The sequence below is a fragment of the Kitasatospora sp. cg17-2 genome (genome assembly GCF_054031055.1).
Window position 1 is genome coordinate 7,362,990 of sequence record NZ_CM132923.1, and the last position, 57,280, is coordinate 7,420,269.

The 57,280-nt window shown below is 75.4% G+C and carries 45 protein-coding genes and 1 pseudogene (2 of these 46 only partly in view); 21 read left to right on the forward strand and 25 right to left on the reverse strand.

All coding sequences use genetic code 11. The annotated features are described in order from the left end of the window. Positions 1-232, forward strand: the 3' end of a protein-coding gene (locus tag ACW14Y_RS30980; RefSeq protein WP_456984181.1) for a DUF4331 family protein. 743 nt of this gene lie to the left of the window's left edge; only the last 232 of its 975 coding nucleotides appear in the window; the start codon falls outside the window, past its left edge; its stop codon occupies positions 230-232. A 122-nt stretch (positions 233-354) separates the two neighbouring features. On the opposite strand, the gene ACW14Y_RS30985 is transcribed toward ACW14Y_RS30980, so the two are convergent. From ACW14Y_RS30985 to ACW14Y_RS31000, 4 genes are all read right to left on the reverse strand, one after another. Then, the gene (locus ACW14Y_RS30985; RefSeq protein ID WP_380439359.1) at positions 355-726 is read right to left on the reverse strand and encodes a hypothetical protein; all 372 of its coding nucleotides are present in this window, start codon (positions 724-726) and stop codon (positions 355-357) included. A gap of 156 nt (positions 727-882) precedes the next feature. Beyond that, a complete protein-coding gene (locus ACW14Y_RS30990) occupies positions 883-1,413 on the reverse strand; it encodes a hypothetical protein (RefSeq protein WP_380439361.1) in 531 nt (176 codons plus the stop codon). Positions 1,414-1,584: 171 nt separating this feature from the next. Continuing rightward, entirely contained in the window at positions 1,585-3,630 is a 2,046-nt protein-coding gene (locus tag ACW14Y_RS30995; protein WP_456984183.1) for a hypothetical protein, read from the reverse strand. A 236-nt stretch (positions 3,631-3,866) separates the two neighbouring features. Then, complete coding sequence (locus ACW14Y_RS31000) at positions 3,867-4,355, reverse strand: N-acetyltransferase family protein (RefSeq protein WP_456984185.1); 489 nt, start codon at positions 4,353-4,355, stop codon at positions 3,867-3,869. 311 nt (positions 4,356-4,666) lie between these two features. Here ACW14Y_RS31000 and ACW14Y_RS31005 point away from each other — a divergent pair, with 311 nt between their 5' ends. Further along, positions 4,667-4,879, forward strand: a complete 213-nt coding sequence (locus ACW14Y_RS31005; protein WP_266315798.1) for a cold-shock protein — start codon at positions 4,667-4,669, stop codon at positions 4,877-4,879. A gap of 19 nt (positions 4,880-4,898) precedes the next feature. Here the strand turns inward: ACW14Y_RS31005 and ACW14Y_RS31010 are convergent, their stop codons facing one another. Next, positions 4,899-5,936: an aldo/keto reductase gene (locus tag ACW14Y_RS31010; RefSeq protein ID WP_380439367.1), complete on the reverse strand. Its 1,038-nt coding sequence runs from the start codon at positions 5,934-5,936 to the stop codon at positions 4,899-4,901. Positions 5,937-6,030: 94 nt separating this feature from the next. Here ACW14Y_RS31010 and ACW14Y_RS31015 point away from each other — a divergent pair, with 94 nt between their 5' ends. Beyond that, the gene (locus ACW14Y_RS31015; protein WP_380439369.1) at positions 6,031-6,657 is read left to right on the forward strand and encodes a TetR/AcrR family transcriptional regulator; all 627 of its coding nucleotides are present in this window, start codon (positions 6,031-6,033) and stop codon (positions 6,655-6,657) included. Here ACW14Y_RS31015 and ACW14Y_RS31020 read toward each other — a convergent pair. Next, a complete protein-coding gene (locus ACW14Y_RS31020; RefSeq protein WP_456984188.1) occupies positions 6,654-9,857 on the reverse strand; it encodes a putative bifunctional diguanylate cyclase/phosphodiesterase in 3,204 nt (1,067 codons plus the stop codon). The two genes, ACW14Y_RS31015 and ACW14Y_RS31020, sit on opposite strands and share 4 nt — an antisense overlap. 233 nt (positions 9,858-10,090) lie before the next feature. Between ACW14Y_RS31020 and ACW14Y_RS31025 the strand changes: the two genes are divergently transcribed. From ACW14Y_RS31025 to ACW14Y_RS31035, 3 genes are all read left to right on the forward strand, one after another. Further along, complete coding sequence (locus ACW14Y_RS31025) at positions 10,091-13,621, forward strand: amino acid adenylation domain-containing protein (protein WP_456984190.1); 3,531 nt, start codon at positions 10,091-10,093, stop codon at positions 13,619-13,621. Then, positions 13,618-14,475, forward strand: coding sequence for a leucyl/phenylalanyl-tRNA--protein transferase (locus ACW14Y_RS31030; RefSeq protein ID WP_456984192.1), 858 nt, complete (start codon positions 13,618-13,620; stop codon positions 14,473-14,475). Before ACW14Y_RS31025 ends, ACW14Y_RS31030 begins: the two co-directional genes overlap by 4 nt. Positions 14,476-14,591: 116 nt before the next feature. Further along, on the forward strand, positions 14,592-15,350 hold the full coding sequence (locus ACW14Y_RS31035; protein WP_380308769.1) for a serine hydrolase: 759 nt from the start codon (positions 14,592-14,594) through the stop codon (positions 15,348-15,350). Positions 15,351-15,435: 85 nt separating this feature from the next. Here ACW14Y_RS31035 and ACW14Y_RS31040 read toward each other — a convergent pair whose 3' ends face one another. From ACW14Y_RS31040 to ACW14Y_RS31070, 7 genes are all read right to left on the reverse strand, one after another. After that, the gene (locus tag ACW14Y_RS31040) at positions 15,436-16,569 is read right to left on the reverse strand and encodes an FAD-dependent monooxygenase (RefSeq protein ID WP_402721912.1); all 1,134 of its coding nucleotides are present in this window, start codon (positions 16,567-16,569) and stop codon (positions 15,436-15,438) included. Between the two features lie 43 nt (positions 16,570-16,612). Then, complete coding sequence (locus tag ACW14Y_RS31045) at positions 16,613-17,227, reverse strand: GTP-binding protein (protein ID WP_380308773.1); 615 nt, start codon at positions 17,225-17,227, stop codon at positions 16,613-16,615. 3 nt (positions 17,228-17,230) lie between these two features. Further along, complete coding sequence (locus ACW14Y_RS31050) at positions 17,231-17,662, reverse strand: DUF742 domain-containing protein (protein ID WP_369826039.1); 432 nt, start codon at positions 17,660-17,662, stop codon at positions 17,231-17,233. 7 nt (positions 17,663-17,669) lie between these two features. Further along, positions 17,670-18,101 carry a roadblock/LC7 domain-containing protein gene (locus ACW14Y_RS31055; RefSeq protein WP_266273725.1) on the reverse strand — a complete coding sequence of 144 codons (432 nt, stop codon included), beginning with the start codon at positions 18,099-18,101 and terminating at the stop codon, positions 17,670-17,672. After that, positions 18,098-21,280, reverse strand: a complete 3,183-nt coding sequence (locus ACW14Y_RS31060) for a nitrate- and nitrite sensing domain-containing protein (protein ID WP_456984195.1) — start codon at positions 21,278-21,280, stop codon at positions 18,098-18,100. Before ACW14Y_RS31060 ends, ACW14Y_RS31055 begins: the two co-directional genes overlap by 4 nt. Before the next feature lie 563 nt (positions 21,281-21,843). Next, positions 21,844-22,386 (reverse strand): GNAT family N-acetyltransferase, encoded by a 543-nt coding sequence (locus tag ACW14Y_RS31065; RefSeq protein WP_456984198.1) that lies wholly within the window; start codon positions 22,384-22,386, stop codon positions 21,844-21,846. A gap of 249 nt (positions 22,387-22,635) precedes the next feature. Continuing rightward, a complete protein-coding gene (locus ACW14Y_RS31070) occupies positions 22,636-24,081 on the reverse strand; it encodes an MFS transporter (RefSeq protein WP_456984200.1) in 1,446 nt (481 codons plus the stop codon). A gap of 128 nt (positions 24,082-24,209) precedes the next feature. Between ACW14Y_RS31070 and ACW14Y_RS31075 the strand changes: the two genes are divergently transcribed. Further along, positions 24,210-24,869, forward strand: a complete 660-nt coding sequence (locus ACW14Y_RS31075) for a helix-turn-helix domain-containing protein (RefSeq protein ID WP_380308306.1) — start codon at positions 24,210-24,212, stop codon at positions 24,867-24,869. A 293-nt stretch (positions 24,870-25,162) separates the two neighbouring features. Here ACW14Y_RS31075 and ACW14Y_RS31080 read toward each other — a convergent pair whose 3' ends face one another. Beyond that, positions 25,163-26,323: an NAD(P)-binding protein gene (locus ACW14Y_RS31080; protein WP_456984202.1), complete on the reverse strand. Its 1,161-nt coding sequence runs from the start codon at positions 26,321-26,323 to the stop codon at positions 25,163-25,165. 270 nt (positions 26,324-26,593) lie between these two features. Here ACW14Y_RS31080 and ACW14Y_RS31085 point away from each other — a divergent pair, with 270 nt between their 5' ends. From ACW14Y_RS31085 to ACW14Y_RS31095, 3 genes are all read left to right on the forward strand, one after another. Further along, positions 26,594-27,721, forward strand: a complete 1,128-nt coding sequence (locus ACW14Y_RS31085) for a tyrosine-protein phosphatase (protein WP_456984204.1) — start codon at positions 26,594-26,596, stop codon at positions 27,719-27,721. A gap of 144 nt (positions 27,722-27,865) precedes the next feature. Then, positions 27,866-28,513: a helix-turn-helix domain-containing protein gene (locus ACW14Y_RS31090; protein WP_380387182.1), complete on the forward strand. Its 648-nt coding sequence runs from the start codon at positions 27,866-27,868 to the stop codon at positions 28,511-28,513. A gap of 89 nt (positions 28,514-28,602) precedes the next feature. Beyond that, positions 28,603-30,111: a glycosyltransferase family 39 protein gene (locus ACW14Y_RS31095; protein WP_456984206.1), complete on the forward strand. Its 1,509-nt coding sequence runs from the start codon at positions 28,603-28,605 to the stop codon at positions 30,109-30,111. 40 nt (positions 30,112-30,151) lie between these two features. Here ACW14Y_RS31095 and ACW14Y_RS31100 read toward each other — a convergent pair whose 3' ends face one another. After that, the gene (locus tag ACW14Y_RS31100) at positions 30,152-30,613 is read right to left on the reverse strand and encodes a hypothetical protein (protein WP_380308316.1); all 462 of its coding nucleotides are present in this window, start codon (positions 30,611-30,613) and stop codon (positions 30,152-30,154) included. Between the two features lie 88 nt (positions 30,614-30,701). Beyond that, positions 30,702-32,150, reverse strand: coding sequence for a LuxR C-terminal-related transcriptional regulator (locus ACW14Y_RS31105; RefSeq protein ID WP_456984208.1), 1,449 nt, complete (start codon positions 32,148-32,150; stop codon positions 30,702-30,704). A 176-nt stretch (positions 32,151-32,326) separates the two neighbouring features. Here ACW14Y_RS31105 and ACW14Y_RS31110 point away from each other — a divergent pair, with 176 nt between their 5' ends. Next, positions 32,327-33,283, forward strand: a complete 957-nt coding sequence (locus ACW14Y_RS31110) for an NADP-dependent oxidoreductase (RefSeq protein ID WP_402721904.1) — start codon at positions 32,327-32,329, stop codon at positions 33,281-33,283. Positions 33,284-33,307: 24 nt separating this feature from the next. Here ACW14Y_RS31110 and ACW14Y_RS31115 read toward each other — a convergent pair whose 3' ends face one another. The 5 genes and pseudogenes from ACW14Y_RS31115 to ACW14Y_RS31135 form a co-directional block, all read right to left on the reverse strand. Then, positions 33,308-34,627, reverse strand: coding sequence for a SpoIIE family protein phosphatase (locus tag ACW14Y_RS31115; RefSeq protein ID WP_456984210.1), 1,320 nt, complete (start codon positions 34,625-34,627; stop codon positions 33,308-33,310). A gap of 93 nt (positions 34,628-34,720) precedes the next feature. After that, positions 34,721-35,143, reverse strand: a complete 423-nt coding sequence (locus ACW14Y_RS31120) for a MarR family winged helix-turn-helix transcriptional regulator (protein WP_266273715.1) — start codon at positions 35,141-35,143, stop codon at positions 34,721-34,723. A 63-nt stretch (positions 35,144-35,206) separates the two neighbouring features. After that, a complete protein-coding gene (locus tag ACW14Y_RS31125) occupies positions 35,207-36,457 on the reverse strand; it encodes a M48 family metalloprotease (RefSeq protein WP_380308324.1) in 1,251 nt (416 codons plus the stop codon). Between the two features lie 122 nt (positions 36,458-36,579). Then, positions 36,580-36,909 carry a dsRBD fold-containing protein gene (locus ACW14Y_RS31130; protein WP_456988298.1) on the reverse strand — a complete coding sequence of 110 codons (330 nt, stop codon included), beginning with the start codon at positions 36,907-36,909 and terminating at the stop codon, positions 36,580-36,582. After that, a pseudogene (locus ACW14Y_RS31135) lies at positions 36,892-37,290 on the reverse strand (universal stress protein); the annotation flags it as partial. The pseudogene ACW14Y_RS31135 and the gene ACW14Y_RS31130, both read right to left, overlap by 18 nt. 318 nt (positions 37,291-37,608) lie before the next feature. On the opposite strand from ACW14Y_RS31135, the gene ACW14Y_RS31140 reads away from it, so the two are divergent. Both ACW14Y_RS31140 and ACW14Y_RS31145 read left to right on the forward strand, forming a co-directional pair. After that, complete coding sequence (locus ACW14Y_RS31140; protein WP_456984213.1) at positions 37,609-38,901, forward strand: CapA family protein; 1,293 nt, start codon at positions 37,609-37,611, stop codon at positions 38,899-38,901. A 45-nt stretch (positions 38,902-38,946) separates the two neighbouring features. After that, the gene (locus ACW14Y_RS31145) at positions 38,947-39,513 is read left to right on the forward strand and encodes an NUDIX hydrolase (protein WP_456984215.1); all 567 of its coding nucleotides are present in this window, start codon (positions 38,947-38,949) and stop codon (positions 39,511-39,513) included. A gap of 28 nt (positions 39,514-39,541) precedes the next feature. On the opposite strand, the gene ACW14Y_RS31150 is transcribed toward ACW14Y_RS31145, so the two are convergent. From ACW14Y_RS31150 to ACW14Y_RS31160, 3 genes are all read right to left on the reverse strand, one after another. Further along, the gene (locus ACW14Y_RS31150; RefSeq protein ID WP_456984217.1) at positions 39,542-40,243 is read right to left on the reverse strand and encodes a siderophore-interacting protein; all 702 of its coding nucleotides are present in this window, start codon (positions 40,241-40,243) and stop codon (positions 39,542-39,544) included. Positions 40,244-40,342: 99 nt separating this feature from the next. Further along, complete coding sequence (locus ACW14Y_RS31155; RefSeq protein ID WP_456984219.1) at positions 40,343-41,143, reverse strand: TetR/AcrR family transcriptional regulator; 801 nt, start codon at positions 41,141-41,143, stop codon at positions 40,343-40,345. A gap of 4 nt (positions 41,144-41,147) precedes the next feature. Continuing rightward, complete coding sequence (locus ACW14Y_RS31160) at positions 41,148-42,476, reverse strand: MFS transporter (RefSeq protein WP_456984221.1); 1,329 nt, start codon at positions 42,474-42,476, stop codon at positions 41,148-41,150. Positions 42,477-42,765: 289 nt separating this feature from the next. Here ACW14Y_RS31160 and ACW14Y_RS31165 point away from each other — a divergent pair, with 289 nt between their 5' ends. The 6 genes from ACW14Y_RS31165 (at position 42,766) to ACW14Y_RS31190 (ending at position 48,555) form a co-directional block, all read left to right on the forward strand. Continuing rightward, the gene (locus ACW14Y_RS31165) at positions 42,766-43,623 is read left to right on the forward strand and encodes a 2,3-dihydro-2,3-dihydroxybenzoate dehydrogenase (RefSeq protein WP_456984223.1); all 858 of its coding nucleotides are present in this window, start codon (positions 42,766-42,768) and stop codon (positions 43,621-43,623) included. Between the two features lie 255 nt (positions 43,624-43,878). Beyond that, the gene (gene dhbC, locus ACW14Y_RS31170; RefSeq protein WP_380438588.1) at positions 43,879-45,078 is read left to right on the forward strand and encodes an isochorismate synthase DhbC; all 1,200 of its coding nucleotides are present in this window, start codon (positions 43,879-43,881) and stop codon (positions 45,076-45,078) included. An 83-nt stretch (positions 45,079-45,161) separates the two neighbouring features. Beyond that, entirely contained in the window at positions 45,162-46,841 is a 1,680-nt protein-coding gene (locus ACW14Y_RS31175; protein ID WP_380438620.1) for a (2,3-dihydroxybenzoyl)adenylate synthase, read from the forward strand. Between the two features lie 66 nt (positions 46,842-46,907). After that, positions 46,908-47,540, forward strand: coding sequence for an isochorismatase family protein (locus ACW14Y_RS31180; protein ID WP_380309461.1), 633 nt, complete (start codon positions 46,908-46,910; stop codon positions 47,538-47,540). A gap of 5 nt (positions 47,541-47,545) precedes the next feature. Beyond that, on the forward strand, positions 47,546-47,770 hold the full coding sequence (locus ACW14Y_RS31185) for a phosphopantetheine-binding protein (protein ID WP_030391815.1): 225 nt from the start codon (positions 47,546-47,548) through the stop codon (positions 47,768-47,770). Then, on the forward strand, positions 47,770-48,555 hold the full coding sequence (locus tag ACW14Y_RS31190) for an AMP-binding protein (protein WP_380309463.1): 786 nt from the start codon (positions 47,770-47,772) through the stop codon (positions 48,553-48,555). The genes ACW14Y_RS31185 and ACW14Y_RS31190 overlap by 1 nt, the downstream gene beginning before the upstream one ends. 79 nt (positions 48,556-48,634) lie before the next feature. On the opposite strand, the gene ACW14Y_RS31195 is transcribed toward ACW14Y_RS31190, so the two are convergent. Continuing rightward, positions 48,635-49,819 carry an amidohydrolase gene (locus tag ACW14Y_RS31195; protein ID WP_456984226.1) on the reverse strand — a complete coding sequence of 395 codons (1,185 nt, stop codon included), beginning with the start codon at positions 49,817-49,819 and terminating at the stop codon, positions 48,635-48,637. Between the two features lie 128 nt (positions 49,820-49,947). On the opposite strand from ACW14Y_RS31195, the gene ACW14Y_RS31200 reads away from it, so the two are divergent. Together ACW14Y_RS31200 and ACW14Y_RS31205 are read left to right on the forward strand one after the other, a co-directional pair. Beyond that, positions 49,948-57,150, forward strand: coding sequence for an amino acid adenylation domain-containing protein (locus ACW14Y_RS31200; protein WP_456984227.1), 7,203 nt, complete (start codon positions 49,948-49,950; stop codon positions 57,148-57,150). Positions 57,151-57,205: 55 nt separating this feature from the next. Then, on the forward strand, positions 57,206-57,280 hold the 5' portion of the coding sequence (locus tag ACW14Y_RS31205) for an MbtH family protein (protein ID WP_380309469.1). 123 nt of this gene lie beyond the right edge of the window; 75 of the gene's 198 nt are visible here — the first part of the coding sequence; the start codon lies at positions 57,206-57,208; its stop codon lies beyond the right edge, outside the window.

Here is a 57,280-nt window from a genome sequence, read left to right on the forward strand (position 1 = left end):
CGACGCCGCCACCGAGACGCTGAAGATCGTCCTGCCCGACATCCTCCGCTACGACCGCGCCCGGCCGGCCATCTACCCCAACGGCCGCACGCTCACCGACGACGTGACCTCCGCGCGGCTCGCGATGGTCTCCGGCGGGAAGATCACCAGCGACCACATCCCCCCGCACACCGACCTGCTTCCCGACTTCCCCCACCTCGGCCACCCCCACCCCGTCCCCCCGGCGGGTTAGGCGCAGCGGTCCGGTGGACGCCCGGTGTCCGTCCGGGCCGAGGTGCCGGCCGGACGGACGACCGGGCCCGCTGTGCGGTGCGCACCCTGCGGCACGCCAGGAGCCAGGAGTCAGGAGCAGGATCAGGGGGTGACGGGGACGCCGTCGGCCGGGAGGTAGTTCACGTCGCCGGGGAAGAAGAACTGCGCACCGTGCGCGAGGCTGGACTTCGCGCTGAGGCAGATCTTCAGCTGGGTGAGCGCGAACGGCATGCCGCCGACCCAGTAGTTGATGTTGTACGCGGCCATGCACTGGCCGCTCCGGACGAGCTGCGGCTCGGTGGCGTTCGGCGGGACCGTCGTGAAGCCGGGGCCGGGGGCCTGGACGCGGATGGGTCCGGGCAGGGAGGGATCCTGCGGGCCCTGCGCGGCCTGCGCGGTTCCGGCGGTCAGGGCCAGCAGCGGGGCCAGCACGGCCGCGGTGGCCACCGCGGCGGCCAGTCGGCGAGGACTCATGGGACGAGGCTCCTTCGGGAGACGGAATCGCCGGCGTCCGGCACCCGTTCGGTGCCCGACGCCGTGGACCGAATCCTCGCGGCCCCGGCCGGTGCGGCGGTATCCCAGGTTCCTGGGTGGAACCCCCGCCCGGCCGGGCGGCGACGGGCCCTCGGCTCAGGCCACCTTGACGAGCTTGAAGCTGGTGTAGGCGTGGCCGCTGTAGATCTCGGTGGCCGGCCCCAGCCAGGCCTTCCCGGAGGTCTTGTGGGCGACGGTGCGACTGGACTGGTCCTCCAGCTTGAAGCCGTCCTCGCCGGAGACGATCTTCCAGGCCGTCGCGCAGCCGTCGGCCTTGCCCAGCTTGATGCCCTTGTCCACCGAGCACCAGGTGTCGTAGCCGGGCCAGTTGGAGCTCTCGGACCGGACGGTGTAGCCCGAGCCCTTCGACTCCAGGACGACGGCGGTGCCGTTGCTGTTCGCGTCGTTCGTCAGCAGCGCCCAGTCGTTGTTGTTGTTCACCTCGAAGGTCACACCGCGGTTCCCGTGGTTGGTGGCGATCAAGTAGTAGGACACGCCCGTCTCGATGGCCTCCTCCGGCGCGGTGGCGTGGCCGGCGGGGGAGGTGAGGCCGAGCAGCGCGGCGGCGGCGAGCGCGGCGACCCAGGCGGTGCGGGGGGAGCGGGAGGCGGGGGAGGAGTTCGGCATGACTCGTCTCCAGAAGGATCGTGTACATCGGAATTCGATGCCGAGGAGAAGAGTCGCAGACGACCGGGTCCGTGGCTGCGGCCCGGAGCACGTTTCACTCGATGAGGGGAACGAGGTTTCGCCGTTGCCCCACCGCCCCCGGCCGGGGCGGTGGAGCAACGGCGGGAAGCGTTAGAGGAACCGCACCTGCGGCGGGTTGCCCTTGGAGATCGACACCGTCCCCTGCTGGAACTGGACGTCGCAGCCGTGGGTCAGGATCCCGCCCTCCTTGGTGGCCGAGAAGCTGCCGGTCTGGAAGGAGACCGTCAGGCCCCGCTCCATGCCCACCCACTGCTTGAACTCGTTGATCGCGGAGTAGATGATCCGGTCCGGCAGCGTGACGAACATCCGCGTGCCGTCGTGGCTCAGCTTCATCCCGCCGCCGACGGAGAGCATCCCCCGCACCCGCGCCTCGCCGGAGACCAGGGCCAGGCCGGTGTTCAGCTCGTTGAGCTCGGCCTTGCCGGCGGTGACGGTGCCGAGGTCGTGGCCGCCGTCGCGGAGGACGCGCAGGCCCTCGGCGGGGAACTCGATCCAGCCGTCCGAGGTGGAACGGCCTTGGACCCACTTGGTGTTGATGCCGTCGACGTCGGCCTTGTCGGCGTGGACGGTGCCCCAGGACTGTCCTCCGTCCTTGCGGATGTCGATGCCGTCCTGGGGGAAGCCGATCCAGCCGTGGCCGGCGTCGCGGTCGCCGACCCACTTGGTGTTCAGGCCGTTGAGGTCCGCCTTGTCGGCGATGACGGTGCCGAGGTCGTGTCCGCCGTCGCGCAGGACCCGGACGCCCTCGGCGGGGAACTCGATCCAGCCGTCCGAAGTGCTGCGTCCCTGGACCCACTTGGTGTTGATGCCGTCGACGTCGGCCTTGTCGGCGTGGACGGTGCCCCAGGACTGTCCTCCGTCCTTGCGGATGTCGATGCCGTCCTGCGGGAAGCCGATCCAGCCCTTCCCGGCGTCGCGGTCGCCGACCCACCTGGTGTTGACGCCCTCGACGTCCACCTTGTCGGCGGTCAGGGCGCCGAGGTCCTGGTTGCCGTCCTTGTGGAGGGTGGCGCCGGGCTGGGTGAACTCGATCCAGCCGCTGCCGGCGTCCCGGCTGCCGGCCCACTTGGTGTTGACACCCTCGACGTCGGCGCGGGCGGCCGTGAGGACACCGGGGGTGCTGTCGTGGCCGTGGTAGACGTTGACGCCCTGGTCCGGGAAGGTGATCCAGCCCGCGCTGTCGGTGCGGCCCTGCACCACCCGGGTGGTCACGTTGTCCACGTCGGCCTTGTCGGCCGTGATCCGGCCCAGGTCCCCGGCCGGGTTGCGGACGTCCACGCCGTCCGCGGTCGGGGTCAGCCGGCCCTTGTTCGCGACGCCCTCCACCCACAGGGTGCGGGTCCCGCTCGCGAACTCGGGGATCACCGCGTGCACGGTGGTGGTGAGGAAGTACCCGCGCTGCTGCCCGCCGCCGGCCGCCTTCGCGACCAGGGTGTAGGTGGTGCCGCGCTTGGGGGCGGCGGTGGTCCAGGAGTACTCCTGGTGGGCCGGGGCGGCCCCCGGCACCGCCGGTTCGCTGCGGACCTCGGCGCCGGTCTGGTCGAGGATCGCGTAGTCCAGGCTGTTGGGGCCGTCCCAGCGGAGCACCAGCTGCTCGCCCGCGTCGACGTCCAGCAGCGACTTGTCCGCGCGGAAGTTGCGCGGGACCCGGGGCGTCTGCTTCGCCAGCCCGAGGTAGGTGGTGTAGTGGTCCTGCCGCATGGCGAGGTTGTCGTCCCCGCCGCCGGCCCGCTCGCGGATCTCCAGCAGGCTCAGGCCCGCGCCCTCGGCCACCGGGATGTTCTCCAGCTTCAGCACCAGCGCGCCGTGGGCGTCCAGGAGCGCGAACTGCCGGGTGGACGGCTGCGTCTGGGAGAGCCGGGCCCGGAAGCAGTCGTGGGCGGCGTCCCAGGTGAACTCCAGCGCGTCGTCCCAGGGGTTGTTGTACGTCCGCTCGACGGTGGCGGTGACCGTCGCGGGGGTGTCGGTCAGGTTCGAGGACTGGGCGAGCAGCGGCAGCGCCACGTCGATGTAGTCCCACTCCACCTGGGCCTGGTGGGTGTTGGAGACGATCAGGTAGACCGTCCCCACGGAGGGCTCGTTCGGGAGGGAGGCTTGGAGCGATGTCGGATCCGCGACGATTTCGTAGTGCAGCAAGGACGGCACGGTAGAGGACTCCCTGGCTCGGCGTTTCACGCGGTGCGCTCGTGCGCGCGGGTTGACGGCGGAACGGGTGCCTACGGACGTCTCGACCGTAGGCACCGCCCCGCCGTCCGGGTGCCGCGATTGCCGGGAGCTGGCCCGAACCGGCCGCCCTCTGGCCGGAACGGATGCGTGAACTCCGGTAAAACAAAAGGGAGTTGATGGAGGTGAGGAGCCGGTGTCGCGGGTGCTCAGGGAGACAGCGGCTTGGCCAGCACCAGTTCGCGGGAGACCCCGTCCGGGAGCAGGTCGCCCGGCTCGCCGGTGTCGGTGAAGCCGACGCGCTCGTAGAGGGCGATGGCGTGGGGGTTGTGCGGCATCACGGCGAGGCGCAGGGTGGCGAAGCCCTGCCCGGCCGCCCACCCCTCGATCTCGGCGATCAGCCGGGCGCCGACACCCCGGCCGCGCGCCTTCGGGCCGACCCACATCGAGATCAGCTCCGCGTGCCCGTCCTCCGGCACCCCGGTGGCCATCGCGGCGGGCTCGCCGTCCACGAGGGCGACGAGGTCCAGGGCGCCGGGGATCTCCAGCCGGGAGCGCCAGCGCTCCTCCCGGTCGCCCTCGCCCTGCCAGGCGGCGAGGGTGGAGCCGAAGGCGTACGGCGCCTCGGCGAGGGCGGCGAGGCGCAGCTCGCGGAAGAGCGGCCAGTCCTCGGGGGTCAGTGCGCGGAGTTCGATCATGCCCGTGACCATGCCTTCTGTCGGCCCGGGATGACAAACGGATTACCGGCTGCCGGTGGGACCGCCGGGCGTCGGTGCCGCCGGGTGCAGGAGTCCCGGTTGCGGGGGAGGGGCGGCGGTCCGACGGTCGGTGGGGAGGCGGCGCCCGCCGGCTCCCTTCCTGGAGGTGCCCGATGTCCTTGCCGTTCCCCGAGCGCCGGCGCCTGGCGGCCGTGCTGTGTGTCCCGCTGTTCGCCCTCGCGGCGCTGATGGCGGTGTCGGCCCCGGCGCGGGCGGACGCCGCGGCAAGGCCCGTGGCGGAGCACCGGGCGCTGGTCAACCTCGGCACCGTGAAGTGGTTCAACGCCGAGAAGGGGTACGGCTTCATCGCGCCGGCCGACGGGGGGCAGGACGTCTTCGTCCACTACTCGGACATCATCGGGGTCGGGTACCGGACCCTGACCGAGGGGCAGCTCGTCGAGTACCAGCTCGTGCAGGGACCGAAGGGGCCGCAGGCCGTCAACGTTCTCCCGCTGCCGCTCTGACCGGCGGGGCCTCCGCGGTTCACCCCGCGAGCGGCGGGTTCAGCCGGGCGAAGGCCTCCTGCCGGCGGTACGGGAAGTAGGGGTACGGCGCGGTGCGGGCGCTCGCCGCGTCCAGCCGGGCGACCTGCTCCGCGGTCAGCTCCCAGCCGACCGCGCCGAGGTTCTGGCGCAGCTGCTCCTCGTTGCGGGCGCCGATGATGACGGACGAGACGGTGGGGCGGCGCAGCAGCCAGTTGATCGCCACCTGGGGGACGGTGCGCCCGGTCTCGGCGGCGATCGCGTCCAGCGCGTCGACCACGTCGTACAGCAGCTCGTCCTCCACCGGCGGGCCGTAGTCGGCGGTGTCGTGGAGGCGGCTGCCGGGCGGGACCGGGGTGCCCCGACGGATCCTCCCGGTGAGGCGGCCCCAGCCGAGCGGGCTCCACACCAGCGCGCCGACGCCCTGGTCCTGGCCGAGCGGCATCAGCTCCCACTCGTAGTCGCGGCCGACGAGGGAGTAGTAGACCTGGTGGGCGACGTAGCGGGGGCGGGCGTCGCGGTCGGCGGCGGCGAGCGACTTCATCAGCTGCCAGCCGGAGAAGTTGGACACGCCGGTGTAGCGGACCTTGCCGGCCCGGACCAGTTCGTCCAAGGCGCCGAGCACCTCCTCGACGGGGGTGGCGGCGTCGAAGGCGTGCAGTTGGAAGAGGTCGAGGTGGTCGGTGCCGAGGCGGCGCAGGGCGGCGTCGACGGCGGTGGTGAGGCGGGCGCGGGAGGTGCCGGCGTCGTTGGGGCCGTCGCCGGTGGGCAGGCCGGCCTTGGTGGAGATCAGCACCTGGTCGCGGCGGCCCTTGATCGCCCGGCCGAGGACCTCCTCGGAGGCGCCGTCGGAGTAGACGTCGGCGGTGTCGAAGAGGGTGACGCCGGCGTCGATGGCGATGTCCAGCAGGCGGCGGGCCTCGGTCTCGTCGGTGGTGCCCCAGGCGCCGAACAGCGGGCCGCGGCCGCCGAAGGTGCCGGTGCCGAGGGAGAGTGCGGGGACGGTGAGGCCGGACGCGCCGAGGCGGCGGTACTCCATGAGAGGTGTTCCCTTCGCTAACGGTACTGCTGTTCCGTTAAGATGGCTCGACCCTAGCACCCTCGCGCTCGCTAATGGAACAGGAATCCCGTTAATGACTTCACCGAGTACCGCGGGGGCTTCGGGCCTGCAGCGCCCCGGCGGCCGGACCGCCCGCGTCCGGACCGCCGTCCTCGGGGCCACCGAGGACGCCCTGGTCGAGGTCGGCTTCGCCGGACTCGACCTCGGCGACGTCGCCCGCCGCGCCGAGGTCGGCCGCACCACCGTCTACCGGCGCTGGGGCTCGGTCGGCGCGCTGCTCGCCGACCTGCTCACCGACATGGCCGAGCAGTCCCTGCCGCGCGCCCGCACCGGCTCCCTCGCCGAGGACCTCCGCGCCAACGCCCGCCTCGTCGCCCGCACCCTCGCCGACCCGCGGCAGGGCGCCCTCTTCCGCGCCGTCCTGGTCGCCGCCACCTGCGACCCGGACGCCGCCGAGGCCCTGCACCGCTTCTACCGCGCCCGGGTGGAGGAGTGGGCGCCGTGCGTCACCGAAGCCGTCGACCGCGGCGAACTCCCGCCCGGCACCGACCCCCACGAGGTCGTCCGCGCCGTCTCCGCCCCCCTCTACTACCGCATGCTCACCACCCCCGACCCGGTCGACGAGACCACCGCCGACCGCGCCGCCGCAGCCGCCCTCGCCGCCGCCCACGCCGGCGCCTTCCGGCGCCCGACGCGCTAGTCGGCCGGGCTGCCGGGGCCGGCGGGTTCGTTGAGCGGGGCGGTGTGCTGTTCGATGAAGGCGCGGGCCTGGTCGGGGGTGAGGGGGCGGGCGAAGAGGTAGCCCTGGCCGAGGGGGCAGCCCATGGCGGCGAGCAGGTCGCGCTGGTCGGGGTGCTCGATGCCCTCGGCGATGACCTGGACGCCGAGGGTGTCGGCGATCCTCGTGATGCCCTCCACCAGGGCGTACTGCTGCTTGGAGAGGCTGAGGCCGTCGATGAAGGACTTGTCGATCTTCAGGATCGAGATCGGGAACTCCCGCAGGTAGGAGAGCGAGGAGTAGCCGGTGCCGAAGTCGTCGATGGCGATGCCGACGCCGAGGTCGCCCAGGGTGCGCATATCGGTGTGGACGCGGTCGTCCCGGCGCATCAGGACGGACTCGGTGAGCTCCAGGACCAGCGACTGCGGCGGGATCCCGGAGGAGCGGACGGCTTCGCGCACCACGTCCACGAAGCCCGCGTCGCGGAACTGGCGGGCCGAGACGTTGACGTTGACCCGCAGCGGCGGCAGGCCGACGGCGGCGCGGGCGGCCGAGCTGGCGGCGTGCCAGGCGGCCGTCTCCTGGGCGGCGCGCTCCAGCACCCAGGCGCCGAGCGGCACGATCTGGCCGCTCTCCTCGGCGAGGGCGATGAACTCGTCCGGCAGCACCATGCCGCGCCGGTCGTGCGGCCAGCGCACCAGCGCCTCGAAGGCCACCAGCGCCCCCGAGGCCAGGTCGACGATCGGCTGGTAGTACAGCCGGAACGCCGCCTCGGCGATCGCCGTGTCCAGGTTCTCGTTCAGCTCGTGCCGCGCCACCAGGCCGGCCTGCAAGGACGGCTGGTAGTGGCACCACTGGCGCTTGCCCGCCGACTTCGCCGAGTACAGGGCCAGGTCGGCGTGGCTCAGCAGCTCGGTGGCGTCGACGCTGTCCTCCGTCGTCGCCACCCCGATGCTGGCCGACACCCGCACCGCGCCCGCGCTCAGCCGGAACGGCTCGGCGAACGCCGCCAGCACGCCGTCCGCGAGCGCCCCGACATCGGCCGGCGCCAGGGCGTCCTCCACCAGCACCGCGAACTCGTCACCGCCCAGGCGCGCCGCCGTGTCCGAGGTGCGCAGCGCCGTCGACACCCGCAGCGAGACGGCGATCAGCAGCTCGTCCCCGACCGCGTGCCCCTGGGTGTCGTTGACCATCTTGAAGTCGTCCAGGTCGATGAAGAGCACCCCGGTGACGGCGCCGCTGCGCTCGCCCCGGGAGAGCGCGTGGCCGACCCGGTCCAGGAACAGCACCCGGTTGGCCAGGCCGGTCAGCGAGTCGTGGAAGGCCCGGTGGGTGAGTTCGCGCTCCATCTGCCGCTGCTCGGTGACGTCGCGCAGGGTGAGCACCAGCCCGCCCACGGTCGGATCGGCCCGCAGGTCGTTGGCGTGCACCTCGACCTCGATCGGGGTGCCGTCGGCGCGCAGCAGCCGCCAGTGGTCGCGCTGGGCGTCCAGCCCGGAACGGCCCGGGCGGGAGGCGGAGAGGGTGGTGTCCCGGCTGCGCATCCGGGCCAGCGCCTTGCCGACCGACCGGCTGTCCTCGGTCGGGACGAGGTCGGTGATCAGGGAGCCGGAGAGGTTCGGGTAGCCGAGGACCCGTTCGGCGGAGGAGCCCGAGGCGTAGCGGACGGAGTCGTCGCCGTTGAGGATCAGGATGACGTCGCTGGCGCTCTGCACCAGGGTGCGGAAGTAGGCCTCGCTGTCCCGCCGGGTGATCTCCTGGCTCAGCATGACGCGCTCGACGGCGAACGCGGCCTGGCCGGCCAGGATCTCCAGTGAGCCCCAGAGGCTGGTCAGCTCCTGCTCGGTGCCGGTGACGATGAGGGCGCCGATCAGCGGGTCCCCGGACGGGCGCTCGGCCAGGGTGAGCGGGCACAGCAGGGCGCTGGGCATGCCGTCCAGCCGGGTGGCGAGGTCGTTGCCGATGTCCTCGACGGACATCAGCCTGGTCTCCCGGTAGGCGGCGAGGGCGAGCACCTCGTCGGAGTCGTGCTCGGCGCCGAGCAGGTGGCGGCCGGCGCCGCGCTCGGCGTGCCGCACGTGCAGGACGCCGCCCTCGGTGACGGCGAGCAGCGCGACATGGCCGGGCTCGGTGGGCATCAGGGTGGAGGCGGCGGCCTGGACGGCGTCGGCGACCTCCTCGACGGTGACGGCCGAGGTGAGGGCGGAGCCGGCGACCCGCAGCGCGCGTTCCCTGGCGACGGCCTGGCGGCGGGCGCGCACCACGACGGCCAGCCGGGCGAGCACGAGCAGGTAGATCAGGGCGGAGAAGGCGCCGATCACCCCGGCGTTGCTGGTGTTGCCCGCGCCGGCCTCGATGATCAGGATGGTCGGCGCGATCAGTGAGGCGACCGTGAGCAGCGCCAGCCGGGCGGGGCTGAGGTCCGGTTGCTGACTGGGGATGGGCCTGGTCAGCTCGACCATGGACGGGTGCAGGGCGGCCGCGCCCCAGGCGGTGTAGAAGGCGGCCCAGCCGAAGTCCACGGGGGTGCCGATGTGCCAGTTGCCGTGCAGCACGATCAGCCCGTAGGCGATGTCGGAGACCAGCAGGCCGACGGTGCCGACGGCGAGCAGCTGGAGCGATCGGCTGACGCCGCCCCGCGGTACGACCAGACGGAGCAACAGGGCCAGCACCACGACGTCGCCCAGTGGGTAGCCGATCGAGACGGCCTTCTGGAACCAGTCGAGGTCGGGGTTCCGCGCGTAGGGGAGGATCAGGTAGATCCAGACCAGCAGCGCCAGGCCCATGGTGAGGATCAGCGCGTCCAGCAGGCTGGCCCGGTCCTGATGCGCGGTCCGCCAGCGGATGAAGCCCAACACGCCTGCCGCGTACAGCAGGTACTCGGCGAGGTAGAAGCCGTCGGCGATGGACGGGAAGGGGCTGCCCAGGTGCAGGAACTGCATCTGGATGACCTGGACCACCTCGCCCGCCGTGAAACTGAGGTTGGCGAGCGCGAGCAGGTACCAGTAGCGGGCGTGCGAGGGGTGGTTGAGGCGGACGCCGACCACGATGGCGGCGACGCCGCCCAGGCCGATGCCCGTCCACCAGATGATCCGCTGGGAGGGATTGGCGTAGTAGATGCCGGTGAACAGCACCATCCACGCCAGGTAACAGGCCATCAGGCGTTGGCGCCGACGTGTCAACGAGCTACCTCCTCCGCGACATCACCCCGTCCTCCCGCGGTGACGGGTGGTGGGATTTCCGGGCAGGGGCTCGCGAGCGTCCGGGCCGGACCGGGGTGGTCCGGTCGAACGTTCGAAATGGGCCTTGAGTGCGTATAGTCGGAAATGTCGCACCTCCCAGCATTCTGCCGCTACAGCACGAGGTCAAGCCGGTGGATGAAGCAGCGGACAGCGCACGGGGAGTACGTGCCGGAGTGGACTCCGGACGTCACGCCGTGCTGGTCAACGAGGACGGTCAGTATACGATCTGGCCCGGGGACTTCACGGTTCCGAGCGGTTGGCGGACGGTCTTCGGGCCCGCCGGGCGTGCGGAGTGCCGTGGGTACGTCGAGCGCGAGTGGCGCGAGCCGGGGCTCGGCCTGGGCCCGGGCGGCCCCGGCGGGGCCGTCGCCCCTCGTGCCGGTGGCGCCGGTGGCGCCGGCCGGACGGGTCCCCCGGACACCGTGCACGGGCTGGTCCGGGCCCGCGCGGCGGACGATCCGGACGCCGTCGCGGTGGTCACCGACGAGGAGACGCTCACCTACCGTGACCTGGACACCCGCAGTGACCGGCTGGCGGGTGTGCTGCGCGGTCTGGGCGTCGGCCCGGAGCGGATCGTCCCGGTCTGCCTGGAGCGCGGCGCGGACCTGGTGACGGCCCTGCTCGGCGTGCTCAAGGCGGGCGGCGCCTTCCTGCCGCTGGACCCGGCGCACCCGCGGCGGCGGCTGGCCCGGCTGGTCGAGGACTGCGGGGCGGACGTGGTGGTCTCCGCGGACGGGCGGACCTTCCCGGGGGTGCGGGCGGTGGCGCCCGACGGGCGCACCGACGCGACCGTCGACCCGAGCGCCGACCCGAGTACCGACCCGAGCGCCGACGCGACCGTCGACCCGAGCGCCGACGCTGCGCCGGGCGAGGACCCGGCCGGCCCGGACGACCTCGCCTACCTGATCTACACCTCGGGGACCACCGGCACCCCCAAGGGCGTGCCGGTCACCCACCGCGCGCTGGTCTTCACCCTGGAGCGGGTGGTCGGCGCCTACGGGCTCACCGCGCGCGACCGCGTCCTCCAACTGGCCGCACTCGGCTTCGACACCTCGCTGGAGCAGGTCTTCGCGACCCTGGCCGCGGGGGCCACCCTGGTGCTCGGCGGTGCCCGCACCTGGGCGCCCACCGAGCTGGCCCACCGGATGCGCGAGCTGCGGCTGACCGTCGCCGACCTCACTCCCGCGTACTGGCACCACCTGCTCGGCCTGTTCCCGCCCGGCGGGCCCGCGCCGGAGGGACTGCGGCTGATCATCGTGGGCGGCGACACCGTGCATGCCGACGACTGCCGGGCCTGCCTGGAGCGGCTGCCGGGGGTCCGGCTGGTCAACGCCTACGGAGTGACCGAGGCGGCCGTCACCTCCACGCTCTGCGAACTCACGCCGGAGGCCCTGGAGCCCGGGGCGCAGCACGCCGGACCCGGCCATCCGTCCGCCGCGCCGGTCCCGATCGGGCGGCCGCTGCCAGGCGTGCGGCTGCACCTGCTCGACGCCCGGCTCAGCCCCGTGCCGCCCGGCGAGAAGGGCGAGATCCACCTCGGCGGCCCCGGCCTGGCCCGCGGCTACTGGCGGGCGCCCGGGCTGACCGCCGAAACGTTCCTGCCCGACCCGTACGCGCCCGAGCCCGGCGAGCGCATGTACCGCACCGGCGACGCCGGCCGCTGGCGGGCGGACGGCAACCTGGAGATCCTCGGCCGCTTCGACGACCAGCTGAAGGTCCGCGGCCACCGGGTCGACCCCGCCGAGGTGGAGTCCGTGCTCGCCGCCCACCCCGACGTCCGGCAGGCCCGGGTCGCCGCCGACGGCAGCGCCGACGGCAGCCGCGTCCTCATCGCCTACTACACGCTCACCGAACGCGCCGCGTCCGGACCGCACGCCCGGCGCGGACGGATCCGCGCCTACCTGGCCGAACGGCTGCCGGACTTCATGGTCCCGGCGGACTTCGTGCTCCTCGACAGCATGCCGCTCACCCCGGCCGGGAAGATCGACCGCCGCCGGCTGCCCGACGCCCGGCCGCAGCTGCAGCGGCGGGACGGCCAGGAGCCGGCCGGGGGCGGCGACCCGACCGGCGCGCGCCGGGCCGGAGCCGCACGCGGGGCCCCTTCCCCGAACGGCACCGCCCCGAACAGCTCGGCCCCGATCGGCGCGGCCCCGGCCGGGGGCACCGTCACCGCCGTCGAGGCGGGCGTCGCCCAGCTGTGGTCCGAACTCCTCGGCGTCGAGGAGGTCGGACCGGACGACGACTTCTTCGACCTCGGCGGCAACTCCCTGCTCGCCATGGAGATGCTCGCCCGCGCCCGGATCATGTTCGGCATCGACGTCACCCGGATCCGCTTCCTCACCCGTTCGCTGCTGCGCGACGCCACCCTGCGGGCCTTCGCCGCCGACACCCTCGCCGCCCGCACCGGCGGCGCGGCCCGGGCCGACGGTTCCGCGCGGGGACAGGACCCCGCGGGCGCCGGCGGCGAGGCCGCCGTCGACTGGGCCGCCGAAGCCCGCCTGGACACTCCCGTCCGGCAGTCCTGGAGCCCCGCGCCGTCCCGCGCCGAACCCACCGAGATCCTCCTCACCGGCGCCACCGGCTTCTGCGGCGCCCACCTGCTCGACGCCCTGCTGCACACCACCGCCGCCCGCATCCACTGCCTGGTCCGCGCCCCCGACGAGGAACACGCCCTGGAACGCCTCCGCGCCGCCCAGCAGCGCTTCCTCCGCCAGGACCTCGCCGACCGCCGCGTCGTCCCGCTCGTCGGCGACCTCGCCGAACCCCTGCTCGGCCTCACCCAGCAGCGCTTCGAACACCTGGCCGGCACCCTGGACGCCATCCACCACCTCGGCGGCCTGGTCAACTTCATCTACCCCTACCACCAGCTGCGCGCCGCCAACGTGGACGGCACCCGCGAGATCGTCCGGCTCGCCGGGCACTCGCGCGGCATCCCCGTCCACTACCTGTCCACCCTCGCCGTGGTCGCGGGCTTCGGCGCGGCGGGCATCCCCGAGGTCACCGAACGGACCCCGCTCGACCACGCCGACCGGCTCGCCGTCGGCTACGTCGAGAGCAAATGGGTCGCCGAACAGCTCCTCCACCACGCCGCCGAGGCCGGGCTGCCGGTCACCGTGCTGCGCACCAACGACGTCACCGGCGACCTCCGCACCGGCGTGATGAACACCGGCACCGAGATGTGCGCGCTGATCAAGTACATGGCCGAGAGCGGGAGTTGCCCGGACGTCCGGCTGCCGCTCGACTTCGTCCCGGCCGACCGGTTCAGCCGCGCGATCTGCCACATCGTCACCCACGCGCCCGCCATCGGCGAGGTCTACCACCTCACCTCGCCCACCCCGGCCGGCCTCCCCGAACTCGCCGAACGGCTGCGCGCCCGGGGCCACCCCGTCGACGAAGTCCCCTACGAGCAGTGGGTGCAGGGCCTGGTCCGGTTCGCCGCCGGGCACCCCACCCACCCGATGACGCCGTTCGTGCCGCTCTTCGTCGACCGGGTGCCCGGCACCGAACTGTCCATCAGCGAGATGTACTTCCGCCCCACCTTCCCGCGCTTCGACCGGGCCAACACCGAACACGCCCTGGCCGGCAGCGGAGTGGTGCTGCCCGCCGTCGACGGCGGCCTGCTGGACTTCTACCTCGACCGGCTGACGGCGGAGGGCTTCCTCTCCCCGCCGCTCGGCACCTCGCCGCTCGGGGCGGTGCGATGACCGCCACCGCTCCCGAGGAGCTCTTCGCGGCGGTGGACGTCGCCCGAGCCCCCGCCGACGGACCGGCGGCGTTCGGCGGCGACCTCGCGCCCGGCACCCTGCTCGCCGCCTACCGGCACGGGCTGTTCCCGCTCCCGGCCGCCGACGCCTACGCGAGCGCCTTCAGCGAGGCCCGCTACGAGGAGGAGGTGGCGGCCGGCCGGATCGCCCTGCTGCCGGGGCCCGGGCAGGCCGACCCGTACGCGCTCGCCTGGTGGTCGCCCGACCCCCGCCCCGTTCTCGCCGCCGACGGCGTGCGGCTCGGCCGCAAGCTCTCCCGTCTGCTGCGCAACCGGCTGGACTGGTCGACCACCGCCGACGCGGCCTTCGAGCAGGTGCTCGCGGCCTGCGCCGAGGGCCGCGAGCCCCCTTGGCTCACCCGGGACCTTCGGGAGGCGCTGACCGCCCTGCACCGGCTGGGCGCGGCCCACAGCGTCGAGGTGTGGGAGGAGGGGGAGCTGATCGGAGGGGTGTTCGGGATCGCGGCCGGGCCGGTGCTCAGCCTGGACTCGATGTTCCACCGCCGCCCGGACGCGGCCCGGGTCGCGGTCGCCGACCTCGCCGCGCGCTTCGCCGCCGTCGGCGGCCGGCTGCTCGACGCCCAGTGGGACTCCCCGCACGTGCGCTCCCTCGGGGCCGCCCCGCTGCCCCGGTCCCGCTACCTCGCCGCGCTCGCCGCCGGGCCCGAGCCGGGGTCGCCGCTGGACACCTCCCGGCTCCCGGCGGTCCGCCTGGCCCCCGCGAAGCCCCGCCCGCCGTGGCCGCCCGGGCACCGGCACGGGCACCGTCCCGCCGCGAGCGCCGACCGCGGCTGACCGGCCGGGGCGCGGTGACCGGCCGGTGCGCGGCGAACCTGCCGACGTGCGACGGCCCGGCGGGGCGCGGTGGCCGGCCGGTTTCGGGGCGGCGGGCGGTGGGCACGGTGGCGGGCATGCTGTCCGTAGTGGTCGCCCCCTGGGGCGGAGAACCGGTGTTCGAGCGAGGCGGGGACGAGCCGCACGACGCCGCGAGCACGATGAAGATCGCCGTCCTGGCCGCCCTGCACCGGGCCGGGGCCGACCTCGACGAGGCCGTGCCGGTGGTGAACTCCTTCACGTCGCGGGCGGGCGGGGAGTTCGCCAACGATCCGGAGTGGGACAGCGACCCCGTCCCCTGGGGCCTCCTCGGCGGCACCGCGCCACTGGGCCTGCTCGCCGAGCGGATGATCACCCACTCGTCCAACCTGGCCACCAACCTCTGCCTCGCCCGGACCGGTCACGAGGCCGTCGCGGAGGTCTGGCGGCGGGCGGGCGCCACCCGGAGCGGCAGCCCGCGCGGGATCGAGGACTACCCGGCGCGCGACGCCGGACTGCACAACCGGGTGACGGCCCGCGACCTCGTCCGGCTGCTCCAGTCCCTGGCCGACGAGCCGGAGGTGCTCGCGCTGCTGGAGCGCAACGCGTTCCGGGTCGACCTCGCGGCCGGGCTGCCGCCGGGGACGGCGGTCGCGTTCAAGAACGGCTGGATCCCCGGCGCCCGGCACTGCGTGGGGCTGGTGCGGCCCGGGGACTGCCCGCCCTACCTGCTGGCCGTCTGCTACACCGGCCCGCTGGCCTCCGGCGCGGACGCGGCGCGGGACGACCCGGCGGCCCGGCTGCTCGCCCGGGTCTCGGCGGCGGTCTGGGCCCGCCGGCACACGATCACGGGCTGACGGGCCGGCGGGCCGACGGTCGGCGGTCGGCGGTCGGCACCCGAAAGCGCCGACCGCCGACCGCCGAGCGACAACTGCCGCTCCGTCAGTACGGCTTCACCAGGAAGTGCGCCGCACCCGGGATGCCGACCTTCAGCAGCTCGTCCTCCTCCGGCGTGGTCGGCGTGCCGGTCTCCTGCTTGAGGATCGCCCGGGACAGCGCCTGCACCCACATGGCGCGCGGCCGGCGGCGGTCCTCCCAGGCGGCGAGCGCGGCGGGCACCGTCTCCGCCGCGTCCAGGCTCTGGGCGAGCACGAGCGCGTCCTCGACGGCCATCGCCGCGCCCTGGGCCAGGTGCGGGGTGGAGGCGTGCGCGGCGTCGCCGGCCAGGACCACCCGGCCGACGTGCCACGGCTCCTCGACGGTGACCTGCGAGATCCGCGAGTACACCACCGCGGCCGGGTCGGTCACCTGCGCCAGCGCCTCGGCGATCGGCCCGCCGAAGCCGGCCAGCCGCTCGCGCAGCTGCTCGTGGGCGTGCTCCGGGTCCGGCCGGAAGTCCTCGGCCTCGGCGAACACCGAGCCCAGGTACATCAGGTCCGCGCTGATCGGGGTGAGCAGCGCTTTGGCCTTCAGGTTGCCGGTGGACATCACCACGCCCTGCACCTCGGGCGAACGCGGCAGGGTGACGCGCCAGTTGGCGAAGCCGGTGTACTCGGGCGCGTACTTCTCGCCGTAGAGCCGCTTGCGCAGCGGCGAGCCGATGCCGTCGAAACCGACCACCAGGTCGTAGCGCCCGCTGCTGCCGTCGCTCAGGGTGACCGCCACCTCCTCGCCCTCGTCGGCGAGTTCGGTGATCGTGGTGCCGAACCGCAGGGTCGCCCCGGCGGCGGTGGCCGCCTCGCCCAGCACCTGGGCCAGCGCGGGGCGGGGGATGCCGTTGTTGGACGGCGCGCCGTCCATCCGCGGCTGCGGGATCTTGGCGAGGATGCCGCCGGTCGGGTCGCAGATGGTGAGCACCTCCCACTCGAACCCGGCCGCCAGGCACTGCTCCAGCACGCCGATCTCGCGCATCACGTGCAGCGCGTTGGACGGCTGGATGATGCCGACGCCCAGGGCCTCCAGGGCGTCGCGCAGCTCGACGACGTCGACCCGGTGGCCGCGGCGGGCGAGGGCGGTGGCCGCGGTCAGGCCGCCTATGCCGCCGCCGTGGACGAGGACGCGCAGGGGTGGGGTCATGACGGGGTGCTCCAAGCTGTGGTGGGAGAAGTGGGGAAACGTTTCAGCGGACCGGCGCGCCGGCCGACAGCTCCATGAGGTGGTCGACCAGCGCGAGCAGCAGGTCCCGTCCGAACGTCCGCACCCGCACGTCGCCGATCAGCATCGGGACCTGCGGGTCGAGGTCGAGGGCGGCCCGGATCTCGTCCGCCGTACGGGTGTTGTGGCCGTGGAAGCAGTTGATCGCGACCACGAACGGGATGCCCCGGCTCTCGAAGAAGTCGATCGAGGCGAAGCTGGTGTCCAGCCGGCGGGTGTCGGCGATCACGACGCCGCCGAGCGCGCCGTTCACCAGGTCGTTCCACATGAACCAGAAGCGTTCCTGTCCGGGCGTGCCGAACAGGTAGACCACCAGCTCCGGGTTGACGGTGATCCGCCCGAAGTCCAGGGCGACCGTGGTGGTCTCCTTGTTGTCCACCCCGGCCAGGTCGTCGACACCCTCGCTGGCGCGGGTCAGGTACTCCTCGGTGCGCAGCGGCGCGACCTCGCTCACCGCGCCGACCAGGGTGGTCTTGCCGACCCCGAAGCCGCCGGCGATGAGGATCTTGACGGCCGAGGGGACGACGGGAGTGGCGGGCGGGGAGGCGGGGGAGGAGGGGCGGGGTGCGGATGGTGCCATGGTTCAGAGCCTCCGGAGTCCTTCGCGTACGGCCGTCAGCAGTCCGAGGTCCAGACCGCCGTCCCCGGCGGCCCGGGCCACCGAGATCGGGGCCCGGGCCAGCAGCATTCCCTGGGCGATCAGGTCGCCCAGGAGGATCTTGGTGACCGACACCGGCAGGTTGAGTCCGGCGGCCACCTCGGCCACCGCGGCCGGCCGGCGGCACTGTTCGAGGATCAGCCGGTGCTCCGGCTGGAGCCCGCGCGGACCGGACGACCGGGTGGCGAGCGCCTGGTCCGCCAGCTCCTCCACCGTGGTCATCAGCGTGATCAGGGTGAGGTCGTCGCGCTCCGGCGCCGTCCGGCCGCGGGTGATGGTGTAGGGGCGCACCATCGTGCCCGCGCCGTAGTCGTCGTCCTCGTCCTCTTCGGGCAGCTCGCTCCAGTGCGGCCTCACCGGGGACTCACCCCCGGTTCCTGGAGGCGAAGGCGTCGAACTCGCTGCGGACCGGCGTGCTGAGCTTCTGGCCGACCTGCTGGACGAGCTGGTGCATGGCCACCGACATCACCTCGGCGTCCACCTCCTGGTCGGCGACCACGGCCAGGTGGGTGCCCTGCGCGGCGGCGATGACGAACAGCCAGACCTCGGCCAGCTCGACGATCACCTGGTGGACCGGGCCGCCGTCGAACAGCTGGCCGATGCCGCGGGCGAGGCTCTGCTGACCGGTGGCGACGGCGGCCAGCCGCTCGGCGTCGGACCGCTCGATGGTGCGGGAGTGGCTGACCACCAGGCCGTCGTCGGAGAGCAGCACGGCGCTTCTCGTCCCGGGGACCGTGTCGACGAGTCCGTCCAGCAGCCAGTCGAGGTCCTGGTGGGTGGCGATGGTGCGGTTCATGACTGCTCTTCCGTCCTCGTGGTTCGGGGGTCCGCGGCCGGGAGGGCCCAGGGGGAGGGACCCGGCGCGGGAGTCGGGGTTCCGGGGGCCGTGGGGGAGGCCGGGCCGGACGGGGGGAGGGGGCCGCGCCCCGGCGGCAGGGCGCCGGCCGCGGGGCCGCCGGCGGGGGACCGGTCCTCCGCGCCGCCGAGGCCCCGGGCGGCCCGGGACTGGCGCTGGAAGGCGCCGACGGTGGCGCCGGAGCGGCGCGGCGGGCGCTGGAACGGGCCCTCGGCGGCGCCGGGGGTGGCGCCTCCGAAGCCGGTTCCGGTGCCCGTTCCGGCCCCGGCGTACGGGGCGCGGGGCGGCGGCGGGACGCGCAGCTCGGCGGCCAGGCTGGCCTGGCGCACCCGCTGGGGCAGCGGCGGCTGGAGACCACCGGTCGGGGCGCCCGGGGCGGCGGCCGGGGGGTCGGCCGGTGCGACGGCGGACCCGGGGAGCGGGTGCGACGGCGGCCCGTCGTGCTGCCGTCGCTCCGCCAGCCGGTAGTGGTCGGCGGGCCGGTACTGCTCGTCGGCGTACGGCGCCTCGGCGGGCATCACCGTCGCGTAGGCGATGTCCGGGTAGGCGGGAGGGGTGTCCCCGGCGGAGTGCGGGGAAGCCTCGTAGGGCTGCCCGTCGTAGCCGTGGCCGCCACCGGCGGGGGCCGGCGAGCCGTGCTCGACCGGCTGGCCGTGCTCGGCCGGCGGGTGCAGGTAGCCGTCCGCCTCGACGCCGGGGAAGGCGCCGTCGCGGTCGCCGAAGCCGTCCCGCCCGGTGAAGCCGTCCCGCCCACCGAGGCCGTCGCGCTCGCCGAAGGCGTCCCGGTCGCCGAAGGCGGTGGGTCCGCCGAAGACGTCGCGCGCGCCGAAGACGTCCTGCTCGGGGAAGGGGCCGTGCTCGGGGAAGCCGTCGGGCTTCCCGAAGTCGATCCGGACCGGGTCGCCGAGCAGCTCGTCGTCCGACGGGGGCACGTACTCGACGTACCCGAACGCCTGGGCCTGGGAGGGCGCCTGGGCGCCGGAGGCCGCGCCGGCGGGCACCACGGGGGCGCTGCCGGAGGAGAACCAGTCGCCGCCGGGCCGGTCGGGGTGCGGAGCGGCGTCCGCGTGGGCGGCGCGCTCCTCCTCCTCGTCCACCGCGACGACCGCCGACGAGGTCGTGGTGTCCGCCGTCAGCGCCGTCTCCGTGACGGCCGGGAGCGCCGGGGAGGGCATCTCGGTCACCGAGGCGAGCGGCACGGGCGCCTGGGCCCGGTCCGCCGGCCGCTGCCGCCGGGCGAGCGGGATCGGGGTGACCGCCGCGTTGTCCGGCAGCCCGGAGTCGCCGTCGAGGATCAGTTCGCCGGGGACGAGCACGACCACCCTGGTCCCGCCGAACGCCGACGGCCGGAACTCGATCTGCAGGCCGATCGCCGACGCCAGCCGGGCCACCACGTGGAAGCCGAGGCGGATGTCGTCACCGCGCGCCAGCATGTCCGTCCGGGGCGGCTCGTCCGCGAGCGCGGCGGCCATCAGGGCGTTGGCCGTGTCGTACTGCTCCGGGTCCATGCCCAGGCCGCGGTCCTCGATCTCGATCGCGAGCCCCCGGCCGACCACGGCCGCCCGGACGTCGACCGGGGTCGGCGGCTTGGAGAAGCTCGCCGCGTTCTCCATCAGCTCGGCGACCACGTGCGCGATCGGGCCGACCGCGCGCTCGGAGAGCCACGGGTGGCCCTCGACGTCCAGCACGATCCGGCGGTACTCCTGGACCTCGCCCTGGGCGGCGCGCAGCACGTCCAGCAGCGGCACCGGCTTGCGCCACTTCCGCTGCGGCTGGCCGCCGGCCATGATGACCAGGTTCTCCTCGTAGCGGCGCAGGCGGGCGGTCAGGTGGTCGAGGTCGAACAGGCCCTCCAGCACCTCCGGGTCCTCGTGCCGCCGCTCCAGGGCGTCCAGCTTGCGCAGCTGCTGACCGATCAGCAGCTGGGTGCGGCGGGCGATCCGCTGGAGCAGCCGCTCGAAGCCGCGGTGCTGCTCGGCCTGCCGGACGGCGGCCCCCAGCGCGGAGGTGCGGGCGAGGTTCATGGCCTGGCCGAGCTGGGCCAGCTCGTCGCCGCCGCGGGCGTGCGCCCCGGCGGTGATGGCCCGGCTCTCCGCCTCGACGTCCACCTGCTCGCCGCGCGCCAGCCGCTCCACCACCTCGGGCAGGGTGTGCTCCATGTCCTGGGCCTGGGCGTGCAGGTCGTTGATCCGGCGGCGCAGCGAGCGGGTCAGCCGCCAGCTGGCGAGGACCACGACGACCACCGCGAGCAGACCGATCACCGAGGTCAGCGCGACCCGGGTGAGCAGCGAGAGGATCGAGCCCTTGCCGACCTCGACCACACCCTCGGTGCGGGTCTCGATGGCCTTCACCAGCTGCGGGTTGACCTGGTCGACGGCCTGCCGCCACTGGTCCTGGAGCTGCGGCAGCCGGACGGTGCCGGTGGCGTCGGCGACGGCCGGGCGGGTGAGCGCCTGCTCGACGGCGGCCTTGGCCTGCCAGGCCGGACCGCTCATCAGCTCGGACCAGGCGGCCCGCTCGTCGGTCGGCACGTAGGGCACGACCTGGACGGTGAACAGGTGCTCCTGGGCGCCGATCGACTGCTGCACGAGCTGGTAGTCGGAGGCGCTGAGCTTGCCGGACGGCCAGCCCCGGGCCAGGATCGCGTCCTCGCGGGCCAGCATCTCCTTGGCCCAGAAGGAGTTGACCAGGGTCTTGGAGATCCAGGTGACCTCACCGGTGTCGACATGGCTGAGCGCGGTGAACAGCCGCAGGTCGACCGCGATCAGGTCGGTGTAGTACGCGTAGACGCCCTGCTGGTCGGCGGTGCCCTTGTCGACGAGGGCCCGCTGGTCGCCCAGCTTCTCCATCGCGCGCCGGGCCTCGGCGACGGCCGTGCGCACCTCGGCGGGCGCGCTGTCGGCGGTCTCGCCGGACAGGGTCTGGAACTTCTCCACGGCCTCGTCGGTCAGCCGGCGCTGGCGCTTCAGCTGGTCGGCGACGCTGCCGGGCCGGGAGAGCGCCTCGGCACTGAGCCGGCGCTCCTCCTGGAGGTTGTAGTAGACGATGTTGGACGGCTGTCCCGCCTTCTGTGCCAGCAGGCCCTGGGCGGCCAGGCGCTGGAAGTCGAAGAAGGTCACGCCGCTGGTGACCGCCCAGAGGGCAGCCAGGGCGATGCTGGGGACGAGGGCCAGGACGAGCAGTGCCGTCCGCAGCGACAGGCGCGGTCGACGCCTGCGGGGGGCCTTCGGCGTCGGGGGCCGCCGATTCGCACGCGCGCGCAGAGCTGACTCCTTGGGGCTGGCGGTCGGCCTGCGAGGGTCGGACCGTCCGGGGCACGGGCTTTATGACGAAGCGATACTAGTCATACGGTGTGTTAGGAGTGAAAGCCCGTTCGATCTTCGGACGGTACACACACAGGTCCTTAACATCCCGGTAGCACGTGGTTCACGCCCGTACACGGTCTCCCGGGCGGTCTCCCGGCGGTGCTCCGGCACCCGCCCCGGGCTGGTCGGACGGCGTCGCCGCCCTGCTCGCTCCGTCGTCGGGGAGTGCCCTCGGAGGAACGGGAACGCCCCCGGTGGAGGTTCACGGGCACGCTGCTCGGCGTTCGGCGTTCGGTGCGCGGCGTCCGGTGCGCGGCGTTCGGCGTCGGTGGGGGCGGCCCCGGGGTCCGTCGGGACCCCGGGGCCGCCGGAAGGTGTTACGCGATGCCGAACGCGGCGGCCCAGCGGGCCGTGCCGGACGGCAGCGGGTGACGGGCCTCGTCCAGGCTCAGCGCCATCCACGCCTCGTCCGGCGCGTCGACGGTGAGCGTGATGCCGTGCTCGGAGGCCCGGCCGAAGCCGAACCTCGGGTAGTACGACGGGTGCCCGAGCAGGATCACGAACCGCTCGCCCCGCTCGCGGGCGGCGTCGAGTCCGGCCCGCACGAGGGCGGAACCGGCGCCGGACCGCTGGTGGTCGGGGTGCACGGAGACCGGAGCCATCGCGAGCGCCGGGGTGTCGCCGATGAAGGCCCGGGTGAGCAGCACATGGCCGACCGGGTCGGCCCCGGCCTCGGTGGTGGCGACGATCGAGAGACCGTCGATCCACGCCTCGTCGGCGCGCAGTGCCTCGACGAGATCGGCCTCGGACGGCCGCCCGAAAGCGGCGACCGTCAGTTCATGGACGGCCGGCACGTCGGAGGGGACCTCGGCCCGGGTGTGCCAGGAGGAGGGGGAGGAGACGGAGGAAGAAGAAGACATGGGAAACCCTTGGGAAGGGGCCCCGGAGAGCGAAGGGCGTCAGACCGGGACCCGGGAGGTGAGAACAGTCCGGGTGCCGCGCAGCACGTGCGCAGCGGTAGTCACCGCGACCACAATTCACCTTCCCCGTCTCCGTAGCGGACTTCGCGCGAGCTCGAACGGCCTTACGGGCCGGGCTCGACAATCGACCGTAACACGGGCCCCGGACGAGGCGCGAAGGGTTTTCCGGGCGGCTGCGGAGCCCCGGTGTCAGCGGCGGCGGGCGGCGCGGGCGACCACGAGCAGGAACAGGCCGCAGGCCGTGACCACCACCCAGCCGGTCCGGGAGGCCGCCGTGAGGCCGGCCGGGGCCGCGCCCGCGACCAGGCCGCCGGCGATCGCGATGCCCACCGCGGAACCGAGCTGGCGGGCCGTGGAGGTGATCGCCCCGGCCACCCCCGCGCGGTCCGCCGGGAGGCCGCCCACGGCCGTGTTGGTGATCGGCGCGTTCGCGAAGCCGAAGCCGACACCGAGCAGCAGCAGGGCGAGCAGCAGGCCGGGCAGGTCGGCCACGCCGGACAGGCCGCCGTCCGCGCCGTGCGGGGCGTCGTCGACCAGGAACGCCCGGAGCAGCAGCAGCGCCCCGCCGGCCGTGGTGAACCAGGCCGCGAGCAGCAGCGGCCGGCGCGGCCCGCCCCGGCCCACCAGGGCGCCGGACAGCGGCGCGCAGACGGTCGCGCCCAGCGCCATCGGCAGCGAGGCCAGCCCGGCGGCCAGCGGCGTCCAGCCCCGGGCGTGCTGGAGCTGGAAGGTGGTGAGCAGCAGGGTCACCGTCAGCGCGACGAACACCGCCACCGCGCCCAGCGCGGCCGTACTGAACGCGGGCCGCCGGAACAGCCCGAGGTCCATCAGCGGTTCCTCCCGGCCGCGTTCGGCGAGGACGAAGCCGGTGGTCGCCGCCGCGGCCGCCGCGTACCCGGCGAGGGCCCAGGGCGAGCCCCAGCCGATCCGCGGGCCCTCGATCAGCACGGCCACCGTCGCGCACACCGCGAGGGTCAGCAGGAGCTGGCCGGGCAGGTCCGGGCGGCGGGCCCGGGGCGCGCGGGACTCCGGCACGAAGCGGGCGCTCAGCAGCACGGCCACCAGCACCACCGGCACGTTCACCCAGAACACCGAGCGCCAGCCGAGGGCCGAGACCAGCGCGCCGCCGGTGACCGGCCCGGCCGCCATGCTCAGCCCGAACACCGAGGCCCAGACCCCGATCGCCCGGGCCCGCTCCCGGGGGTCGGGCATCGCGTTCACCACGATCGCCAGCGCCACCGGGCTGAGCATCGACGCGCCCACCCCCTGGAGGGCGCGCGCCGCGACCAGCGCGCCGGCCGAGGGCGCGAGCGCGCACACCAGCGAGGCGAGGCCGAAGACGACCAGTCCGCACTGGAAGACCCGGCGGCGTCCGAACCGGTCCGCGAGCGCGCCGGCCGAGATCAGCAGGCTGGCCAGGACCACGGTGTAGGCGTCCACGATCCATTCCAGGTCGCGGGTGCCGACGCCCAGCCCGCGCCCGATCGCGGGCAGGCCGACGTTGACGATCGTGGTGTCCAGGCCGACCAGGAACAGGCTCAGCGCGCAGACCGCGAGCACGGTCCACCGTCGGCGCGCGCTCAGCGGGGGAGGGGCGGCGGCCGCGGTGGTCGCGGTCGCGGGGGAGGTGGTCATGGGGGCGCCTTCCGGTCGGGACAGTGGCACGGGTCGTGCTGGTGATCGCCATGGTCGGACCGGCGGTGGGCGGTCGCCCAGGGTCCTTGCGGAAACCGCAAAACCGCGGACGGGGCAGAATCGCCCCCATGGACGCCGACCCCGCCGATTCCGTAGGCCCCGCTGGTCCCACCGAGCCGGACCGCCCGGTCGAGGCGGACACCACGCCCGTCGCGACCGACGACGTGCAGGGGATCGTCGCCGCCATCGGGCCCCGGCTGCGCGCGCTGCGGCTCGGCCGGGGCCTCACCCTGGACGCGCTGGCCGTGATCACCGGGATCTCGGTGAGCACCCTCTCCCGGCTGGAGTCCGGCCACCGCCGCCCCACCCTGGACCTGCTCATCCCGCTCGCCCGCGCCCACCGCGTCGCCCTGGACCACCTGATCGCCGCCCCCGCCACCGGCGATCCCCGCCTCCACCTCCGGCCGCGCCACCGGGACCCGGGCAGCGTCCTCGTCCCGCTCACCCAGTACCCGGGGCGGGTGCAGGTCTTCAAGCAGGTCCTGGCGCCGCGCGAGCCCAGACTCGTCAGCCATGTCGGCTACGAGTGGCTCTACGTCCTCGCGGGCGAGCTCCGGCTCCTCGTCGGCGACCGCGACCTCACCCTCCACCCGGGCGAGGCCGCCGAGTTCGACACCGCCGAACCCCACTGGTTCGGCCCGGCCGGCACCGAGGCGGTCGAGATCCTCCACCTCTTCGGCCCCCACGGCGACCAGGCCGTGCTCCGCACCGGCACGGCCCCGGCGTAGCGGGCGGGCTCCGGGGGGCTGTGCGTGGGAGGTCGGCGGGTCCGACTTCTCGGGCGGGTGGGGGTGGTGGGTGTGTTGTGGGCCCTGCTGTCTTCCGGTGCGGCCTCGGGTGCCGGCTCGGCTCCGGGGGGCTGTGCGTGGGAGGTCGGCGGGTCCGACTTCTCGCGTGGGTGGGGGTGGTGGGTGTGTTGTGGGCCCTGCTGTCTTCCGGTGCGGCCTCGGGTGCCGGCTCGGCTCCGGGGGGCTGTGCGTGGGAGGTCGGCCGGTCCGACCTCCCACGCGGCGGCGGTGCCTCAGTGGGTGAACTGCCGGGCGGGGCGGTGGCCGAGGGCGAGGGAGACGGCTTCGAGGGCGCTGGTGAAGGAGACCTCGCTCAGCACGCCCGGTGCGGCGACCTGGTCGCCGACCAGGTGGACGCCGTCGCCCCGGTCGACCGCGGGCCGGTCGCGCCAGGTGGTCCCGGGGCGGTCGACGGCGCCCGTGCGGCCGGTGGCCACCGCGGTGCGGCGCCACCGCACACGGTCGGACCAGCCCTTGAAGCCCAGGTCCAGCAGGTGCTCGGCCCGGGCCAGGCCGGACTCCCTCGACTCGTCCGGGGCGAGCGGCAGCTGAGCCTGGACCAGTTGCTCGCCGGTCGGCGCCAGACCGGCGTCCTGGGTGGTGAACCGCTCCACCCAGCCGGTGCCGTCGAGGTCCGAGACGAAGAAGGCGTCGCCGCGCCGCGACCGCAGGGCCACGTCCAGCAGCAGCGTCCGGCCGCTCTCGCCCCGCAGGCCCGGGTCGCCGAGCAGGCGGCGCGCCGACTCCAGGGAGGTCGCGACGATCACCGGGTCGCCGGTGGTCGGCAGTGCCTCCAGCCGCGAACCCGTCTCGATCCGCACGCCCAGGTCCCGCGCCCGGGCCGCCATCCGGTCGATCACCGACTGCCAGCCGCCCACCGGGTAGACCGCCTCCGGCGGCAGGCTCGCGGCCCGGTGCAGCCGCTCCTGGGTGAACGCCGCCGACAGCAGGCCGGGCGCGTGGTGGAAGGTCGCGACGGCCGCGAAGTTGGCGGCCGCCCGGGCGGTCCGCTCGCCCGCCACCTCGGTCGCCCAGCCCAGGAAGGTCCGGCCGACGGGCGCGTCCCGGCGGGCCGCGAGCCGGGACACCGCGAGCGGCGGCAGCGCGCGCAGCCGGCCGTCCAGCAGGTAGCGCATCCGCGGCACCGCGGTCAGCGGGACCCTCGCGAGCGGTCCGACCAGCCCGCGCTGCCGCAGCCAGGCCCAGTGCGGGCCGCGCCGGTAGAAGGCGTGCGGCCCCTCGTTGGTCCGGTACGGCGCCGGGGCGGTGCGGGCCCGGCCGCCCAGCGTCCGGTGCGCCTCGTGCAACGTCACCTCGACGCCGGCCTCCGCCGCCGAGACTGCCGCCGTCAGACCGCCGAAGCCGCCGCCGATGATGGTGATCCGCCGTGCCATGTCCCCGTCCTCCGTGCTCGTTCGCGTCCGACCGTCCGGGCCCTCGGGCCCCGGCTGCCGTTGTCGGGAGGGAGACGACGCAGTGCCCCCGGATGTGACGGCCCGCCGGCGATCGGTGCCGCCGACCGGACGGTGACCTCGATCACAGCACCGCGGCCGACGGGACGATCAAGCCCGCAGGGGCGCTCACCTGGACGTTCAACAAGTTGTTGCCGTCGCGCCATCCGGCGGCCACGGGGTGACACTCCGCGCTGCCTACCGTGCCGGGCCATGAGCATCTCCCACACCCGGCTGACCGCGGCCGTGGCGCTGACCGGCGCCCTCGTCCTCGGTACCCCCGCGCTGGCCGTCGCCGCCCCGGCCGCCGGTTCCGCCTCCGCCGACAGCGCGGCCGCCGCCCCGGCCGTCGCCCGGCACGCGATCCCCTTCACCTCGGCCACCGCCACCCAGCAGGCCGACGGCAGCTTCACCCTCAGCTGGACCGCCCCCGGCGCCCGCAACGTCACCGTCTACGCCGGTACCGACCCGGACGACATCCGCCACCGCAAGGCCGTCGCCAAGGGCGCGGGCTCCGCCACCGTCACGGTCACCGGCCTCGCCGCCGCCGACCGCTGGTTCTTCGAGCTGGTCCCGGACCGGGGTGCGCCGCTGGTCGTCGCCGACCGCTCGCTGCACCTCGCCTCCGCGCCGAACTTCCGTGACGCGGGCGGCTACCGCACCGCCGACGGCCAGTGGGTGCGGATGGGCGTCGTCTACCGCTCCGGCGACCTCTCCAAGCTGACCGACCAGGACCTCGCCAAGCTCCGCCGCCTCGGCGTCCGCACCGTCTTCGACCTGCGCACCCCCGGGGAGCAGAAGACCGCCCCGGACCGGATCCCGGCCGGTGCCACCGCCGTGAACGCCAATGTGCTGGGCGTCGCCGACACCGGCGCGTTCAACGTCACCAGCCCGCAGGCCGCCGTCCGGGCCATGGTCGACGCCGAGCGCACCATGGTCTCCGCCGACAGCGCCCGCACGGCCTACCACGCGGTGCTCAACGCCCTGGTCGAGCGGAACGACGAGAACGTGCTCTTCCACTGCACCGCCGGCAAGGACCGCACCGGCTGGGCCTCCGCCGCCCTGCTGACCGCGCTCGGTGTGCCGCGCGAGACCGTCGAGGCCGACTACCTCGCCAGCAACACCTACCGCGCCGCCGAGATCGCGGCCACCCTCGCCCAGCTGCCGCCCGCCTACCAGGCGATCTACAAGCCGCTGCTGGATGTCCGGTCCGAGTACCTGGCCGCCGGGTTCGACGAGGTGCAGCAGAAGTTCGGCTCCTTCGACGGCTATCTCAAGTCCGGCCTCGGCCTGGACAAGCGGGACCTGCGCGACCTGCGCAGCCAGCTGCTCGTCGGCTGACGGCACGCGCCCCGCGTCCGACGGCACGCGCTCGGCGTCCCGCCCCGGCATCCCGCCGGGGCGGGCGCCCGGGAGCACCGGGCCCGCCCGTCCCGGCGGGACACCGCGTTGCCGGAACCGGGACGCCCTGGTTCGATCGTCCGTATGGACCAGGAACCCGACGCCGCCCCCGCCCCCGCCCCCGACCCCGTCGCCGCTGCCGCCGCCTCGGCCCCCGCCATCGCCGCCACCCTGCGCCAGATCGGCCCCCGGCTGCGCCGGCTGCGCGAGCGCAAGGACCTGTCCCTGGCCGATCTGAGCCAGGCCACCGGCATCTCCAAGAGCACCCTCTCCCGGCTGGAGTCCGAGCAGCGCAAGCCGAGCCTCGAACTCCTGCTGCCCATCGCCGCCGCGCTCGCCGTCCCGCTGGACGAGATCGTCGCCGCCCCGCGCGTCCAGGACCCGAGGGTCCACCAGCACCCGGGCCGGGCCGACGGGCGGACCTTCGTCCCGCTCTCCCGCCACCGCACCGAGCCCCGCGCGTTCAAGATCCTGATCCCGGCCGCCCACCACACCCCCACCCTCGCCACCCACACCGGCCACGAGTGGCTCTACGTGCTCTCCGGCCGCCTCCGGCTGCTGCTCGGCGAGCACGACGTCGTCCTCGCGCCGGGCGAGGCGGCCGAGTTCGACTGCCAGAACCCGCACTGGTTCGGCTCCACCGGGACGGGCGACGTCGAGGTCCTGAGCCTCTTCGGCAAGCAGGGCGAACGCCTGCACCTGCGCGCCCGCACCCGTCCGAAGGAGTCCTGAGCCGACCCCGGCGCTCCCCGCCCCGGACCGGAACCGGAAGTCGGCCGCGACGACTTCCCGCGCCGCCGCGCGGCTGTCACACTCCCCTCGTGAACACACGGGGGTTGTTCGCGCCGAAGCCGTTCGCCCGGGGGCCGGTCGCCGCCGTCGCGGCCGGGGTCGCCACGCTGCAGATCGCGGTGGCGGGCCGGTACGGCTTCCACCGCGACGAGTTGTACTTCCTGATCGCCGGTCGCCACCCCGCCTGGGGATATGTCGACCAGCCGCCGCTCACCCCGCTGCTCGGGCGGGTGTCCACGGCGCTGTTCGGCGGCGGACCGGGCGACGGGCCGGTCGGCCTGCGGGTCGTGCCCGCCCTGCTCTGCGCCGCCACCGTCGTCCTGGTGGCCCTGCTGGCACGGGAGTTGGGCGCAGGGCGGGCCGGTCAGCTGCTCGCCGCCGGTGCCGCGGCCTGCTCGGCGTTCGTGCTCGCGGTCGGGCACCTGCTCAACACCGCCACCTTCGACCTGTGCGCCTGGCTCCTGGTCTGCCTGCTCGCCCTGCGCCTGCTGCGCACCGGTGACGGCCGCTGGTGGATCGCCGTCGGCGCGGCCACCGGGGTCGCGCTGCTGAACAAGGACCTCGTCCTGCTGCTGGCCGCCGCGCTCGTGCCCGCCGTGCTGCTGGTCGGGCCGCGCGGGGTGCTGCGCGGGTGGTGGCCGGTGGCGGGCCTGGCCGTCGCGGCGCTGGTCGCGCTGCCCAACCTGTGGTGGCAGGCCGCGCACGGCTGGCCCGAACTGACCGTCGCCGGCGGCATCAGCGGCCGGGACGGCACGGAGAACCGGCTGTTGCTGGTGCCGATGCAGTTCCTCTACCTGTCGCCCGTCCTGGTGCCCGTCTGGCTGGCCGGCCTCCGGCGCCTGCGCCGGGACGCCGAACTCGCCTGGGCGAAGCCCTTCGCGGTCGCGTACCCGCTGGTGTGCCTGCTGGTGCTGGCGAGCGGCGGCAAACCGTACTACGCGCTGCCCGCGCTGCTGGTGCTGACGGCGGCCGGCTGCGAACCGGTCGCCCGGCGGCTGACGGCGGCCGGACCGCGCCGGATCCGGTCGTTCGCGGGCGCGCTGGCCCTGGGCGCGGCGGTGAACCTGGTCGTCACCCTGCCCGTCCTCCCGGCCCGGCTGACCCCGGCCGTCGGCTGGATGTACCGGGAGCAGGGCGAGCAGATCGGCTGGCCCGAACTCGCCGCGGCCGCCGCCGCGGGCTGGCGCACCGTCCCGCCCGAACTCCGGGGCCGGGCCGTGGTGTTCGCCGTCGACTACGGCGAGGCGGGCGCCCTCGCCCACTACGGCCCGCCGCTCGGCCTCCCGGCGCCGTACTCGGGCCACATGAGCCTCGCCGACTGGGGGCCGCCGCCGGACGCCCTGGACGGTCCGGTCCTGCTCGTCCACCCGGAGGGACACCCGGACGTGGAGCGGTACTTCACCGACTGCCACCGGGTCGCCCGGGTCGACAACGGCCACGGTGTGCGCAACGAGGAGCAGCACGCCCCGGTCCTGGTCTGCCCGGGACCGCACCGGCCGTGGTCCGCGCTCTGGCCCGAACTGCGCCACTACTACTGAGGGTTGCGACGGGCCGGCGCGCCCCGCCCCGGCCGTCCCCTCACCCGCCCCCGAGCCGTTCCCGGAGGTCCTCGGCGAAGCGTGTCCGGTAGACGCCGTGGACGATGGTCCCGGGCGACTGGTAGCCCCGGTGCCCGGGGTCCGAGACCTCCCCGTCCCACGGCGTCACGACGTCCGGACGCAGCGGAGCACGCCCCAGATACATCCGGGCGGCCTCCTCCAGCGGCAGGTCACCCACGACCACCGAGGTCCACAGCCCGCGGCCCTGCCCGACCACCCACAGGCACAGGTCCTCGGTGCTGTCCTCGGACCAGACCTCCCCGTCCACGCTCACGCCTTCGGAGAAGTCGGCCAGCGACTCCGCCGCGGACTCGTAGGCGAGTGCGAACGCCTCCAGCACCTCCCGCGGCTGGGACCCCAGCCACGACTCCAGGGCGGACAGGCGCGGTCGGGTCGATTCCAGGACCTCCCAGAACCCGTCGGAGACATGGTCCGGTCCCATCGCGGCTCCTGTGTCGACGGCTGCGGTACGCGCCCGACCGTACCGCCCGGCGGAGTTCCCCGACGCTCCCGGGCCCGGCGGGGGCGGCTCAGGAGGCGGCGTGCAGGGCGGTCGGTGCGCCCGCCGCAGGGGTCGTCGGCAGGCCGGCGCGGTGGGCGAGGGCGGCGGCCTCGCCCCGGGAGCCCACCTCCAGCTTGGCCAGGATGTTCGCCACGTGGAACTTCACCGTCGACTCGCTGATGTGCAGCGCGCCGGCGATCTCCCGGTTGCGGCGGCCCAGGGCGAGCTGCTCCAGCACCTCCAGCTCCCGGGGCTGCAGGCCCTCCAGCGGCCGGGCCGCGCCGATCGGGCCGGCCGGGGCGTGCAGCGGCAGGTCGACCGTCACCGTGGTGCCCCAGCCCGGCACCGCCTCGACCGTCAACCGGCCCGCCAGTGCGGCGATCCGGTCGGCCGTGCGGTGGACGGCCAGCGCGTCGGCGGTCAGCAGGCCCGGGCCGTCGTCCCGGACCACGGCCCGCAGGCCGTCCGCCACGAACTGCCAGCTCACGTGCAGCCGGGTCAGGCCGTCCTGCTCCAGCATGGCGAGCACGGCGGAGCGGACGGCGGTGCGGGCGGTGTGCGCGGTGTCGGTGGGCACCGAGCGGTCCCCCTCGGTCGGCGCCAGCAGGTCCAGCCGGACCGGGCTGTGCCGCAGCAACGGCCGCACCGCGTCGGCGAGTCGGGCGAACGCGGTGGCGGCCGGCTCCTCGCTCAGCTCGCGGTCGAGGTCGCCGGCGCTGCGCAGGTCCAGCAGGGCGGTCACGGCCAGCTCGGTGGCGTTGCGCCGGGCGGTGGCGTCGTCCAGGCCGGCGGACCGCAGCGGCCCGAGGATCGCGGACAGCGCGGAGGCGTGGGCGCCGCTGAGTTCGGCGATCGCCCGGGCCCGGGCGCTGGCCGAGGCCCGGGAGGCGGCGGCCTGCGCGGGCGCGGCGTCCACGGCGCGGTGGTGGGAGTGGGTGGTCACCAGCTCCCACAGCTGCTGGAGCAGGCCGAGCGAGCGCTCGGGCAGCGGCTCCGGTGCCTTCGGCGGCTCCGGTGCGCGCCCGGAAGGCCTGCCGTTGGTCCGTCCGGGCGGGACGGGCGGTCCGGTCGGACCGGTCGCGTCCGGGCGGACCAGCACCAGCAGGGCGCCGTTGCTCCCGGGCGGGGCCGACGCCACCGCGACCGCCGGGCGCGGGCGCCCGCCGAGCACGGCCTCGCCCTGCCAGGGGCGGCCGGGCGTGACCTCCTGGGCGAGCAGGCCCAGCTCGGGGCCGGTGATCCGGGCGGACAGCTCCTCGGGACCGACGGCGTTCGCGGGCGAGTAGGTGCAGACGCCGCTGAGCTGCGCCACCGCGAGGTGCGGGACGAGTCCGGCGAGCACCTCGGAGAGCTTCGGCAGGATCGTCACCCGGGGTTCGCGCAGCACCTCGGCGGCGAGGGACAGCACCCCCTCGGCGTCGTCCCAGGGCCACGCGCCACCGGGACCGCCCGTGTACCCGCTGCTGTGCTCGACCATGCGGACCAGCCTAGCCCCCATCCGTCCGCGCCTACCCGTCCGAACGGCCAGGTGGAACTGTCCGAACGGCCGGCCGGACGGCCGGGCCCGCCGTACCAGGCTGGAGCCCGTCACCAGGACGACGGCGCCTCCCGGCCCCGGCGTCCCCAGGTCCGGAAGAACGCTGGAGATCCGCCATGAGCAGCACCCCCAACGCCACCGCCCTCGCCACGAAGGCCGTCGCCATCACCGAGTACGGCACCGCGGACGTCCTGCGGCCGGCCGTGGTCGAGGTGCCCGCGCCCGGCCCCGGCCAGGTCCGGGTGGCCGTGCGCGCCGTCGGCGTGAACCCGCTCGACCACAAGGTCCGCTCCGGCTCGCTGACCGACCTGTTCCCGGTCACCCTCCCGGCCGTGCTCGGCTACGAGATCGCGGGCGTCGTGGAGTCCGTCGGCGCCGAGGTCACCGAGTGGCAGCCCGGCGACGAGGTGCTCGGTCAGGTCTGGGGCGGCGGCTACGCCGAGCACGCCCTGGCGGCGGCCGACCAGCTGGTCCGCAAGCCGGCCGGGGTGGACTGGACGGTCGCCGCGGCGCTCCCGGTGGCCGCCGAGACCGCCTGGCGTTCGCTCGACCTGCTGGGCGTCGAGCCCGGCCGGACGCTGCTGGTGCACGGGGCGGCGGGCGGTGTCGGCACGCTGGTGGTGCAGTTCGCCCGGGCCCGGGGGATCCGGGTGATCGGCACCGCGAGCGAGGCCAACCACCCGTACCTGCGCGAGCTGGGCGCCGAGCCGGTCGTCTACGGGGAGGGCCTGGCCGAGCGGGTCCGCGCCGCCGCGCCCGAGGGCGTGGACCGGGTCCTGGACGTGGCCGGGGCGGGCGTGCTGCCGCTGTCGATCGAGCTGGCGGGCGGCGCGGAGCACGTGCTGACCATCGCCGACGCGCCGGGCGCCGCGCAGCACGGGGTCCGCTTCACCGGCGGCGACGAGCCGACCGACTACCTCCGCCCGGCCCTGGAGAGCGCGCTCGGCCTCGCCGCCGAGGGCGGTCTGAACCTCCCGCTGCACCGGGTGCTCCCGCTGGCGGAGGTGGCCGAGGCGCACCGCGAGAGCGAGGGCGGCCACGTCCGGGGCAAGATCGTCCTCACCGTCGGCTGAGGCCACCGGAGGCCCGGCGGGCGCTCATCCTGGGCCGGGGCCCGGTCGGCCGAGGCGCTCGACGACGACCATGGCCGCGTCGTCGTCGAGCCGCCCGCCGGCGTGGGCCAGCAGGTCGCGGCGCAGGTGCAGCAGCAGGGCGGCCGGGGGCTCGGAGGGGTGGGCGGCGGTCCGCTCGGCGACCCGCTCGGTCAGCGGGTAGAACCGCCGTTCGCTGTCGCGGGCCTCGATCACGCCGTCGGTGTAGATCAGCAGCCGGTCGCCGGGCAGGAACGGGAAGTCCTCCACCACGTACGGCGCCGCGACCAGTTCGCCCAGGCCCAGCGGCGGCGAGGTGCGGCGGGGCTCCAGCGCGGTGACCCGGTCGCCGTGCAGGAGCAGCGGCGGGGGGTGGCCGCAGTCGACCAGGCGGACCACCGTGCCGTCGTCCGGGACGTCCAGGACGACGGCGGTGATGAACGACTCGCCGCTGTCGTCCGTCGCGGGGTCGGGCCGCCCGTCGTCCGAGGGTCGGGTGCCGGGCGGGGGCGCGGTGTCCGGCGGCCCGGTGCCCGGCGGAGCCCCGGTGTCCGCCGGTCCGGTGCGGCGGAACGCGCGCGGGCGCGGCCGGTCGCCGCCGCCGTCCTCGCGCTGCGCGCGCTGCTGCTCGGCGAGCTGGGCGAGGTCCCAGGCGATGCTGCCGTCCAGGTGGCCGACCAGGCCGGGCAGGTCCGGGTACAGGTGCGCGGCCGCCCGGAAGGCGCCCAGCAGCAGCGCCGCGTCGCCGAGCGAGGCCAGGCCCTTGCCCCGGACGTCGCCGACCAGCAGCCGGGTGCCGGTGGCGGTGCGGGCCGCCGCGTAGAGGTCGCCGCCGACCTGCGCCTCGGCCTCGGCGGCCAGGTAGAAGGAGGCGAGGTGCAGCGGTCCGGTCCGGTCGGGCAGCGGGCGCAGCAGGACCCGCTGGGCGGCCTCGGAGACGGAGCGGACCTGGGCCAGTTCGCGTTCGTGCCGGTCGCGCAGCACCCGCAGGGCGACGATCAGCGCCGACACGGCGAGCAGGGCGCCGAGCTGGGTCTCGTGGTTGCCCGTGGTGAGGCCGTCGCGCAGGATGCCGATGACGGTGAGCGCGGCGAGCGAGAGCAGTGCGACGACGGTGGTGGCGCGGGCACCGGCCAGGGACGCGGTGAGCGCGGGGGCGACGATCAGCAGCGGGCCCAGGTGGATGTCCGGCGGGGCGAGCACGTCCACCACCGTGATCACCACGATCAGGGCGAGCGGTACGGCCGTCAGCGCCCGGCGGTCGGGCGTCCAGGACCGGCGGCGGTCGTGGGGACGCCGATCGTCGGGGTGCTGCCGGAGGGGCACCCCTCCTCTGTACACCGTCCGGGTGGTGCGCCGCACCCCGAGCCGGTGGTGACGAGTCCCGGGCGGCGTGCCGGGGCGGCGCGGCCGGGCCGGTCAGTCCTCGGCGCCGTACCGGGCCAGGTAGTCGGCGAACCGGGCGACGTCCTCGTCCGACCAGGCGGTGAAGCGGGCGGAGAAGGAGAGCCGCCGCTGCTCGTTGGCCTCGCGCAGCAGGGTGAGTCCGGCCTCGGTGGCCAGCAGGATCTGGCCGCGCTGGTCCTCCGGGTCGGTCTCGCGGCGCAGCAGCCCGAGCTTCTCCAGCGCGGTGACCTGGCGGCTCACGGTGGACTTGTCGAGCATGAAGTGCGCGGCGACGTCGGCGGCCCGGCAGCCGCCGCGCTCGGTGATGAGGTCCAGGATGCTGTAGGTGACCAGGGAGAGGTCGGGGTGCAGCTGGGAGGCCTTGTGCCGGGCGCGGCGGGCGAAGGCGGTCAGTTCGCGCTGGATGGTCGCGATCGACGTCTCGCGGTCGGGCACGGGGACTGTCCTCCGGGGCTGGGGGTGACCGCTCGGGCATCTGCCGCGGCGGGATTTGTTGCATTATACAACGGTTTTGGGTGCGTCCGAAGCTCCCGGCGGACGGTCCGCGGCACCGGCCCGGCCCGCCTGCCAGGCGCGCGCCGCCGCGATCCGGCGGGTGGCGCTCGGATGAGTCGCGAACAGTAGCTCAAGCACCCGCGGCGGGTCGACATCGGACACATTGGTCACCGCGAGTCTGCGCTGCATCGCCACGAACTGCTCCGCGTCCCCCGTGAGTTCGAGCGCGTGCCGGTCCGCCCTGGCCTCCACCCGGCGGCTCACCGCGCACTGCACCGGGCCGGACAGCGCACCCAGCAGCGCCGCGCCCGCCGCCAGCAGCGGCAGCGACCGGGGATCGGCCGCGTCCGCCGCGCCGGCCGCCGACAGCAGCGCGTCCCAGCCGGAGGCCAGGCCCAGCAGCACCACCACGACGGCCGCGCCGACCGCGCCCAGCACCGTCCCGGTCAGCACGTCCCGGTGCTTGACGTGCCCCAGCTCGTGCGCCACCACCAGCTCCACCTCGCGCGGATCGGCGGTGGTCAGCAGCGTGTCGTAGGCGACGATCCGCCGCGTCGCCCCCAGCCCGGAGACGTACGCGTTCAGGGCGGTGGTCCGGCGCGAGGCGTCCGCCACCAGGACGTCCCGCACCCGGACGCCGTCCCGCGCGGCCAGGCCGAGCAGCGCCTCGCGCTGCGGGCCCGGCGGCATCGGCGTGAAGCGGTTGAACACCGGCTCGACGAGCAGCGGGTAGAGGAAGGACAGCGCGGCGGTCAGCAGCGCGGCCGCGCCCGCCGCCGGGAGCCACCAGCGCTCCGGCGAGCGGCCGGTGAGCGCGTACAGGCCGAGGACCACCGGCAGGGCGAGCGCCAGGGTGAGGGCGAGTCCGCGCAGCGCGTCCACCGCCCAGCCGGCCCAGCCCTGGGTGACCAGGCCGAACCGGGCCCGGACCGAGCGCGCGCCCGCCCCGAACGGCAGCTGCGCCGCCCGGCCGAGCAGCACCAGGGCGGCCGTGCCGGCGAGCACCTCCGCCGTCCGGGAGCCCCCGAACCAGCCGCCGGCCGCCGACACCAGCCCGGCGCCGGCGGGGGTCAGGCCGAGCGCGAGGGTCAGCGCCAGGCCGGTGGCGCGCGCGCCGAGCGCCCAGGGCAGCTGGGCCCGGCGCAGCGCCCGGCCCCGGGCGCGCTCGGCGGGGGTGAAGTCGGAGGCGAGGCCGGAGGCGGGGTCGGGGGCCCGGTCGTCCTCGCCCGGCGGTGGGCCGACAGAATCTGTCATCTGTTGTCCGTCATCCGAGGTCCGTCAGTCGTCAGTCGTCGGTCGTCGGTCGTCGGTCGTCGAGCTCCGGCCGTCGGCCGGCAGGGGCGTTCGTGGACCGTCGTCCCCCGGCAGCCAGCATGTCACTCCTCGGTCGGCCCGGTGGCGTGCCGGGTGCCCGCCCGGAGCAACTGGTGGCCGAGGTCGATCAGCGCTCGGCCGACCGCGAACTCGTCGCCCACCGCGGGCGCCGGATCGTCGAGCGGATTGCGGCGGGCGTACGCGTCGCTGTGCAGCACCGCGCCCCCGGCGTCCAGGACGGCGTGCACCTGGGTGGTGTCGCGCTCCTCGACCAGGTGCAGGCTCAGCTGCCAGTCCTTGGTGGTGCGGACGGCGGGCTCCTCCGCCCCGGCGGTGGCCGCGGGCGGCCGGGACGGCGCGGCGGCGGCCGCGTCGGCGCGGACGATCACCACCGGGCACGAGGCGTGCGCCGCGCACCGGGTGCTCACCGATCCCAGCAGCGTCCGGGCGAGGGTCCCGCGACCGCGACTGCCCAGCACCAGCAGGTCGGCGCCCTCCGCCAGCTCCAGCAGCACCTCGGCCGGATGCCCGAGCAGCAGGACCTCCTCCACCGGGACCGGCCGGTCCCGGCCGACCACCTCGTCCACCTCGGCGGTCAGGGTGCGCATGGCCGTCCGCTCGAAGTCGTCGTCCGGCAGCGGTACCAGCCACCCGTGCAGCGAGGGGGGTTCCCACGCCGCCACCGCGTGCACCGTCGCCCCGGTCAGCGCCGCCTGCCCGACCGCCCAGCGCAGCGCCGCCCTGGACGGCGCCGAACCGTCGATCCCGACCACGACCCGGCGCCCGGCGGCCGCGCGTCCGCTGTCGGCCCCATGGCCGGTTCCATGGCCGGTCCCATTGCCGGCCCCGTTGTCAGTCATGACCCACCACCTGCCGTCCGGTCCCCGAGCCTCGTCTGCCGCCCCCGCCGAGCCCCCGTCGCACCTCCGTCCCGACGGTCTCCGCCCGGCCTCCGCCGTGCCTCCGTACCTCTACGCTGCCACTCCGCGGGCCACCCGGCGGCCCGGCGCGGATTGTGGCGGCGGCGCGGAGGCGGCGCGGGGGAGTGGCGTAGGCTGACCGCTTCCGGATCGACCCTTGGGGGAACAGACATGCGCCGTGCCGCGGCCTCCGTCGCACTGCTGCTGGGGCTGATACCCGTGGCCGCCTGCGGACCGGACGACCCCGACCCGGCCGCCGTCAAGGCCTCCCGCTCCGCCAAGGCCGCCGCCGACGCCGCCGCTGCCGCGAAGGCCTCGCCGGACGCCGCCGACTCCGGTGCCCCCGGGGACCAGGCCTCCGCCGACGGCGGCGCGCCCCGTCCGGACGGCAGCATCACGGTGGCGTTCGCCGGGGACGTCCACTTCGAGGGCCGCACCGAGGAGAGGCTCTCCGTGCAGCCGCCCGAGACGGCGCTCGGACCGATCTCCAAGAGCCTCGCCGCCGCCGACCTCTCCGTCCTCAACCTGGAGACCGCGATCACCGACCGCGGCGCGCCCGAGGCGAAGACCTACACCTTCCGCACCTCGCCGAAGGCGCTCACGGCGCTCAAGGACTCCGGCGTCGACGTCGTCTCGCTCGCCAACAACCACGCCGTCGACTTCGGCGCCGACGGTCTCGCCGACACCCTCGCGGCCAAGGCCTCCTCGCCGCTCCCGATCGTCGGCCTCGGCCGCAACTCCCAGGAGGCGTACGCCCCGTACGTCACCACCGTGCGCGGGGTGAAGGTCGCGGTGGTCGCCGCCAGCCAGGTCGAGGACCTCACCAACCAGAAGTGGCGGGCCGGGGCGAACAAGCCCGGCATCGCCTCGGCGCTGGACCAGGCCGCGATCGTCAAGGCGGTCGAGGGGGCGAAGAAGCAGGCGCCCGTGGTGCTGGTCTACCTGCACTGGGGGGACGAGGGCAAGGCCTGTCCGACCGCCGCCCAGACCGCCATCGCCAAGAAGCTCGCCACCGCGGGCGCCACCGCCGTGGTCGGCACGCACGCCCACACCATGGTCGGCTCGGGCATGCTCGGCTCCACCTACATCGGGTACGGCTTCGGCAACTTCCTCTGGTACGGCACCTCCAACTACGCCAACTCCAACGAGACCGGCGTCACCACCCTGACCCTGGGCCCGAACGGCAAGGTGCTCGGCGAGGCGTTCGCGCCGGCGACCATCGACGACAAGGGCGTGCCGGTGCCGCAGACCGGCGCCGCCGCCACCGCCGCGCTCAAGCGGCGGGACGGGCTCCGGGGCTGCACCGGCCTCGCCCCCGCCCCGGGGGCCGCCGCCGGGTCGGCGGCCCCGTCGGCGTCCGGGGCCGGGGCGGCGTCCCCGTCCGGGTCCGGGTCCGCGCGGACGACCGCGCCCGCCGCCCCGGCCGCGCGGAGTGCCGCGCCCGCCCCGACCTCCTCGCGCTGAGCGTCGGCGGAGCAGCGGCGGGAGCGCGGCAGTGAGGGAGCGGCAGTGACCGAGTGGACGGTGCACGGGCGGCGCCAGGTGTACGGCTCGCCGTGGGTGGAACTCTGGCTGGACGACGTCGACATCCCCGGCGTCGGCCGGGTCGACCACCATGTGCTGCGGATGCCCAAGGAGTGCGCCGTCGCCGTGGTGACCGACGCCGAGGGCCGTTACCTCCTGCTCCACCGCCACCGCTTCATCACCGGTCGCTGGGCCTGGGAACTGCCCGCCGGCTGGGTCGAACCCGGCGAGGCGCCGGGCGTGGCCGCCGCGCGCGAGGTCGAGGAGGAGACCGGCTGGCGGCCGGGGGCGATCGAGCCGTTGACGGAGTTCGACGCGATGTCCGGGATCTCGACGATGCACTTCCACGCCTTCCACGCCACCGGGGCGACGCCGACCGGCGGGCCGGTGGACCGGTCCGAGGCGAGCCGGGTGGAGTGGCTGACCGAGCGCGAGGTGGTCGGACTGCTGACGGCGGGCGAGGTGGCGGACGGTGCCTCGCTGGCGGCCCTGTCCTACTTCCTCGGCCCGCACCGCCTGTCGGTCGGAGGGCCGGTCCCTTGCGGCAAGTAGCCTGATCAGGACGTGAATTGACGGCTCGTCAGTCCTTGTGGTTCGCCTCGCCGAGCTTCCAGTAGCCCTTGCCGTGGACGCGTTCGCGGGGCAGCGCCCAGTCGATGAGCAGGTGGCGGCGGACGGCCGCGACGGCCTGCGACTCACCGGCCAGCCAGGCCGCGGTGCCGGGCGGGACGTCGGTCGCCAGCAGGGTGTCCGTGAGTGTCCGGCCCTTGGCGTGGTCCTGGGGGCGGACCAGCCAGTGGGTGGTCAGACCGGCCCGGGCGGGCAGCGGCAAGGTGGCCCCGGTGGCATCGCCGACCTCGGCGAAGAGGGTCACCGGCACGGTCGGCGGGAGTTCCTCCAGGATGGTGAGCGCGGCGGGGAGGGCACTCTCGTCGGCGGCGAGCAGGACGTGCCCGGCGCCGTCGAAGGACGGCCGACGGCCGCGCGGTCCGGCGATCCGGGCCCGGTCGCCGGGGCGGGCGGTCGCGGCCCAGCGGGACAGCGGGCCGTTGCCGTGCAGCACGACGTCGATGTCGGTCTCGCGCTCGGCGGGGCGGTGGTGGCGGATCGTGTAGGCCCGGGAGTGCCCGTCGGGGGTCGCCAACTTCACCCACTGGGTGGGGTGTTCGACGATGAGGGTGTCCAGGGTCGGTCCGGCGAGGGTGAGCCGGAGCAGGGCGGGAGTGAGCGGGGTGACGGCGACGACCTGCACGTCGTGGGTCGGCCGGGGGCGACGGAACACGGGGACTCCAGGGAACGGGGTGGCGCCGGCGCGGGCCCGGGGAACGGCACGGGTGGCGCGGTGCGGCGCGACGGGAAGGAACGGGAAAGGGGCGGGACTTCAGCCCGGCAGGTGCTGGTCGAGCAGCGCGTCGACGAACGCCGGGTCCAGCGGTCGGCGCAGCACCAGGGCGCGGTGGTAGAGCGGGGCGAGCAGCGCGTCCAGCAGCACGGCGGCCTCGTCGGCGCCGTACTCGCCGGTGGCGCCCCCGAGGCAGGCGCGGGTGTGCGCGACGTCCCGGGCACGCAGGGCGTCCAGGAAGCCGTCGTGCAGCAACTCGGCGGTACGGGCGTCCAGTTGGGCATGGCCCAGGAGTGCCTGCAGCACCTTGCCGGCCGGTGCCGCGCCGAGGAAGGCCGCGAACCGGTGGAGGTAGGCGCGCAGGTCGGCCGGGTCGGCGGGGGTCTCGGCGGGCCAGGCGAGACCGGTGGCGGCGTCCAGGACGAGGTTGTCGAAGAGGATGTCCACCTTCGACTTCCACCAGCGGTAGATGGTCTGCTTGGCGACCCCGGCGGCGGCCGCGATGCCCTCGATGGTCAGACCTTCGAAGCCCACCTCGACCAGGAGGTCGTCGGTGGCGTTCAGGACCGCCAGTCGCGCGGCCTCGCTGCGCCGACCGCTGCCGCCGGTGGTCGCCACCTCGCCCTTGACCGCGTCGCTCTTCGTCGCGCTCCCGCTCGCCCGGGCCGCGCGCGCGGCCCCGGTGGCACGACCGCCGACGGCACGGTCACCGGTGGCACGGTCACCGGTGGCGCGGCTCGCGCCGGACCGGCTTCCGGTGGCGGGGCGGGGCTGGGCGGCGATGGCGGTGTGGTCCTTGTCCGGGGGCGGCTGCTGGCCGTTGACGACGGTCGCGGCCATCTTCTCACGCCTTCCCGGCCGGGGCGGCCGGTGCCGCCGCGGGTTCCGCAGTCGTGGGCACCGGTGCCGCCGCAGGTGCCGCCGCCACCGGCCCGGCCGGCTCCGGCGCCGCCCCGCGCCGCGGCCGGCGGACCAGTCCGGCGGCGACGGCGAGGGCCAGCACGGCGACCACCGCGCTGAAGGTGACCCCGGCGGTGCGCAGCCCGGTCGCCCGGACCAGCACCCCGACCCCGATCACCGGCACCGAGAGCATCGTGAACAGCACGGCGAAGAACGCCGACACCGCCTCGCCGCGCCGGTGCGGCTCCACACCGGCGTTGACGGTGCCGAGACCGGTGCCGATCGCGGTGCCGGTGGCGAGGCCGTTGACGCAGGCGCCCAGCAGCAGCGGCGGCAGTGTCCCGCTCAGCAGGGCACCGGCCACCAGCGCGGCGGCCAGCACCAGCCCGGCGCAGGCCAGCGGCAGGGCGCGGGCCGGTGGCAGGACGCGGACGAGCAGCTGCCCGACGGCGGTGGAGAGGAAGGCGAGGGCGACCACGAGTCCGGTGAGCGCGTGGTTGTGCAGGCCGAGCACGGTGGCCAGGAAGAGCCCGCTGACGGCGGTCAGCACGCCGGTGACGGCGAATCCGGCCCCGCCGGCCAGCGCGGCGCGCAGGAACGCGGGGCGGACGGCGGGCGGGACGTGCGGCGCCCGGAAGCGGAGGGTGCTCCCGGTCCGCGGACCGGACCGGCCCGCGCGGCGGACCTCGGCGGGCACCGTCTCGGGGACGGCGAGCAGTCCGAGCAGGGCGGTGCCGGTGAGCACGAGCGTCACCGTCCAGGGCAGCCGCAGCGGTGCGTCGGCCCATTCGGCGAGGGCCCCGGCGAGCAGGGTGCCGCCGGCCAGTCCGCCCATGTTGGCGGCGAGGGCGACGGTCTGGGCGCGCAGTCGGCGCTCCGGCGGGGCGAGGTCGAGCAGGGCGGCCGTGGCGGCGCCGGTGACGAGGGCGGCGCCGAAGCCGGAGAGCACCCGGGCGGCGAGCAGCCAGGGCAGCGAGTCGGCGAGTTCGAACAGGGTGGCGGCGGCCGCGGCCAGCAGCAGGGCGGCCAGGACGACGGGGCGTCGGCCGATCCGGTCGGAGAGGCGGCCGAGGGTCAGCAGGCCGACGACGACGCCGAGCGCGTAGACGGCGAAGACCACCGTGACGGTGAAGGTCGTGAAGCCGAAGGCGCGCTGGTAGAGCGGGTAGAGCGGGGTCGGGACGGTGGTTCCGGCCATGGTGACCCAGAAGGCGAGGGCGACGGCGGCCGGGGCGAGCGGGCCGCCGGGGCGCCAGGGCGGGGCGGAGGGCATGGGGCTCCTCGGGGGTGACGGTGTGGGAGGAGGGCGCGTCGGGGCCTTCGGTCACGGCCCGCGCCGTCGGAACTGAACATGGACGCAACGTTGCGTCTCGATCCAACGCTCCGACGCTAACACTGGACGCAACGTTGCGTCTACATTCACCCTCGCGCCGGCCCCTGGACCCGCCCCTGGCCGACGGCGGCCTCCCCGACCTCCGGGTGACCGCAATTGACGACCCCGCAGCATCGGTCCGTACCGGCAGGACCCCTCGGAGAGTCCGAACAATTGTGTTAGGTTAGGCTTGCCTAATGTTGCTGGTCGGAGGGGATTTTCAGTGCAGCAGTCCGAACTCGCGGGCGCCGTCGCGATGGTCACCGGCGCCGGACAGGGGATAGGCGCGGCGGTGACGCGCGCGCTGGTCGCCGCCGGTGCCGTCGTCGCGGCGGCCGACCGCAACCCCGGTCCGCTCGCCGAGCTCGCCGACGAGCTGTCGGCCCGTCCGGTCGAGAACGCCCCGGGCGGCGCGGCCTCCGGCGGACCCGTCCACCCCTACCTGCTGGACGTCTCCGACGCGGCGGCGGTCGAATCCACCGTCGAGCTGATGGAGAGCCAACTCGGCCCGATCGGCATCCTGGTGAACGTCGCGGGAATCCTGCGTGTCGCCCCCGCGGTGGAGCTCACCGACCAGGACTGGGCGGACAGCTTCGCGGTCAACACCACCGGAGTCTTCCACACCACCCGGGCGATCGGCCGACGGATGGCCGAGCGCGGCGGCGGCGCCATCGTCACCGTCGGCTCCAACGCGGCCGGCGTCCCGCGCACCGGGATGGCCGCCTACGCGGCCTCCAAGGCGGCGGCCACCATGTACACCCGGTGTCTCGGCCTGGAACTCGGCCGCTCCGGGGTGCGCTGCAACATCGTCTCGCCCGGCTCCACCGACACCGAGATGCAGCGCGGCCTCTGGGGGGACGACGCGGCGGCCGCCGAACGGCGCGTCGTCGACGGCGACCCGACCAGCTACCGGGTCGGCATCCCGCTCGGCCGGATCGCCCGACCCGCCGACATCGCCGAGGCGGTGACGTTCCTGGTCTCCGACCGGGCCCGCCACATCACCATGCACGACCTCTACGTGGACGGCGGCGCCACGCTGCGGGCCTGACACCCCGGCACGGCCCTCCGACCCGGATCCGGCACCGCCTCCAGCACCACTCCGGCACGACTCCACGACGGCCCCGCCCCGGTCCGTCGCGGCCCCCGACACCCACGGCGGGGCCGGACCCCCGGGGCGAGCAGCACCCGGGGCCCGGCGCCCCACCGGGACCGCGCCCCCACCGGGGCGCGCCCCCGACCAGACCACCGCCGACCGCCGCGACGAGCAGCGTCCGGCGACCACTCGCAGACTGGGAGATTCCAGGTGACCACCGTGCATCACGCCCCCGCCGGGACGGACCACACCGTCATCGGCGCGGCCAGCGGGCTGCTGGGCCAGTACCGGGCCGCGGCCGACGAGGCGTTCTTCGCCTCCCCGACCCGCACGCTGCTCGCCGAGGGCGTGCACGCCCGGGTGCCCCAGGACGGGCGCCCGCTGGTCGACCGGGTCGCCGAGACCCTCGCCCGGGCCCGCCGGGACGGGGTCGAGAACCCGCTGGTGGTGGGCGCGGTGGCGTTCGACCACGACAGCCGGGCCGAGCTCGCCGTCCCGGCGACGCTCCGCACCTGCGGCGCGCTGCGCGACGACCCGCTGATCGCGCTGCCCGCCCCGGCCGCCGACCGGATCGACTGGGACGTCCGCCCGGTGCCCGCGCCCGAGGCGTACGGGGCCGGCGTCGCCGAGGCCGTGGAGCTGCTCCGGGCCGACGGCGAGCTGAGCAAGGTCGTGCTCTCCCGGACCCTGGAGCTGCACGCCGACCGCCCGCTCGACCTGCCCGCGATCCTCCAGCGCCTCGGCCGCCGCGACCCCGGCGGCTACACCTTCGCCGTCCCGGCCGGCGGCGGCCGCACCCTCATCGGCGCCAGCCCCGAACTGCTGCTCTCGCGCAGCGGCACCGCCGTCGTCGCCAACCCGCTGGCCGGCTCGGTGCCGCGCAGCGCCGACCTCGGCGAGGACGTCCGCCGCGCCGCCGCGCTGCTGGAGTCGCCCAAGGACCTCCAGGAGCACGCCTTCGTCGTGGACGCCATCCACGCCGCGCTCGCGCCGTACTGCCGCGACCTGGTCGTGCCGGCCCGCCCCACCCTGGTGCGCACCGCCGCGATGTGGCACCTGGCCACCACCATCACCGGCGAGCTGATCGACCCGGACGTCTCCGCCCTGGAGCTGGCCGTCGCGATGCACCCGACCCCGGCGGTCTGCGGCAGCCCGACCCCGCTCGCCCGCGAGGCGATCCGCGGCATCGAGCCCTTCGACCGGGGCCTGTACACGGGCATGGTCGGCTGGGGCGACGCGGACGGCGACGGCGAGTGGGTGGTGACCCTGCGCTGCGCCGAGGCCGACGAGCGGACGCTGCGGGTGTTCGCCGGCGCCGGTGTCGTCGCCGAGTCCCGGCCGGAGTCCGAACTCGCCGAGACCAGCGCCAAGTTCCGTACCTTCCTGGACGCCGCCGGGGTGCCGCAGTGACCGACCCGACCACTCCGGGAGCTTCCGCCGTGACCGACCCGACCGCCCCGGGAGCCTCCGCCGTGACCGATCCGCACCACCCGATGGCCGAGGTGCTGGCCGGATTCGCCCCGTACCCGGACGAGTTCGCCGCGCGCTACCGGGCCGACGGCCACTGGCGCGGCGAGACCTTCGGCTCGATGCTGCGCGAGCGCGCGGCCGCCCACCCCGACCGGATCGCGATCGTCGACCCGGCCGGCGGCACCGGGGAGGATCCCACCCGCCGCTGGACGTACGCCGAACTCGACCTGCGGGCCGACCGGATGGCCGCCGGACTGCGCGCCCGGGGCATCCGCCGGGGCGACCGGGTGGTGGTCCAGCTCCCCAACACCGCCGAGTTCTTCGAGCTGGTCTTCGGGCTGTTCCGGGTCGGCGCGCTGCCGGTCTTCGCGCTGCCCGCGCACCGCTACACCGAGATCTCCTACTTCTGCTCCTTCACCGGCGCGGTCGGCTATGTCGTCCCGGCCGTCGAGGGCGGCTTCGACCACCGCGAACTGGCGAGCAGGGTCAAGGCGGAGACACCCTCGCTGCGACACGTCCTGGTGGTGGGCGGGGACGCCGGGGAGCACACTCCGCTGGCCGAGGTCCCGCTCGACCCGACGGAGGCCCCCGGTGACGAGCCGCAGCCCGGCGACGTCGCCTTCCTCCAGCTGTCCGGGGGCAGCACCGGGGTGCCCAAGCTCATCCCGCGCACCCACGACGACTACATCTACTCGCTGCGCGGCTCGGTCGAGCTCTGCGGCCAGGACGAGAACAGCGTCTACCTCGTGGTGCTGCCCGCCGCGCACAACTTCCCGCTCAGCTCGCCGGGTTCGCTCGGCACGCTGTACGCGGGCGGCCGGGTGGTGCTCTGCCCGCAGCCGAGCCCGGAGACGGCGTTCCCGCTGATCGAGCGCGAGGGCGTGACCATCACCGGCCTGGTGCCGCCGCTGGCCCTGCTCTGGCTGGACTCCGCCGAGCGGATCCGCGAGGCCGGCGGCAGTGCCGGTCTGGAGACCCTGGAGGTGCTGCTCGTCGGCGGCGCCAAGTTCAGCGAGGAGGCGGCCCGGCGGGTGCGCCCGGTGCTGGGCTGCACCCTCCAGCAGGTGTTCGGGATGGCCGAGGGCCTGGTCAACTACACCCGGCTGGACGACCCGGAGGAGGTGATCGTCACCACCCAGGGCCGGCCGATCTCCCCGGACGACGAGGTGCGGGTGGTCGACGACGAGGACCGCGACCTGCCCGACGGCACCACCGGTCACCTGCTCACCCGCGGCCCGTACACCATCCGCGGCTACTGGAACGCGCCCGAGCACAACGCCGCCTCCTTCACCCCGGACGGCTTCTACCGCACCGGTGACCTCGTCCGCCGCACCGCCACCGGCCACCTGGTGGTCGAAGGACGGGCCAAGGACCAGATCAACCGGGGCGGCGAGAAGGTCGCCGCCGAGGAGATCGAGAACCACCTGCTGGCCCACCCGGCCGTGCACGACGCGGCGGTGGTCTCGATGCCCGACCCGTACCTCGGCGAGCGCACCTGCGCCTACGTCGTCCTGCGCGAGGAGCACCGCGCGCGGCCGCCGAAGTCCGTGGAGCTGAAGCGCTTCGTGCGGCAGCGCGGACTGGCCGACTTCAAGGTGCCGGACCGGGTCGAGTTCGTCGACGCCTTCCCCGCCACCGGCATCGGCAAGGTCAGCAAGAAGGACCTGCGCGCCGCCATCGCCGCCTCCCTCACCTCCTCCTGAGCCTCCGGACTCCTGAGTCTCAGCCTCCCGACTTCACAGTCTCCCGAACGTTAAGGACGCACCGCCGTGGGCCTGCCCCGCATCCCCTCCTATCCGATGCCCGCCGCCGCCGAGCTGCCGGCCAACCGGGTCGACTGGACGGTCGACCCGTCCCGCGCCGTGCTGCTGGTGCACGACCTGCAGAACCACTTCATGCGCGCCTTCGACACCTCGGCCGAGCCGGTCACCGAGCTGTTCGCCAACATCAACCGGCTGCGCGCCTGGGCCGCCGAACACGGCGTGCCCGTCGTCTACTCGGCCCAGCCGGGCGGCCAGAGCGCCGAACAGCGCGGCCTGCAGCAGGACTTCTGGGGCCCGGGGATCCCGGACGACCCGCAGGCGGCGGCGATCGTCGACGCGGTCGCCCCGGCCGAGGGCGACCGGCTGCTCACCAAGTGGAAGTACAGCGCCTTCGTCCGGACCGACCTGGACGAGCTGCTGCGCGAGCAGGGCCGCGACGAGCTGGTGATCACCGGCGTGTACGCGCACATCGGGGTGCAGGCGACCGCCTGCGACGCCTGGATGCGGGACATCCGGGCCTTCGTGGTGGCCGACGCGGTCGCCGACTTCGGCGCGGACGAGCACCGTTCCGCGCTCACCTGGGTGGCCGGCCGCTGCGGCGTCGTCACCGGTACCGACGCCGTCGTGGAAGGGAAGTGACAGCCATGGCCTTCACCGTGGAGCGAATCCGGGCCGAGGTCGCCGACCTGCTCGGCGAGGACCCGGCCGACATCCCGCTGGACGAGAACCTGGCCGACTGGGGCCTGGACTCGGTGCGCCTGATGGCGCTGGCCGAGCGCTGGCGGGCCGAGGGCGCCGAGGTGGCGTTCCTCCAGCTGGCCGAGCGTCCGGCCGTCGAGGCCTGGGCCGAGCTGCTGGGCGCGTCCTGATGGAGTCCGGCACGGCGGTGGCGAAGCCGTCGCGGACGGAGCGGTGGCCGGCCACCACGGTGGTCGGGCCGATCGAGGCCCAGGCGGCGCGGACGCCGGACGCCCCGGCCCTGCTGCCGAGCGGCGCGGCGCCGGTGAGCTACGGCGAGCTGAACGCCTCGGCCAACCGGATGGCCCGCTGCCTGGCGGAGCGGGGTGCCCGCCCCGGCACGGTCGTCGGCCTCGCGCTGACCCGCCCGGCCGACCTGGTGCCGGCGCTGCTGGCGGTGGCCAAGTCGGGTGCGGCGTACCTGGCGCTGGACCCGGACGACGCCCCCGGGCGGCTGTCCTGGCTGCTGGCCGACGCGGCGCCGGTGTGCGTGCTGGGGGAGGGGGTGCCGGACGCGGAGCGGCCGAGCCCCGCCGAGCTGGCCGGGCGGGCGGCCACCGACCCGCCCCGGGCGCTGACCCCGCAGCACCCGCTGTGCCGGGCCTACGGGCCGGGCGGGCGTCCGGCCGGGGTGTGGACCACCCACGCCGAGGTGGACCGCCGGGTGCGTGAGCTGCAGTCCGTGTACGGGCTCGGCCCGGGCGACCGGGTGCTGCAACTGGGCCTGCCGCTGTGGGAGTTCCTGTGGCCGCTGCGGACCGGGGCGGCGCTGGTGCTGGCCGATCCGGACCTGCCGGGCGAGGTCGGGGACCTGGTCCGGGCGGCCGGGGTGACCGCGCTGCGCGCGGCGCCCTCGGTGCTCGGCGAGCTGGTGCCCGAGCCGGGGCCGGTGCACCTGGTCCCGGAGCGCGGCTGACGGACCCGACGGACGGCGGCCGACGGACTTCCGAGCCCGTCGGCCGCTGTCCGCCGCCGTCATCCGTGCGTCGCCCGCGTCACCCGCGCGGCGCCGCCGCGAAGTCGGCCGCGGTCCAGGCCAGCGCGACCGCGCCCTCCAGGATCGCCCGGTCCGCCTCCGGCGAGACGGCGGCCTCGACGAACGCGGCCTCGTGCGGGCCGCAGGAGCCGCCGGTGATGTCCAGGACCGGGTGGATGGAGGGGACGGCGTGCGAGACGTTGCCCATGTCGGTGCAGGCGAACGGCCCGCTCTCGACCGGCTCCGGGCGGCCCGCCGCCGCCGCGTTGGCCCGCCACAGCGCGAGCAGTCCGGTGTCGCTGCGGAAGTCCAGGTAGTCCGGCTCCGGCCGGGTCAGCTCGACCTCGCACCCGGTGGCCAGCGCGCCGGCCCGGAAGCAGTCCTCGACCCGCTCGCGCAGTGCCGCGAGGTCCTCGGCGGCGGAGGTCCGGATCTCGTACTCGGCGGTGGCGCTGTCGGGGATGAGGTTGGGCGCCGTGCCGGCGGCCGTGGTGATGCCGTGCACCCGCCACTGCGGCGGCAGTTGCTGCCGCAGCAGGCCGAGCGCGACCTGGGCGACGGTGAGGGCGTCGGCGGCGTTTCGACCCTCGTGCGGGTTGAGGCTGGGGTGGGCGGCGCGGCCGGTGTAGCGGACGGACAGGGTGCCGAGCGCGAAGGAGTGGAAGTCGGCGACCTCCACCGGACAGGGGTGGACCATCATCGCGGCGTCCACGCCGTCGAAGGCGCCCCCGTCCAGCAGCAGCGCCTTTCCGGCGCCGCGCTCCTCGGCCGGTGCGCCGATCACCCGGACGGTGAGTCCGAGCCGGTCGGCGTGGGGGGCGAGGCCGAGCGCGGCGCCGAGGCCGGCGGCGGCGATCAGGTTGTGGCCGCAGGCGTGGCCGAGGCCGGGCAGGGCGTCGTACTCGCAGACGATCGCGACGGTGACCGGTCCGCTGCCGGTGCTCGCGCTGAACGCGGTGGGCAGGCCGGCGGTGCCGGTTTCGACGGAGTAGCCGTGCCCGCGCAGCAGTTCGGCGCACCACTCGGCGGCCCGGTGCTCCTCGAACGCGACCTCCGGGTGGGCGTGGATGCGGCGGCTGAGCGCCAGCAGCTCCTCCCGGTGGGCGAGGACGCGCTCGCGCACGGCCTCCTTCGACGTGGGGTCGGCCGGTCCGGCGGCGACCGCCGGACCGGGCGCGGGCACGCTCGCGTTCAAGGGGGACATCGGCGCCTCCGGGGCTGTCAGGGCCTGCCCAGCGGCAGGCTGTTGACCAGACAATATGCAGATAGCTTAGGCTAACCTAACCAGGCAATTGGCGTGCCGTTCGCCGGACCCGAGGAGCTTTCAGAACCATGCGTCGCCACCAGGCCGCGTCCGACCCCGTCGCCGTCCCCGCCGCAACCGACGTACCGCTGCTCGCCACCCAGGCGGCGATCTGGTACGCCCAGGCGCTCGACCCCGACAGCCCGGTCTACAACACCGGCGACGCCGTCGAGATCACCGGCCCGCTCGACGCCGGGCTGTTCGAGAGCGCCCTGCGCCGCACCGTCGACGAGGCCGACGCGCTCTCCGCCGTCGTCGTCGCGGAGGACCCGGACACGGAGGACGCCGACCCGGCGCCCCGTCAGCGCCTCGCCCCCGGCCGCCCCTGGACCCTGCACCACCTCGACCTGCGCGCCGAGGCCGACCCGGAGGCCGCCGCCGAAGCCTGGATGCGCGCCGACCTGGCCCGCCCCGTCGACCTCGCCGAGGGCCCGCTCTTCACCCAGGCCCTGATCCGCCTCGCCGAGGACCGCCACTGGTGGTACCAGCGCGTCCACCACCTCGCCGTCGACGCCTACGCGCTCACCCTGCTCACCGGCCGGGTCGCCGAGCTCTACACCGCGCTCACCGCCGGCACCCGCCCCACCGACCGCACCTTCGCCACCCCCGCCGAGGTCGCCGCCGAGGAGGCCGCCTACCGCGCCGGCCCGGAGCACGCCGCCGACCGCGCCTTCTGGTGCGACCGCCTGGCCGGCGCCGACGCCCCCGCCACCCTCCCCGGCGGCACCCCCGCCGGCCCCGCCGGACTGCCCCGGCTGGCCTCCTCCCTCCCCGCCGGCACCCTGCCCCGGCTGGAGGCTGCCGCCAAGGCCGCCCGTGCCACCTGGGCCGAGCTCGTCATCGCCGCCACCGCCGGCTACCTGCACCGCCTGGCCGGCACCGAGGACGTCGTGCTCGGCCTGCCGCTCGCCAACCGCCGCGGCCCCGCCGCCCTGCGCACCCCCGTCGCCACCGCCAACGTGCTGCCGCTGCGCCTCGCCGTCCACCCCCGCGACACCGCCGCCGAACTGCTGCGCCGGGTCGTCCTGGAGGTCCGCGACGTCCGCCGCCACCAGCGCTACCCGCTGGAGGACCTGCGCCGCGACCTCGGACTCACCGGCACCCGCCGCGCCCTGTTCGGACCGATGGTCAACATCAAGGCCTTCGAGCGCGACCTCGACCTCGCCGGCCTGCCCGGCACCGTCCGCAACCTCGCCGCCGGCCCCGTCGACGACCTCGCCCTCGCCGTCTCGCCCGGCCCCGACGGCGCCCTGCGGATCGGCCTGGAGGCCCACCCCGACCAGTACGGCGCCGACGCCCTCGCCGCCCACCGCGACGGCCTGCTGCGCTACCTCGACGGCCTCGCCGGCCTGCTGCTCGACGCCCCGCACACCCCGATCGCCCGGATCGACCTGCTCGACCAGGACGCGCTGCGCCGCGCCACCGCCGGCCGCACCGAGCCGCCCGCCACCCGCACCGTGCCCGAACTGCTCGCCGGCCAGGCCGCCCGCACCCCGGACGCGGTCGCCCTGCGCAGCGGCGCCACCGCCCTCACCTTCGCCGAGCTGGACGCCGCCAGCAGCCGCCTCGCGCACCGCCTCACCGACCTCGGCGTCCGCGCCGACACCCCCGTCGCCCTCGCCATGCCGCGCGGCGCCGACACCCTGGTCGCGATGTTCGCCGTGCTCAAGGCAGGCGGCGCCTGCCTCTCCCTGGACCTCACCCACCCCCGGCAGCGGACCGCCGACATCCTCGACGACACCCGCCCGGTGTGCGCCGTCGGCACCGCCGAGGCCCTCGCCGCGCTGCCCGGCGCCGCCGACCGCCCCGCCGTCGCCCTCGACGACCCCGCCGTCCGCGCCGCACTCGCCGCCCTGCCCGCCGGACCGCTGCCCGCCCCCGACCCGGCGCACACCGCCTACCTGCTGCACACCTCCGGCTCCACCGGCCGCCCCAAGGGCGTCGTGGTCACCCACGCCTCGCTCGCCAACCTCGCCGCCGGCCACGACGAGGACCACATCACCCCCGCCCTCGCCCGCACCGGCCGCCAGCGGCTGCGGATCGCCCACAGCGCCTCCTTCGCCTTCGACGCCTCCTGGGACCCGGTGCTGTGGATGCTCCACGGCCACGAGCTCCACCTGCTCGACGACGAGACCTACCGCGACCCGGCCGCCCTCGTCGGCCACGTCCGCGCCGAGCGGATCGACTACCTCGACGTCACCCCGTCCTACCTGGACGTACTGATCGCCGAGGGCCTGCTCGCCGAGGACGCCCACCGCCCCGCCGTGGTCGCGGTCGGCGGCGAGGCCACCCCCGAGCCGCTCTGGCGCCGCCTCACCGCCGTCGACGGCCTGCGCCCCGTCAACCTCTACGGCCCCACCGAGACCACCGTCGACGCCTACACCTGGACCCCCGGTCCGGACGGCGCCCCGGTCGGCCGGGTCGTCCGCGGCTCGCGCGCCTACGTGCTCGACGGCTCGCTGCGCCCCGCCCCCGACGGCGCCGCCGGCGAGCTCTACGTGGCCGGCGCCTGCGTGGCCCTCGGTTACCTCGGCCGCCCCGACCTCACCGCCGAGCGCTTCCTCGCCGACCCCTTCGGCCCGCCCGGCAGCCGGATGTACCGCACCGGCGACCTCGCCCGACGCCGCTCCGACGGGACGCTGGAGTTCCTCGGCCGCGCCGACGACCAGGTGAAGATCCGCGGCTTCCGGATCGAGCCCGGCGAGATCGCCGCCGTGCTCGGCGAACTCCCCGGCGTCGACCGGGCCGTGGTGATCGCCCGCCCCGGCCCCAACGGCAAGCGGCTGCTCGGCTACGCCGTGCCCGCCGCCGGAGCCCTGCTCGACCCGGCCGCGCTGCGCTCCGGCCTCGCCGCCCGGCTGCCCGAGCACATGGTGCCCGCCGCCGTGCTCGTCCTCGACGACCTGCCCCGCACCGGCAACGACAAGCTCGACCACCGCGCCCTGCCCGAGCCCGAGTCCGACGCCGCGGAGGCGGGCGCCGCGCCCGCCACCCCGCAGGAGGAGATCATCTGCGGGCTGTTCGCCGACCTCCTCGACCTGGCCGGACCGCTCTCCCGCGACGCCGGGTTCTTCGACCTCGGCGGCCACTCGCTGCTGGCCGGCCGCCTCGCCGCCCGGCTGCGCGAGGCCCTCGGCGTGGCCGTCGGCTTCGCCGACGTCTTCCGCCACCCCACCCCGGCCGCCCTCGCCGCCCTGCTGCGCGAGCGCTCCGCCCCCGAACCCCGCCCCGCCCTGGTCCCGGTCGAGCGCGCCGAGCGGCTGCCGCTCTCCCCGGCCCAGCGCGGCCTGTGGTTCCACTACCGGCTGGAGGGCCCCAGCCCCACCTACAACATCCCGCTGGCCCTCACCCTCACCGGCCCGCTGGACCGCGACGCGCTCGCGCTCGCCGTCGGCGACCTCGTCGCCCGGCACGAGACCCTGCGCACCGTCTACGGCGAGTCCGCCGACGGCGAGCCCTACCAGCGGATCCTGCCGCCCGCCCCGGTCGAACTCCACACCGGCACCGGCGAGATCACCGACGCCGTCCGGTACGCCTTCGACCTCGGCGCCGAACCGCCGCTGCGGGCCAGCCTGTTCGCCCACCAGGACGGCACCCACACCCTCCTGCTGCTGCTCCACCACATCGCCGGCGACGGCGCCTCCACCACCCCGCTGGCCCGCGACCTGGCCGCCGCCCACACCGCCCGCCTCGCCGGGCACGCCCCCGAACTGCCGCCGCTGACCGTGCAGTTCGCCGACCACGTGGACTGGCAGGCGAAGCTGCTCGGCACCGGCGAGGCACCCAGCGCCCTCGCCGTCCGCCAGCTCGACCACTGGCGCAAGACCCTGGCCGGCCTGCCCGACCAGCTCGACCTGCCCACCGACCGCCCCCGGCCCGCCGTCGCCTCCCACCGCGGCGCCACCGTGCCGTTCCGCCTCGACGCCGAGGCCCACACCGCGCTGGCCGCGCTCGCCCGCACCACCGGCACCAGCGTCTTCACCGCCGTCCAGGCCGGTCTGGCCGCCCTGCTCACCCGGCACGGCTGCGGCACCGACATCCCCGTCGGCACCCCCGTCGCCGGCCGCGACTCCGACGAGACCGCCGCCCTGGTCGGCTACTTCGTCAACTCCGTCGTCCTGCGCACCGACACCTCCGGCGACCCGACCTTCCGCGAGCTGCTCGGCCGCACCCGCACCGCCGTCCTCGGCGCCCACGACCACGCCGACCTGCCCTTCGACCGGCTGGTCGAGGAGCTCAACCCGCGCCGCTCGCTGGCCCGGCACCCGCTGTTCCAGGTCATGCTGGCCTGGCAGTCCGTCCCCGACCGGGCCTTCGCGCTCGGCGGCGGCCTCACCGCCACCGTCGCCGCGATCCCCTCCGGCACCGCCAAGTTCGACCTCACCCTCAACGCGGGCGAACTGCGCGAGGGCGGCATAGCCGGCTTCCTGGAGTACCGCACCGACCTCTTCGACGAGGCCACCGTGCGCGCCCTCGCCGAGCGCCTGGCCCGGCTGCTCACCGCCGCCGCCACCGCGCCCGACACCACGATCGGCCGGCTCCCGCTGATCGGCGCCGAGGAGCACCACCGCGCCCTGGTCGAGTGGAACGGCACCCCCGTCCGCTCGGAGCCCGGCGCCACCCTGCCCGAGCTGTTCGAGGCCGCCGCCCTCGCCGACCCGGGGGCCACCGCCGTCAGCTGCGAGGGCGAGACCCTGAGCTACGCCGAACTCGGCGCCCGCGCCGACCGGCTGGCCCGGCTGCTGGCCGCCCGCGGCATCGGCCCCGGCACCATCGTCGCCCTCGCCCTGCCGCGCTCCCTCGACCTGGTCACCGGCCTGCTCGCGGTCGCCAAGGCCGGCGCCGCCTACCTGCCGCTCGACCCCGAGTACCCGGCCGACCGGCTCGCCTACATGCTCGCCGACGCCGCGCCCGCCGCGCTGCTCACCGACACCGCCACCGCGCCCCGGATGCCCGAGCACCGGGTGCCGCAGCTCCTGGTCGACGGCGGCGAGGCGGACGCCCACCCGGCCGTCCCGCTGGCCCAGCACGAGCGCACCCGGCCGCTGACCGCCGAGGACACCGCCTACGTCATCTACACCTCCGGCTCCACCGGCCGCCCCAAGGGCGTCCCGGTCACCCACCACAACGTGGTCCGGCTGTTCTCTGCCACCGACCACTGGTTCGGCTTCGGCCCCGAGGACGTCTGGACGCTGTTCCACTCCTACGCCTTCGACTTCTCGGTCTGGGAGCTCTGGGGCGCCCTGCTCCGCGGCGGACGGCTCGTCGTCGTCCCGCACCTGGTCAGCCGCGACCCGGCGGCCTTCCTCGACCTGCTCGCCCGCGAGCGGGTGACCGTCCTCAACCAGACGCCGTCCGCCTTCTACCAGCTCAGCGCCGCCGACCGGGAGCGCCCCGGCACCGAACTCGCCCTGCGCTACGTGGTGTTCGGCGGCGAGGCGCTCGAACTCGGCCGCCTCGACGACTGGTACGAGCGGCACGCCGACGACGCGCCCACCCTGGTCAACATGTACGGCATCACCGAGACCACGGTGCACGTCTCCTACATCGCCCTGGACCGGGCGAGCGCCGCCGCCGGGAGCAGCAGCACCATCGGCGTCAACATCCCCGACCTGCGGATCTACGTCCTCGACCGGTACCTCCAGCCCGTCCCGCCCGGCGTCACCGGTGAGATGTACGTGGCCGGCGCCGGCCTCGCCCGGGGCTACCTCGGCCGCCCGGCCCTCAGCTCCGAGCGCTTCGTCGCCGACCCCTACGCCGAACTGTTCGGCGAGCGCGGCACCCGGATGTACCGCTCCGGCGACCTCGCCCGCCGCCGGACCGACGGCGTCCTGGAGTACTTCGGCCGGGCCGACCAGCAGGTCAAGATCCGCGGCTTCCGGATCGAACTCGGCGAGATCGAGGCCGTCCTGGCCGCCCACCCGGCGGTCGCCGACGCCGCCGTGGTCGTCCGCGAGGACGTGCCCGGCGACAAGCGACTGGTCGGCTACGCCGTCCTCGCCCCCGGCGCCGACCTGGTCACCGGCGAGGAACTGCGCACCCGCACCGCCGCCGACCTGCCCGTCCACATGGTGCCGTCCGCCGTCGTCCTGCTCGACCGGCTGCCGCTCACCGCCAACGGCAAGCTCGACCGCCGCGCCCTGCCCGCCCCCGACGCCCCCGCCGCCGGGGCCGGCCGCCCGCCGCGCAACCCGCGCGAGCAGCAGCTCTGCGAACTGTTCGCCGAGGTCCTGGGAGTACCGGCGGTCGGCGTCGAGGACGACTTCTTCGCCCTCGGCGGCCACTCCCTGCTGGTGGTCCGGCTCGCCGGGCGGATCCGGGCCGTGCTCGGCCTGGAGGTCGGCATCGGCACCCTGTTCCAGGCGCCGACCGTCGCCGCGCTCGACACCGCGCTGTCCGCGGACACCCCCGGCGCCGACGCGCTCGACGTCCTGCTGCCGCTGCGGCCCGTCGCCCCCGGCCGCCGCAACCCGCTCTTCGCCGTCCACCCGGCCGGCGGCCTCAGCTGGTGCTACACCGGACTGATCCGCAACATCCCCGCGGACGTGCCGATCTACGGCCTCCAGGCCCAGGGCGTCGGCGCCGCCACCGCCGACGAGCCGCTGCCCGCCACCATGGAGGACCTCGCCGCGCACTACGTCGACCGGCTCCGCGAGGTCCAGCCCGAGGGCCCCTACCGGCTGCTCGGCTGGTCCACCGGCGGCATCATCGCCCACGCCATGGCCGCCCGGCTGGAGGAGCTCGGCTGCGTCGTCGAGCTGCTGGCCGTCCTCGACGCCTACCCGGCCGAGGGCTTCCGCGACCTGCCGGTGCCGGACCAGGCCGAGGCCCTGGAGGCGCTGCTCACCATGGGCGGCTTCGGCCCCGAGGACCTCGACGGCCGCCCGCTGGAACTCGCCCACGTCACCGAGGTGCTGCGCCGCGAGGGCAGCCCGCTGGCCGGTCTCGACGACGCCACCGTCGAGGCGCTGAACCGGATCTACCTGCACATCAACCACCTGGTGCGCGAGTACGACCACCGCCGCCTCACCGGCGACGTGCTCTTCTTCCGCGCCGTCGTCGACACCATCGACGACACCCTGGTGCCCGAGCTGTGGACCCCGTACGTGGCCGGGCGGATCGACAACACCGATGTCGCCTGCTCGCACAAGGACATGACGCTGCCGGAGCCGATCGCGCACATCGCGGGCGTCGTCGCCGAGCACCTCACCGCCCTCGACTCCGGCCGCTGAACCCCGCCCCGTCCGCACCCGCGGCCCCGTCCGAACCCACAGGAGAACCCACCCCATGAGTGACGCCCCCGCCAACCCCTTCGACGGTGACGGCGAGTTCCTCGCGCTCGTCAACGACCAGGGCCAGCAC

Bases quoted from the DNA above. Each gene is read 5' to 3' on its own strand.
- ACW14Y_RS30985 (WP_380439359.1), bottom strand. From the start codon at position 726: ATGAGTCCTCGCCGACTGGCCGCCGCGGTGGCCACCGCGGCCGTGCTG.
- ACW14Y_RS30990 (WP_380439361.1), bottom strand. From the start codon at position 1,413: ATGCCGAACTCCTCCCCCGCCTCCCGCTCCCCCCGCACCGCCTGGGTC.
- ACW14Y_RS31000 (WP_456984185.1), bottom strand. From the start codon at position 4,355: ATGATCGAACTCCGCGCACTGACCCCCGAGGACTGGCCGCTCTTCCGC.
- ACW14Y_RS31010 (WP_380439367.1), bottom strand. From the start codon at position 5,936: ATGGAGTACCGCCGCCTCGGCGCGTCCGGCCTCACCGTCCCCGCACTC.
- ACW14Y_RS31015 (WP_380439369.1), top strand. From the start codon at position 6,031: ATGACTTCACCGAGTACCGCGGGGGCTTCGGGCCTGCAGCGCCCCGGC.
- ACW14Y_RS31030 (WP_456984192.1), top strand. From the start codon at position 13,618: ATGACCGCCACCGCTCCCGAGGAGCTCTTCGCGGCGGTGGACGTCGCC.
- ACW14Y_RS31035 (WP_380308769.1), top strand. From the start codon at position 14,592: ATGCTGTCCGTAGTGGTCGCCCCCTGGGGCGGAGAACCGGTGTTCGAG.
- ACW14Y_RS31040 (WP_402721912.1), bottom strand. From the start codon at position 16,569: ATGACCCCACCCCTGCGCGTCCTCGTCCACGGCGGCGGCATAGGCGGC.
- ACW14Y_RS31045 (WP_380308773.1), bottom strand. From the start codon at position 17,227: ATGGCACCATCCGCACCCCGCCCCTCCTCCCCCGCCTCCCCGCCCGCC.
- ACW14Y_RS31055 (WP_266273725.1), bottom strand. From the start codon at position 18,101: ATGAACCGCACCATCGCCACCCACCAGGACCTCGACTGGCTGCTGGAC.
- ACW14Y_RS31065 (WP_456984198.1), bottom strand. From the start codon at position 22,386: ATGTCTTCTTCTTCCTCCGTCTCCTCCCCCTCCTCCTGGCACACCCGG.
- ACW14Y_RS31070 (WP_456984200.1), bottom strand. From the start codon at position 24,081: ATGACCACCTCCCCCGCGACCGCGACCACCGCGGCCGCCGCCCCTCCC.
- ACW14Y_RS31075 (WP_380308306.1), top strand. From the start codon at position 24,210: ATGGACGCCGACCCCGCCGATTCCGTAGGCCCCGCTGGTCCCACCGAG.
- ACW14Y_RS31080 (WP_456984202.1), bottom strand. From the start codon at position 26,323: ATGGCACGGCGGATCACCATCATCGGCGGCGGCTTCGGCGGTCTGACG.
- ACW14Y_RS31085 (WP_456984204.1), top strand. From the start codon at position 26,594: ATGAGCATCTCCCACACCCGGCTGACCGCGGCCGTGGCGCTGACCGGC.
- ACW14Y_RS31090 (WP_380387182.1), top strand. From the start codon at position 27,866: ATGGACCAGGAACCCGACGCCGCCCCCGCCCCCGCCCCCGACCCCGTC.
- ACW14Y_RS31100 (WP_380308316.1), bottom strand. From the start codon at position 30,613: ATGGGACCGGACCATGTCTCCGACGGGTTCTGGGAGGTCCTGGAATCG.
- ACW14Y_RS31105 (WP_456984208.1), bottom strand. From the start codon at position 32,150: ATGGTCGAGCACAGCAGCGGGTACACGGGCGGTCCCGGTGGCGCGTGG.
- ACW14Y_RS31110 (WP_402721904.1), top strand. From the start codon at position 32,327: ATGAGCAGCACCCCCAACGCCACCGCCCTCGCCACGAAGGCCGTCGCC.
- ACW14Y_RS31125 (WP_380308324.1), bottom strand. From the start codon at position 36,457: ATGACAGATTCTGTCGGCCCACCGCCGGGCGAGGACGACCGGGCCCCC.
- ACW14Y_RS31140 (WP_456984213.1), top strand. From the start codon at position 37,609: ATGCGCCGTGCCGCGGCCTCCGTCGCACTGCTGCTGGGGCTGATACCC.
- ACW14Y_RS31155 (WP_456984219.1), bottom strand. From the start codon at position 41,143: ATGGCCGCGACCGTCGTCAACGGCCAGCAGCCGCCCCCGGACAAGGAC.
- ACW14Y_RS31160 (WP_456984221.1), bottom strand. From the start codon at position 42,476: ATGCCCTCCGCCCCGCCCTGGCGCCCCGGCGGCCCGCTCGCCCCGGCC.
- ACW14Y_RS31175 (WP_380438620.1), top strand. From the start codon at position 45,162: ATGGCCGAGGTGCTGGCCGGATTCGCCCCGTACCCGGACGAGTTCGCC.
- ACW14Y_RS31185 (WP_030391815.1), top strand. From the start codon at position 47,546: ATGGCCTTCACCGTGGAGCGAATCCGGGCCGAGGTCGCCGACCTGCTC.
- ACW14Y_RS31190 (WP_380309463.1), top strand. From the start codon at position 47,770: ATGGAGTCCGGCACGGCGGTGGCGAAGCCGTCGCGGACGGAGCGGTGG.
- ACW14Y_RS31195 (WP_456984226.1), bottom strand. From the start codon at position 49,819: ATGTCCCCCTTGAACGCGAGCGTGCCCGCGCCCGGTCCGGCGGTCGCC.
- ACW14Y_RS31200 (WP_456984227.1), top strand. From the start codon at position 49,948: ATGCGTCGCCACCAGGCCGCGTCCGACCCCGTCGCCGTCCCCGCCGCA.